The 54,604-nt window shown below is 68.2% G+C and carries 57 protein-coding genes and 1 tRNA gene; 23 read left to right on the top strand and 35 right to left on the bottom strand.

The annotated features are described in order from the left end of the window. Together ABZ412_RS10650 and ABZ412_RS10655 are read right to left on the bottom strand one after the other, a co-directional pair. On the bottom strand, window positions 1-1,217 hold a 1,217-nt coding region (locus tag ABZ412_RS10650; protein WP_357278869.1), incomplete at its 3' end, for an Ig-like domain-containing protein. 786 nt (window positions 1,218-2,003) lie between these two features. Next, a tRNA-Ala gene (locus ABZ412_RS10655) sits at window positions 2,004-2,076 on the bottom strand. A 129-nt stretch (window positions 2,077-2,205) separates the two neighbouring features. On the opposite strand from ABZ412_RS10655, the gene ABZ412_RS10660 reads away from it, so the two are divergent. Next, window positions 2,206-3,963 carry a DUF222 domain-containing protein gene (locus tag ABZ412_RS10660; protein ID WP_357278872.1) on the top strand — a complete coding sequence of 586 codons (1,758 nt, stop codon included), beginning with the start codon at window positions 2,206-2,208 and terminating at the stop codon, window positions 3,961-3,963. A 200-nt stretch (window positions 3,964-4,163) separates the two neighbouring features. Here ABZ412_RS10660 and ABZ412_RS10665 read toward each other — a convergent pair whose 3' ends face one another. The 6 genes from ABZ412_RS10665 to ABZ412_RS10690 form a co-directional block, all read right to left on the bottom strand. After that, on the bottom strand, window positions 4,164-4,904 hold the full coding sequence (locus ABZ412_RS10665) for a thioredoxin domain-containing protein (RefSeq protein ID WP_357278874.1): 741 nt from the start codon (window positions 4,902-4,904) through the stop codon (window positions 4,164-4,166). A gap of 44 nt (window positions 4,905-4,948) precedes the next feature. Further along, a complete protein-coding gene (locus tag ABZ412_RS10670; RefSeq protein WP_357278877.1) occupies window positions 4,949-6,163 on the bottom strand; it encodes an MFS transporter in 1,215 nt (404 codons plus the stop codon). Between the two features lie 104 nt (window positions 6,164-6,267). Beyond that, complete coding sequence (gene pgm / locus ABZ412_RS10675) at window positions 6,268-7,908, bottom strand: phosphoglucomutase (alpha-D-glucose-1,6-bisphosphate-dependent) (protein WP_357278879.1); 1,641 nt, start codon at window positions 7,906-7,908, stop codon at window positions 6,268-6,270. A gap of 47 nt (window positions 7,909-7,955) precedes the next feature. Further along, entirely contained in the window at window positions 7,956-8,318 is a 363-nt protein-coding gene (locus ABZ412_RS10680) for a CrcB family protein (RefSeq protein ID WP_357278881.1), read from the bottom strand. Further along, window positions 8,315-8,674, bottom strand: a complete 360-nt coding sequence (locus ABZ412_RS10685) for a DUF190 domain-containing protein (RefSeq protein WP_357278883.1) — start codon at window positions 8,672-8,674, stop codon at window positions 8,315-8,317. Before ABZ412_RS10685 ends, ABZ412_RS10680 begins: the two co-directional genes overlap by 4 nt. Further along, window positions 8,671-9,099, bottom strand: coding sequence for a CrcB family protein (locus ABZ412_RS10690; RefSeq protein WP_357278885.1), 429 nt, complete (start codon window positions 9,097-9,099; stop codon window positions 8,671-8,673). The genes ABZ412_RS10685 and ABZ412_RS10690 overlap by 4 nt, the downstream gene beginning before the upstream one ends. Before the next feature lie 136 nt (window positions 9,100-9,235). Between ABZ412_RS10690 and ABZ412_RS10695 the strand changes: the two genes are divergently transcribed. Beyond that, on the top strand, window positions 9,236-9,910 hold the full coding sequence (locus tag ABZ412_RS10695) for a hypothetical protein (protein WP_357279041.1): 675 nt from the start codon (window positions 9,236-9,238) through the stop codon (window positions 9,908-9,910). A gap of 91 nt (window positions 9,911-10,001) precedes the next feature. Here the strand turns inward: ABZ412_RS10695 and ABZ412_RS10700 are convergent, their stop codons facing one another. Next, entirely contained in the window at window positions 10,002-11,510 is a 1,509-nt protein-coding gene (locus ABZ412_RS10700) for an MFS transporter (protein WP_357278888.1), read from the bottom strand. 117 nt (window positions 11,511-11,627) lie between these two features. Between ABZ412_RS10700 and ABZ412_RS10705 the strand changes: the two genes are divergently transcribed. The 7 genes from ABZ412_RS10705 (at window position 11,628) to ABZ412_RS10735 (ending at window position 18,244) form a co-directional block, all read left to right on the top strand. Then, complete coding sequence (locus tag ABZ412_RS10705) at window positions 11,628-12,302, top strand: helix-turn-helix domain-containing protein (protein WP_357278890.1); 675 nt, start codon at window positions 11,628-11,630, stop codon at window positions 12,300-12,302. Window positions 12,303-12,335: 33 nt separating this feature from the next. Continuing rightward, window positions 12,336-13,634, top strand: coding sequence for a D-arabinono-1,4-lactone oxidase (locus ABZ412_RS10710; RefSeq protein ID WP_357278893.1), 1,299 nt, complete (start codon window positions 12,336-12,338; stop codon window positions 13,632-13,634). A gap of 88 nt (window positions 13,635-13,722) precedes the next feature. After that, on the top strand, window positions 13,723-13,959 hold the full coding sequence (locus ABZ412_RS10715; protein ID WP_357278895.1) for a hypothetical protein: 237 nt from the start codon (window positions 13,723-13,725) through the stop codon (window positions 13,957-13,959). A gap of 10 nt (window positions 13,960-13,969) precedes the next feature. After that, window positions 13,970-14,356, top strand: a complete 387-nt coding sequence (locus ABZ412_RS10720; RefSeq protein ID WP_357278898.1) for a hypothetical protein — start codon at window positions 13,970-13,972, stop codon at window positions 14,354-14,356. A gap of 154 nt (window positions 14,357-14,510) precedes the next feature. After that, a complete protein-coding gene (locus ABZ412_RS10725; protein WP_357278900.1) occupies window positions 14,511-16,040 on the top strand; it encodes a BCCT family transporter in 1,530 nt (509 codons plus the stop codon). Between the two features lie 160 nt (window positions 16,041-16,200). Then, window positions 16,201-16,593 (top strand): large conductance mechanosensitive channel protein MscL, encoded by a 393-nt coding sequence (gene mscL / locus ABZ412_RS10730; protein WP_357278901.1) that lies wholly within the window; start codon window positions 16,201-16,203, stop codon window positions 16,591-16,593. A 100-nt stretch (window positions 16,594-16,693) separates the two neighbouring features. Then, window positions 16,694-18,244 carry an MFS transporter gene (locus tag ABZ412_RS10735; protein ID WP_357278904.1) on the top strand — a complete coding sequence of 517 codons (1,551 nt, stop codon included), beginning with the start codon at window positions 16,694-16,696 and terminating at the stop codon, window positions 18,242-18,244. 26 nt (window positions 18,245-18,270) lie between these two features. Here ABZ412_RS10735 and ABZ412_RS10740 read toward each other — a convergent pair whose 3' ends face one another. The 4 genes from ABZ412_RS10740 to ABZ412_RS10755 all read right to left on the bottom strand — a co-directional run bounded on the left by ABZ412_RS10740 (window position 18,271) and on the right by ABZ412_RS10755 (window position 22,070). Then, window positions 18,271-18,915 carry a sigma-70 family RNA polymerase sigma factor gene (locus ABZ412_RS10740; RefSeq protein WP_357278906.1) on the bottom strand — a complete coding sequence of 215 codons (645 nt, stop codon included), beginning with the start codon at window positions 18,913-18,915 and terminating at the stop codon, window positions 18,271-18,273. Window positions 18,916-19,133: 218 nt separating this feature from the next. Further along, window positions 19,134-19,844: a GAF and ANTAR domain-containing protein gene (locus ABZ412_RS10745; protein ID WP_357278909.1), complete on the bottom strand. Its 711-nt coding sequence runs from the start codon at window positions 19,842-19,844 to the stop codon at window positions 19,134-19,136. 112 nt (window positions 19,845-19,956) lie between these two features. Further along, complete coding sequence (locus tag ABZ412_RS10750) at window positions 19,957-20,643, bottom strand: GAF and ANTAR domain-containing protein (protein ID WP_357278911.1); 687 nt, start codon at window positions 20,641-20,643, stop codon at window positions 19,957-19,959. A gap of 98 nt (window positions 20,644-20,741) precedes the next feature. Next, window positions 20,742-22,070 carry a DUF3533 domain-containing protein gene (locus tag ABZ412_RS10755; RefSeq protein WP_357278913.1) on the bottom strand — a complete coding sequence of 443 codons (1,329 nt, stop codon included), beginning with the start codon at window positions 22,068-22,070 and terminating at the stop codon, window positions 20,742-20,744. A 76-nt stretch (window positions 22,071-22,146) separates the two neighbouring features. Between ABZ412_RS10755 and ABZ412_RS10760 the strand changes: the two genes are divergently transcribed. The 3 genes from ABZ412_RS10760 (at window position 22,147) to ABZ412_RS10770 (ending at window position 24,786) form a co-directional block, all read left to right on the top strand. Further along, complete coding sequence (locus tag ABZ412_RS10760) at window positions 22,147-22,767, top strand: TetR/AcrR family transcriptional regulator (protein WP_357278915.1); 621 nt, start codon at window positions 22,147-22,149, stop codon at window positions 22,765-22,767. A gap of 131 nt (window positions 22,768-22,898) precedes the next feature. Next, window positions 22,899-23,498: a TetR/AcrR family transcriptional regulator gene (locus tag ABZ412_RS10765; RefSeq protein WP_357278918.1), complete on the top strand. Its 600-nt coding sequence runs from the start codon at window positions 22,899-22,901 to the stop codon at window positions 23,496-23,498. A 127-nt stretch (window positions 23,499-23,625) separates the two neighbouring features. After that, on the top strand, window positions 23,626-24,786 hold the full coding sequence (locus ABZ412_RS10770) for a DUF4132 domain-containing protein (protein ID WP_357278920.1): 1,161 nt from the start codon (window positions 23,626-23,628) through the stop codon (window positions 24,784-24,786). On the opposite strand, the gene ABZ412_RS10775 is transcribed toward ABZ412_RS10770, so the two are convergent. From ABZ412_RS10775 to ABZ412_RS10795, 5 genes are all read right to left on the bottom strand, one after another. Beyond that, complete coding sequence (locus tag ABZ412_RS10775; RefSeq protein WP_357278923.1) at window positions 24,762-26,219, bottom strand: FAD-binding protein; 1,458 nt, start codon at window positions 26,217-26,219, stop codon at window positions 24,762-24,764. The genes ABZ412_RS10770 and ABZ412_RS10775 overlap by 25 nt on opposite strands. Continuing rightward, window positions 26,216-26,716 carry a VOC family protein gene (locus ABZ412_RS10780; protein ID WP_357278925.1) on the bottom strand — a complete coding sequence of 167 codons (501 nt, stop codon included), beginning with the start codon at window positions 26,714-26,716 and terminating at the stop codon, window positions 26,216-26,218. Before ABZ412_RS10780 ends, ABZ412_RS10775 begins: the two co-directional genes overlap by 4 nt. A 37-nt stretch (window positions 26,717-26,753) precedes the next feature. After that, window positions 26,754-27,413, bottom strand: a complete 660-nt coding sequence (locus tag ABZ412_RS10785) for a TMEM175 family protein (protein ID WP_357278928.1) — start codon at window positions 27,411-27,413, stop codon at window positions 26,754-26,756. Then, window positions 27,406-28,095 carry a VC0807 family protein gene (locus ABZ412_RS10790; protein ID WP_357278930.1) on the bottom strand — a complete coding sequence of 230 codons (690 nt, stop codon included), beginning with the start codon at window positions 28,093-28,095 and terminating at the stop codon, window positions 27,406-27,408. Before ABZ412_RS10790 ends, ABZ412_RS10785 begins: the two co-directional genes overlap by 8 nt. 102 nt (window positions 28,096-28,197) lie before the next feature. After that, entirely contained in the window at window positions 28,198-28,593 is a 396-nt protein-coding gene (locus tag ABZ412_RS10795) for an MFS transporter (protein ID WP_357278932.1), read from the bottom strand. A 119-nt stretch (window positions 28,594-28,712) separates the two neighbouring features. On the opposite strand from ABZ412_RS10795, the gene ABZ412_RS10800 reads away from it, so the two are divergent. Continuing rightward, entirely contained in the window at window positions 28,713-29,504 is a 792-nt protein-coding gene (locus tag ABZ412_RS10800; RefSeq protein ID WP_357278935.1) for a VOC family protein, read from the top strand. A 127-nt stretch (window positions 29,505-29,631) separates the two neighbouring features. On the opposite strand, the gene ABZ412_RS10805 is transcribed toward ABZ412_RS10800, so the two are convergent. From ABZ412_RS10805 to ABZ412_RS10860, 12 genes are all read right to left on the bottom strand, one after another. After that, complete coding sequence (locus ABZ412_RS10805; protein ID WP_357278937.1) at window positions 29,632-30,489, bottom strand: fumarylacetoacetate hydrolase family protein; 858 nt, start codon at window positions 30,487-30,489, stop codon at window positions 29,632-29,634. After that, a complete protein-coding gene (locus ABZ412_RS10810) occupies window positions 30,486-31,658 on the bottom strand; it encodes a glycerate kinase (RefSeq protein ID WP_357278939.1) in 1,173 nt (390 codons plus the stop codon). The genes ABZ412_RS10805 and ABZ412_RS10810 overlap by 4 nt, the downstream gene beginning before the upstream one ends. Window positions 31,659-31,667: 9 nt before the next feature. Beyond that, window positions 31,668-33,446 carry a glyoxylate carboligase gene (gcl, locus tag ABZ412_RS10815; protein WP_357278941.1) on the bottom strand — a complete coding sequence of 593 codons (1,779 nt, stop codon included), beginning with the start codon at window positions 33,444-33,446 and terminating at the stop codon, window positions 31,668-31,670. 2 nt (window positions 33,447-33,448) lie between these two features. Continuing rightward, a complete protein-coding gene (locus tag ABZ412_RS10820) occupies window positions 33,449-34,339 on the bottom strand; it encodes a 2-hydroxy-3-oxopropionate reductase (RefSeq protein ID WP_357278943.1) in 891 nt (296 codons plus the stop codon). A gap of 40 nt (window positions 34,340-34,379) precedes the next feature. Further along, the gene (locus tag ABZ412_RS10825; protein ID WP_357278945.1) at window positions 34,380-35,201 is read right to left on the bottom strand and encodes a TIM barrel protein; all 822 of its coding nucleotides are present in this window, start codon (window positions 35,199-35,201) and stop codon (window positions 34,380-34,382) included. A 182-nt stretch (window positions 35,202-35,383) separates the two neighbouring features. Beyond that, a complete protein-coding gene (locus ABZ412_RS10830) occupies window positions 35,384-36,790 on the bottom strand; it encodes a nucleobase:cation symporter-2 family protein (RefSeq protein WP_357278948.1) in 1,407 nt (468 codons plus the stop codon). 46 nt (window positions 36,791-36,836) lie between these two features. Further along, complete coding sequence (pucL, locus tag ABZ412_RS10835; RefSeq protein WP_357278950.1) at window positions 36,837-37,742, bottom strand: factor-independent urate hydroxylase; 906 nt, start codon at window positions 37,740-37,742, stop codon at window positions 36,837-36,839. Window positions 37,743-37,748: 6 nt separating this feature from the next. After that, window positions 37,749-38,084: a hydroxyisourate hydrolase gene (uraH, locus tag ABZ412_RS10840; RefSeq protein ID WP_357278953.1), complete on the bottom strand. Its 336-nt coding sequence runs from the start codon at window positions 38,082-38,084 to the stop codon at window positions 37,749-37,751. Beyond that, window positions 38,081-38,578, bottom strand: a complete 498-nt coding sequence (gene uraD / locus ABZ412_RS10845) for a 2-oxo-4-hydroxy-4-carboxy-5-ureidoimidazoline decarboxylase (protein ID WP_357278955.1) — start codon at window positions 38,576-38,578, stop codon at window positions 38,081-38,083. The genes uraH and uraD overlap by 4 nt, the downstream gene beginning before the upstream one ends. A gap of 127 nt (window positions 38,579-38,705) precedes the next feature. Then, on the bottom strand, window positions 38,706-40,049 hold the full coding sequence (locus ABZ412_RS10850; protein ID WP_357278958.1) for a nucleobase:cation symporter-2 family protein: 1,344 nt from the start codon (window positions 40,047-40,049) through the stop codon (window positions 38,706-38,708). Window positions 40,050-40,189: 140 nt separating this feature from the next. After that, on the bottom strand, window positions 40,190-40,579 hold the full coding sequence (locus ABZ412_RS10855; protein ID WP_357278960.1) for a helix-turn-helix domain-containing protein: 390 nt from the start codon (window positions 40,577-40,579) through the stop codon (window positions 40,190-40,192). Beyond that, window positions 40,572-40,811 carry a thiamine-binding protein gene (locus tag ABZ412_RS10860; RefSeq protein WP_213559929.1) on the bottom strand — a complete coding sequence of 80 codons (240 nt, stop codon included), beginning with the start codon at window positions 40,809-40,811 and terminating at the stop codon, window positions 40,572-40,574. Before ABZ412_RS10860 ends, ABZ412_RS10855 begins: the two co-directional genes overlap by 8 nt. 49 nt (window positions 40,812-40,860) lie before the next feature. Between ABZ412_RS10860 and ABZ412_RS10865 the strand changes: the two genes are divergently transcribed. Further along, the gene (locus ABZ412_RS10865; RefSeq protein WP_357278962.1) at window positions 40,861-41,625 is read left to right on the top strand and encodes an IclR family transcriptional regulator; all 765 of its coding nucleotides are present in this window, start codon (window positions 40,861-40,863) and stop codon (window positions 41,623-41,625) included. A gap of 243 nt (window positions 41,626-41,868) precedes the next feature. On the opposite strand, the gene ABZ412_RS10870 is transcribed toward ABZ412_RS10865, so the two are convergent. Continuing rightward, on the bottom strand, window positions 41,869-42,288 hold the full coding sequence (locus ABZ412_RS10870) for a hypothetical protein (RefSeq protein ID WP_357278964.1): 420 nt from the start codon (window positions 42,286-42,288) through the stop codon (window positions 41,869-41,871). Between the two features lie 203 nt (window positions 42,289-42,491). Here ABZ412_RS10870 and ABZ412_RS10875 point away from each other — a divergent pair, with 203 nt between their 5' ends. The 6 genes from ABZ412_RS10875 (at window position 42,492) to ABZ412_RS10900 (ending at window position 49,216) form a co-directional block, all read left to right on the top strand. Further along, window positions 42,492-43,091, top strand: a complete 600-nt coding sequence (locus ABZ412_RS10875; protein WP_357278966.1) for a hypothetical protein — start codon at window positions 42,492-42,494, stop codon at window positions 43,089-43,091. 348 nt (window positions 43,092-43,439) lie between these two features. Beyond that, window positions 43,440-43,967, top strand: a complete 528-nt coding sequence (locus tag ABZ412_RS10880; RefSeq protein WP_357278968.1) for a phenolic acid decarboxylase — start codon at window positions 43,440-43,442, stop codon at window positions 43,965-43,967. Between the two features lie 84 nt (window positions 43,968-44,051). Beyond that, window positions 44,052-44,741 (top strand): DUF899 family protein, encoded by a 690-nt coding sequence (locus ABZ412_RS10885; RefSeq protein ID WP_357278970.1) that lies wholly within the window; start codon window positions 44,052-44,054, stop codon window positions 44,739-44,741. Between the two features lie 31 nt (window positions 44,742-44,772). Next, complete coding sequence (locus ABZ412_RS10890; protein ID WP_357278973.1) at window positions 44,773-45,684, top strand: LysR family transcriptional regulator; 912 nt, start codon at window positions 44,773-44,775, stop codon at window positions 45,682-45,684. Between the two features lie 176 nt (window positions 45,685-45,860). Beyond that, window positions 45,861-46,925: an FUSC family protein gene (locus ABZ412_RS10895; protein WP_357278975.1), complete on the top strand. Its 1,065-nt coding sequence runs from the start codon at window positions 45,861-45,863 to the stop codon at window positions 46,923-46,925. Then, on the top strand, window positions 46,925-49,216 hold the full coding sequence (locus ABZ412_RS10900; RefSeq protein WP_357278977.1) for an FdhF/YdeP family oxidoreductase: 2,292 nt from the start codon (window positions 46,925-46,927) through the stop codon (window positions 49,214-49,216). The genes ABZ412_RS10895 and ABZ412_RS10900 overlap by 1 nt, the downstream gene beginning before the upstream one ends. A gap of 52 nt (window positions 49,217-49,268) precedes the next feature. Here the strand turns inward: ABZ412_RS10900 and ABZ412_RS10905 are convergent, their stop codons facing one another. The 3 genes from ABZ412_RS10905 to ABZ412_RS10915 form a co-directional block, all read right to left on the bottom strand. Further along, on the bottom strand, window positions 49,269-49,793 hold the full coding sequence (locus ABZ412_RS10905) for an AAA family ATPase (protein ID WP_357278980.1): 525 nt from the start codon (window positions 49,791-49,793) through the stop codon (window positions 49,269-49,271). Window positions 49,794-49,993: 200 nt separating this feature from the next. Further along, on the bottom strand, window positions 49,994-50,569 hold the full coding sequence (locus tag ABZ412_RS10910; protein WP_357278982.1) for a flavin reductase: 576 nt from the start codon (window positions 50,567-50,569) through the stop codon (window positions 49,994-49,996). Beyond that, window positions 50,559-51,467 carry a hypothetical protein gene (locus tag ABZ412_RS10915; protein ID WP_357278983.1) on the bottom strand — a complete coding sequence of 303 codons (909 nt, stop codon included), beginning with the start codon at window positions 51,465-51,467 and terminating at the stop codon, window positions 50,559-50,561. Before ABZ412_RS10915 ends, ABZ412_RS10910 begins: the two co-directional genes overlap by 11 nt. A gap of 1,134 nt (window positions 51,468-52,601) precedes the next feature. On the opposite strand from ABZ412_RS10915, the gene ABZ412_RS10920 reads away from it, so the two are divergent. From ABZ412_RS10920 to ABZ412_RS10930, 3 genes are read left to right on the top strand one after another with little or no spacing between them, the layout of a single operon-like run. Further along, entirely contained in the window at window positions 52,602-52,916 is a 315-nt protein-coding gene (locus ABZ412_RS10920; RefSeq protein ID WP_357278986.1) for a hypothetical protein, read from the top strand. A 10-nt stretch (window positions 52,917-52,926) separates the two neighbouring features. Continuing rightward, window positions 52,927-53,370, top strand: a complete 444-nt coding sequence (locus tag ABZ412_RS10925) for a hypothetical protein (RefSeq protein ID WP_357278988.1) — start codon at window positions 52,927-52,929, stop codon at window positions 53,368-53,370. Between the two features lie 11 nt (window positions 53,371-53,381). Further along, window positions 53,382-53,603, top strand: coding sequence for a hypothetical protein (locus ABZ412_RS10930; protein WP_357278990.1), 222 nt, complete (start codon window positions 53,382-53,384; stop codon window positions 53,601-53,603). A 287-nt stretch (window positions 53,604-53,890) separates the two neighbouring features. Here ABZ412_RS10930 and ABZ412_RS10935 read toward each other — a convergent pair whose 3' ends face one another. Beyond that, on the bottom strand, window positions 53,891-54,286 hold the full coding sequence (locus ABZ412_RS10935; protein WP_357278993.1) for a hypothetical protein: 396 nt from the start codon (window positions 54,284-54,286) through the stop codon (window positions 53,891-53,893). Between the last annotated feature and the right edge of the window lie 318 nt (window positions 54,287-54,604).

Raw genomic sequence — 54,604 nt, forward strand, 5'->3', positions numbered from 1 at the left:
TCAGCGAATTCGATGGTGCCTCCGGCCGCGGCAGGGGTCACCGTCGCGGTCAAAGTGGTCGCGGTGCCCACCTTCGCGCCCATCACCGGGTTGAGAGTGGTGGTGGAAGCGACAGCGGCCGCGGCAACGTCCGCCTGTGCGGTGGTGTTGGACCCGGTGACACCGTCACGCCCCGAGAACGTCGCGGTCAGCGTGTGCGCACCAGCAGCCGAGGGCGTCCACTGGAAGGTGGCAGTGCCGGTCCCGTCGACCTGCCCGGTCCCCAGAACCGTAGTGCCGTCAGCGAACTGGACCGTGCCACCCGCCGCTGCCGGAGTCACCTTGGCCGTGAGGGTGGTCGCGGTACCGACCTTCGCACCCGTCACCGGATTGAGAGTGACGGTGGAAGCGACATCGGCCGCAGTAACGTTCACGGTCTGCGGTGCGGACTGCGATGCGTTGGCGTACGCGGTGCCTGGATACTGCGCGGTCAGGGTGCGGTTGCCGCTCACCGTCGGTGTCCACTGGTAGGTCGCGGTACCGGTGGCGTCCAGGGCGCCGGTTCCGATCTGGGTGCCGCCGTCGTAGAAACCGATCGTGTCACCGGCCGAGCCACCGGTCATCGTGGCCGTCAACGTGACCGGCTGGCCCGCGCGGGCGCCCGAGACCGGGGCCAGGGTGGTGGTCGTGGCGTTCTTGCCCACCGTGATCGACGGGCCCTGAGTACCATACAACCCCGAGCCGAGCGACCCGCCGTAATCCATGCCGGTGGTCAGAGCGGCCCCGCGGGCACAGCCGTGACCGACCTTGTACTGCACGCTGAAGGTCGGGGAGCTGTGGAAGCCCGGCCGGTTCTGGACCACCCAGGAGGTGCTGCCGAACGACGCTCGCACGTAGCCGCCGCCGTTGCCCTCGTCGGCGACTACTTCGGGATTCGACACCGCGCCACCACCCATGGTGGCCGAACCCGGTACATAGGTGATACAGGCCGGGTGCCGGTCCTTGATGTTGTAGATGTACTCGTCGGTCCAGCTGTTACGGCTGAACTGGGTGGAGACCGTGATGGTGTCACCCTCGGCCGGGGACACGTTGCTGATGGTCCGGGTGAACTGCGAGGAGCCGTCGGACCACGTGATGTTCCCGGGGTTCGCGTCCGCGGCGCCGGTGCCGAACAGCGCCAGAGCGCTCGCGGCCGTGGTGGTCGCGGCAAGTTTGCGGGCGACATGTCGATTTGTCATTGTTATTCCTGGAGAAGAGAATTCGGCGCTCGTTCGGAATTCGATCGCGGGCAGAGGGACGGAACGCACATCGCCCCACTCCCCCGCGACGCCGCTTATCCCGAGGCAGGCCCGCCGGTTACGAGCAACGCTGACGCCGCGAAACCGGCAGCGATCGAGGAATGACGCATTTTCTTTCCTTCTACTGATTTTCTTCTGAGCGCTGGTATCCGGACAGGGCAAATCCAGCGATCATCAACAACATTCGATCGCTGAATCACGCAACGCCGGCGATCACGCAGACTCAGGGGTTTCAGCGGAGGCTACGACCGAGAGTTTCGGAAGCTCTGCTCTCGGCATTTGTTCTGATCCGTACTGCTGTGATCTCCTGTGATCTCGTCTGGGGCAAGCGCGCTCACCATAGGTGGCCACATTCGGAAATGTCGGCGTTTCACAAAGTTACCGGCGAGTTCGACACCAATTTTGGACATCTGCCCAGTTCGGCCGAAGGTAACGATCCGGGCACGTCGGCAAATACTCCGCTCGATTGCCCAGCAAGACAGCGAATGCGCCGTTCCTCCGGCACCCGCTGGTCACTCCGCGCGCCAGATACGGACCGTAGCCAGGCGGTCGACACTCAGGTCTGACCAGATTGCGGCCGGGTGGCTCCGGGAGCCGGCGACTGGCCATACCACCCGACACGACGGAACGATGAAGATTGAATCGAAACCGTGGGCAAGCGCGGGGTAGGCGGAACAAAAACAGGTCAGGCCCGGTACGAAACCGGGCCTGACCTGTATCAACGGGTGGAGCTAAGGGGACTCGAACCCCTGACCCCCACACTGCCAGTGTGGTGCGCTACCAGCTGCGCCATAGCCCCGTATTCACTTCTCCGCCAGCCGGGCGTTGCCCCGCTTGCTTGAACGAAGTTACACGACCGATGCGGAACAAACCAAATCGCCTGGACAGAGGCTGGCGGTGACGATCACCGGGAGGTAGTCTCGAACGCATGTTCGATAGCCGAGAGGTGGAGGCGATGGGCGAGGACGAGCTGGTCGACGCGCTGCGGCGGGCACACGGGGCGGCGGCGTTCGCACAGGCGGCGGAAATCACAGCGGTGCGGGAGGTGTATCGCCGCCATCGGGCCGCGAACGCCGCACCGGGCGCCGGCGGGGTGCGGGCCGGGGAGTTCGCGGCGGCGGAGATCGCGGTCGCGGTGCAGGTGCCGGAGGGGGTGGCGGCGGCGCTCATCGACATCGGGCTCGCGCTGGACTCGCTACCCCAGACCAAACTGGCGTTCGCGGCGGGACGGATCGATCTGTCCCGGGTGCAGGTGATCACGGACTGCCTGCGGGGGAAGCCACGGGAAATACGGGAAGTCCTGGAGCCCAAGCTGATCGACGCCGCGTTGCGGTCCGATCCGGTCCGGCTGCGGCAGACCGCGCAGCGCTGGGTGACGCGGCTCGATCCCGACGGCGAGACGCGGCGGCGCGAGGCCCGGGAACAGGACCGCGATGTCCGGATTCGCGCGGTTCAAGACGGGATGGCCGTGTTCGACGGGCTGCTGCCCGCCGCGGGAGCGCAGGCGCTCGCCATGCGGCTGCGGGAGATGAGCCTGCAAGTGTGCGAGGACGATCCGCGCACCATGTCCCAGCGCCGGGCCGACGCGCTCATCGCCCTCGCCGACGGCTCGGGCCGCCTGCACTGCGAATGCGGCAAGGAACTCGACTGCCCCAAGGCCAGCACCCCCACCACGCCTCGCCGTCCACTCATCCAGGTCGGCGTGTCCGCCGAAACCCTCCTCGGCCTGCGCGACGATCCCGCCTTCCTGTCCGGCTACGGACCCATCGACGCCGCGCTGGCCCGCTCGCTCGCCGAACACGCCCGGTTCCAGGTCATCCCCGAGTACTTCCCGGAGGACGCCACTCCGGGCCCGAGCGAAGACGACGCCCCTTCGCCCCCTGAGGAAAGCGCTTCGCAGACAAAGGAATCCGTCCTCGCCGACGGCATTCCGAGCCCGCGCCGGACCCGGCGGACGCGAATCGCCGCCGAAGCTCCCTGGGAGCGCGCGGCCGCCGCCCACCTCCGCGAGCGTCGCGTGCGCGACGACACCCCGGCCACCCCCCGGGTGGATCGCGGCCGCCTCACCACCGATGGTCCCGCCACCGCCGACAGCCCTGCCACCCAGGAACGGCCCGCCCGGCCCACCGAACCGGCTCCCCCGTCCGCACCACTGCGCAAACACGCCAAAGTCACTGCGGTGCGCCCCTTCTCGAACGCCCCGGCCCGCGAGGTGCGCGCCCTCGACGGATTCTGCCGTTTCCCCGGCTGCACCATGCCCGCCGCCGAAACCTCACTCATCCAGTTCGGCCCGCTCCCCCGCCTCCCCGCACAACCGAACTCCGGCTACCGCGCCGTGCTCTGCACCCATCACAACCGCCTGAAGTCCCTGGCGGACAAGGGAAAACACCCGTGGCGCGTCTACCTGGCCGACACCGACCGCATGCGCTGGATCGACCCGAGCGGTGAGACCCACGAAACCATCCGCGAGGGCGCCCGCTACCTCTTCCCCCACACCGACATAGACGCCCCCGCCGAGCCGCCCCGCCTCCGCCCGGTCCCCACCGACCCCGCCACGGCCGGAAGCTACTTCACCACCGACCTGGCCTACCCCCTCGAATCCCACGTCCTGATCCACCCCCAGCTGTCCCGCACCACCGCCGACAACGACATCCCCGAATCCCCCACCCACCCGGTCCCCCACTGACCGTTCACCACCCCGAACCAAGGGACCGAGCCCCCGGCTCGGCCCCCTGCCCGGGGTGCGGCTCAAATTCACCGTTCCCCCGATGGGCCGCACCCCACCCAATCGCAGCGGATGCCACCGCATGAGACAGGCCGGGCAGCCGACTCGCAGGAGTCGCTGCCCGGCCTGAACCGGCTATCCGAAGACCGCTGTTCCGCAGCCTATTTCGCGGCGCTGAGGACCCAGTCCGCGTTGCCGCGGTCGACCTTCTTGCCGTCGAGGAAGACCGACGGGGTGGCGGCCGGGCCGTTCAGAGCGTCACCAAGGGCCTTGAGAGCGGCGGCGGCGTGGGCTCGGGCGGTGTCGGCGCGGTCTCCGGAGGTGATGCACTTGGCGACGGAGTCGCTCGCGCCCGCTTCCTTGGCGAATGCGGCGAGTTCCTTGTTGTCGTGGTCGGAGCCGCCTTCGGAAGGCTGCTTCGTGGTGAAGAGCAGCTCATGGAACTTGGCGTACACCGGGCCGTTCCCGTCCTGCGCCACGCATTCGTTGGCGGCGACGGCGCGGGTGGAGTAGTCCTTGCTGCCCGAGCGGGAGTCGAGGAAGTTCACCAGCCGGTACCGCACCGCGAGCTTGCCCTCGTCGACCTGCTGGGCGATCTCCTGGCCGTTGACCTTCTCCATCTGGCCGCACGCCGGGCACAGCGGATCCTCGTAGATGTCAAGGGTTTTCGCCACCTTGGGCTTCCCCAGCACGATGGCCCCGTCGGAGTCCAGCGCCACCTCCACGGCCGGATCGTGCGCCGACCCGTACCCGTCGTTGCGCACCGCGTCCCCGCCACCGCGGTTCCACTGGAACACCGCGAACACGATCAGCACGATCACCACCACCGCCACCCCGGCCAGCGCATAGGTGGTCTTGCTCGACACCGGCCGCGGCGTGTGCTTCGAAGTCGGATTGCTCACCCGCACCACTCTGCCCGACACCCCCACCCCACCGACACCCGCCCCTAACGGTCGACGGCGAGCGCGGCTTCCTTGCGGCGCAGGGTCTCGGGCACGACCAGCCAGACCGCGGAGGCGGAGGCGAGCAGGATGCCGGTGACGCCGAGCGCGACACCGTAGGAGACGCGGTCGGCGAGCAGGCCGATGGCGTAGGGGCCGAGGAAGGTGCCGAGGTCTGCGGACATCTGGTAGCCGGCGAGGACCGGGCCGCCGCGGCGGCCGGGGCCGATGATGTCGGCGACCGCCGCCTGCAAGGCGGGGGTGAACATGCCGGATCCGATGCCGGCGAGGGCGGAGGCGGCAAGGAGCCAGGGCAGGGTCGAGGCGAAGCCGATGCCTGCGGTGCCTACGGCGCAGACCAGGGTGCCCGCGGTGAGGAAGGGTTTGCGGCCCAGGGTGTCCGACCAGCGGCCGGAGAGGAACAGGACCGAGGCGTTGCCGAGGGCGAAGGCGGTGAGGGCTACGCCCGCCAGGGCGGCGTCTTGTTTGAGGACCTCTACGACGATCAGGGGCACGAGCGCCATACGGACGCCGAATACCGCTGCGCCGTTGCCGAAGTTGGCCCAGAGGGCGGCTCGGTAGGCGGGGCGGGCGGCGGCTTCGCGGAAGGACATGGTGGGGGCGCCGTCGGATTTCTCCGGAAGAGCCAAGGGGGAATCTCGGAGGGCCACATAGACGATGAGGCTGGCGATCAGCAGAGCTACGCAGTAGATCAGGAAGGGGGCGCGCAGGCCCAGGAATGACAGGGCGCCGCCGACCAGCGGGCCGCTGATGGAGCCGATGAGGAAGCTGGTGGAGTAGACGCCGGAAACGCGGCCGCGTTCGGCGGGCGGGGACATGCGGATGACCAGGCCCAGGGAGGACACCGTGAACATGGTGGATCCGATGCCGCCCAGCGAACGCAGCACCAGGAGCTGCCAATAGCTTTGCGCGAGGGCGCACGCGCCGGTGGAGACCGCGACGATGAGCAGACCGGTCAGGTAGACCGGGCGCTCGCCCAGTTTCTGCAACAGCCGCCCGGCCATGGGGGCGAAGATCAAGCGCATCAACGCGAACGCGCTCACGATGAACGAGGCCGCCGCCACGCCGACATCGAAGCTCCGCGCGAACTGCGGCAGAGCCGGTGCGACCAAACCGAACCCGATGGCGATGGTGAAGGCCGAGCCCACCAGCACCCAGATCTCCACGGGCAGCCGCCGCGTCTCCAGCACTTCACTCACCGGCCGACACCTCGCGCTCACCTGGTCGCGCGACCCCGGCACACCGCGACAACTCCACCGCACACACCGATCCACTCATTTCCAACATCCGGCCGAACGCCGCACTAGCCACCGGACAACGCGTGTCCGACAATCTCCTCCGCGGCCGCCTGCACCTGTACGAGGTGCTCGGGGCCCTCGAAGGATTCGGCGTAGATCTTGTACTTGTCCTCGGTCCCGGAGGGCCGGGCCGCGAACCACGCGTTCTCGGTGGTGATCTTGAGCCCGCCCAGCGCCGCGCCATTGCCGCGGGCGCGGGTCTGGATACCGGTGATGGGTTCGCCGGCGATTTCGGTCGCGGTGATCATGTCCGGCGTCAACGCCGCGAGGCGGGTCTTCTGTTCCGCGGTGGCGGTGGCGTCGACGCGGGCGTAGGCGGGTGAGCCGTAGCGCTTCTCGAGTTCGGTGTAGCGGGTGGACGGGCTCTGCCCGGTGACGGCGGTGATCTCCGCGGCCAGCAGAGCCAGCAGGATGCCGTCCTTGTCGGTGGTCCAGACGGTGCCGTCCATGCGCAGGAACGAGGCGCCCGCGGACTCCTCGCCGCCGAAAGCGAGGCTGCCGCTGAACAATCCGGGCACGAACCATTTGAACCCGACCGGCACCTCGTACACGTCGCGGCCCAGCACGCCGACCACGCGGTCGATCATGGAGGACGTCACCACCGTCTTGCCGATCTTGGTCAGCGCGTCCCACCCCATCCGGTTGGCGATCATGTATTCGATCGCCACCGCCAGGAAGTGGTTCGGATTCATCAGTCCCGCATCGGGAGTCACGATCCCGTGCCGGTCCGCGTCCGCGTCATTGCCGGTCGAAATGTCGTAATCGTCGCGAATCGCCACGAGTGAGGCCATGGCGTAGCGCGAGGACGGATCCATCCGGATCCGCCCGTCGGAATCCAGCGTCATGAACCGCCACGTCGGGTCGACGAACGGGTTCACCACCTCGAGCTCGAGGTCGTAGCGCTGCCCGATCTCCTCCCAGTAATCCACGGAGGCCCCGCCCATGGGATCCGCGCCCAGCCGAATCCCAGCGCCGCGAATGGCGTCCAGATTCAGCACGTTGGGTAGGTCCGAGATGTAGCGGTCCAGGTAGTCGTAGCGCTCCACGTTGGTGGCCAGCGCGTGCGCCAGCGAGGTGCGCTTGACCTCGGAGAGCCCGGTACGCAGCAGCTCGTTGGCGCGGGCGGCGATGGCGTCGGTGGCGATGGTGTCGGCCGGGCCGCCGTGCGGCGGGTTGTACTTGAAGCCGCCGTCGCGGGGCGGATTGTGCGAGGGCGTCACCACGATGCCGTCGGCCTGATGCCGGGTGCCGCCCCGATTGTGGCGCAGCACGGCGTGACTCAAAGCCGGTGTGGGCGTGTACCTGTCGCGGGCGTCGATGATCGCGGTGACATCGTTGGCGGCGAGCACCTCCAGGGCGGTGGTCCAGGCGGGCTCGGACAGCGCGTGCGTGTCCCGCGCCAGGTACACCGGCCCGGTGATGCCGCGCGAGGCCCGGTATTCCACGATGGCCTGCGTGATGGCCAGGATGTGCGCCTCGTTGAACGCGCAGTCCAGGCTGGATCCACGATGCCCGGAGGTGCCGAAGGAGACCAGCTGCGCGGGATCGGCCGGATCCGGGATGCGGCTGTAGTACGCGGTCACCAGGTGCGCGATGTCCTCGAGGTCCGTGGCCCGCGCCGGTCGTCCGGCTCGATCGTGGGCCATGCCCGCACCTCCCTTCCGTATCGCCTGCGCCCGGCTGGTCATCAGGATCACGGCCGTACCCACTGCCCGAGTTGGACACCGAGGTAGGCCGCGGCAAGGCTCGCGCCGACGCCGATCACGACGTTCGCCACCGCATAGCTGTAAGCGCCCTCCTCGGCCAAACGAACCGTTTCGTATCCGAACGTACTGAACGTGGTCAGCGCGCCGCAGAAGCCCGTTCCCGCGGCCGCGAAGAGCCAATGGTTTGCTCCCGCACCGATCAACGCGCCCAGCAAGGCCGAACCGCCCATGTTCACCGTCAGTGTGCCCAGGGGGAGAACACTATCGAATCGAAGGGCCAACGCGCGATCCACCAGAAATCGGGCGGGCGCACCGAGCAGCGCGCCGAGGATCACCGCCAGCGCGGTCACCGCCGCACCCCGTCGAAGACGTCGACGGGCGAGAGCGCGACGGTCAGTGAATCCAGCAGGTCCGCATTGGTTTCCACGAAAGCACGCAACCGGTCGGTGTCGTCGATGATCATCACCATCACCGGCAGCCGTTCGGCCAGATCGAGCAGTCGGGTGGTGTGGATCTGGGAGGACACCCCGTACCCCTCGACGCCGCGCCACACACTCGCCCCGACCAATCCGGCATCCCGGGCACGCCGCACGATCTCGTGGTAGCGGGGCCGATGCCGATAGGTGTCGTCCTCGCCGAGCAGCACCGTCAGCCGCGACGCCGGTATCCACCGCCGGACCGCATCGGTGTCGGACTCCGTGTTCATCGTCCTGCCCCCAATCGTCGCGCCGTTCCCGATATCCATCGTGTCGCACCCACGCCCAGCACGACCGCGATCAGCCCGGTCACCACCGTCCCCCCGAGGTAGCCGAGCCCGTAGCCGATTCGGCCCGATTCGAGCAGTGTACGAACTTCCCCGGCGTATGTGGACATGGTGGTGAATCCGCCCAGTACACCGACCCCGAGGAACGGCCGCAGCAGTCGGTGCGCCGCCCAGATCTCGGTGATACAGACCATGAGTACCCCGATGAGCAAGCAACCGATCACGTTGACCGCCAAGGTGTGCCAGGGGATCACACCGCGCTGCGGCAGCAGCACACTCACCCCGTAGCGCGCCTCCGCCCCGATCGCGCCTCCCAGGGCGATGACGCCGAGCAGAGCGACGTCGACGCCCGCGGTGTTCGCCGCCATCACCCTCCCTTCGATTTGCCTGGCCCAATCGCCGCTGTCTGGCGTGTTGCTGAGCCCGAACAGCAGCCCGGAACTGCGAGGATAGTGCGGCTTGCCCGGCGTTGTCCCACCGGCCTCGAGGAGAGCCAAGTTGGCGGTGCGCCAGTCGATCAGAAAGATGCTGGTCCAGAGCTTCGGAATCGCCGCGGTCCTGGCGGCCGTCATGGCGGCCGCGCCCGCGGCGCACGCCGGGGCGATCTTCCCCCTCCCTGATCCGGACGGGTTCTACTACGCCGCAGGCAATCTCGACGCCGCTCGGAACGGCGACGTGCTGAACTCCCGCCAGGTGCCCGCCCACCCGTTCCCCGGGGCGACGGTGTGGCGGATCCTGTTCCGCTCCACCAATTCCAACGGCGCGCCCATCGCCGCGGTGACCACGTTGATCTCCCCGGGCCCCGGGCCGCGACCGCTGCTGTCGTATCAGCCGTTCGTGAATTCCCTGGGCCTGCAATGCGCGCCGTCGCACAGCCTGCTCGACGGGAGTCTGAAGGAGTCGTCGGCGTTCCCGCTGCCGCCGGCCAAGGGCTGGGCGATCGCGGTGCCCGAGCTGATCCACCAGCCGCTCTGCGAATGGCACGGCGGCAACGACCAGGTGCCGCTGGATCTGGCCCAGTACACCGCGGGCCGCTACTGCGCCGCCGGGACGCCGGTCCAGTTCGACGTCATCCCGGGCGCGGACCACGGCACCGCCATCTTCTCCGGCACGCTCAACGCCATGAACTATCTGTCCGACCGGTTCGCGGGCCTGGCCCCGCCCTCCAACTGCCGCTGATCGCGGTAAGAAGGAAAACGAAGCGGCCCCGCTCGGATCGGCGAGCGGGGCCGCTTTCATGGTTGGACCACGGTGTCCAGGGGTTCGAATCTCAGTGCGCGAGAACGGGTTCACCCTCGGCCGGGACCGGTACCTTGTTCGGCATGATCAGCCCGGTGACCACCGCGCCGACCACGAAGATCGCGGCGGCCCACCAGAAGGTGGTGGTGTAGCTCTGCACCGCGGCCTCGGCCAGCACCCGCGGCGACGGCGGAACGTGCCCGGCCACATAGTCGTTGAACGAGGTCGCGGCCAGCGTGCTCAGCAGCGCGGTGCCGATCGAGCCGCCCACCTGCTGGCTGGTGTTCACCATGGCCGAGGCGACGCCGGCGTCGGCGTGCTCCACGCCCGCGGTCGCACCGCTGAACGCGGTGGACATCGCCATACCCAGACCCAGGCCCATCAGCAGCAGGCTCGGCAGGATGTGGCTCGCGTAGCCGGTGTCCACACCGATGCGGGTCAGCAGCGCCATTCCCAGTGTGGCGAGCAGGAATCCGGTCACCACGGTCACCTTCGGGCCCACCCGCGGGATGAGCAGTGCGGGCACGGTGGTGGAGGCGGCGACCATGCCCGCGACCATCGGCAGGAACGCGACGCCGGTGCGGATCGGCGAGTACCCCAGCTGCTGCTGCATGTAGTAGGTGAGGAACAGGAACATGGCGAACATGCCGATGCCGATGGTGAACACCGCGACGTAGGACGCGCCGCGGGTGCGGTCCAGCACCACGCGCAGCGGCAGCAGCGGGTGCGCGACGCGCTGTTCCAGCCACACGAACAGGCCCAGCAGCGCGACGCCGCCGATCAGGAAGGCCAGGGTGACGCCGTTGGTCCATCCGTCGGACTCGGCATGCGAGAAGCCGTAGACGATGCCGAACAGCGCGGCGGTCACGGTGACGGTGCCGGGCAGATCCAGCTTGGGGCGGGTGGTGGCGGTGTGCTTGGCCAGCAGCAGGATCGCGCCGACCAGCGCGACGGCCGCGAAGACCAGGTTCACGTACATCACCCAGCGCCACGAGGCCCACTCGGTGAGCGCGCCGCCCAGCAGCAGGCCGAGCGCGCCGCCCGCGCCGGCGATGGCGCCGAAGATGCCGAATGCCTTTGCGCGCTCGGCGGGTTCGGTGAAGGTGACGGTCAGCAGCGAGAGCGCGGCGGGCGCGAGCAGCGCGGCGAACACGCCCTGCGCGACGCGGGAGCCGACCAGCACCTCGAAGTTGCCGGCCGCGCCGCCGACCGCGGAGGCGACCGCGAAGCCGATCAGGCCGGTGATGAAGGTGGTGCGGCGGCCGAACAGGTCGGAGAGCCGTCCGCCGAGCAGCAGCAGCGAGCCGAAGGCCAGCGCGTAGCCGGTGATGACCCACTGCCGGTCGCCGTTGGAGAAGCCGAGATCGGCCTGCGCGTGCGGGAGCGCGATGTTCACGACGGTCGCGTCGAGCACGACCATCAGCTGGGCGACGCCGAGCACGGCGAGCACCCACCAGCGCAGGGCGTGCGATCCGCGCCGCCCTGCCGTGTCCTCGGTCGCAGCCGGGGCTGTGACGTCTTTCTCGAGCGCTGTAGTCATGGTTGGTGTCCTCGTCCCCTAGACTTAGTGGAGAAACCATCTCCGCTTACCGATCAAGCTATCAGCTAAACGGAGATAGCTCCTCCGGATAATCCCGATTGCTGATAGGATTAGCCTGTGAATCACGTCACCACCGCGCCCCCACCTCGGCGTCTGCGCGCGGACGCCGCCCGCAATCAGCAGCGCATCATCGCGGCCGCCCGCGAGCTGTTCGCCGATCGGGGGCTGGACGTCACCCTCGACGATGTGGCCGAGCGGGCGGGCGTCGGCGTCGGCACGGTCTACCGCCGCTTCGCCAACAAGCAGGAGCTCATCTCCGAGGTCTTCGACCAGATGGTCACCGAACTGGCCGAGGCCGTGAACGTGGCGCTGCACCACCCGGATCCCTGGGAGGGCCTGACCGACCTGTTCGAGTACTCGTGCCGCCACGTCGCCGCCAACCGGGGCTTCAGCGAGGTGATCCTCGAACTGCACGACAGCATGGAGCGCTTCGTGTGCATGAAGGATCAGATCCGGCCCGGGATGCAGGCGGTCATCGCGCGCGCCAAGGACGCGGGCGTGCTGCAGCCCGATATCGAACCGGCCGACTTCTTCGCCATGGTGAACATGGTCGACGGCATCGCAGGCTTCGCCCGGCCGGTCAATCCCGAAGTATGGGAGCGCTACATGGCGGTGATTCTCAATGGCGTGCGCGGCGACAGCGTGCCTCGCCTGCCGCTCACGCAGCGTCCACTGTCCGAAGACGAGGTCGAGCGAGCGAAGGCGGCCGCCTTCAACCCGCGCAAACGGTAGCGCGCATCACACTCGCGGTTTAAAGTTGGTCGCATGACCAACTCTTGGGTGAACTGGGCCGGGGATCAGAGCTGTACCCCGGCGTCCATCGCCGAACCGAGCTCGCCCGAGGACGTCGCGGCAGTACTCGCTCAGGCCGAAGCGAACGGCCACACCGTCCGGGTCGCCGGATCCGGGCACTCCTTCACCGAGACCGTGCTCACCGACGGCACGCTCATGCGGCTGAACCAGCTCGACAAGATCCTGCACGTGGACCGCGCGACCGGCCTGGTCCGCGCCGAGGCCGGCATCACCCTCAATGCCGCCAGCAACGCGTTGCACCCGCTGGGCCTGGCCTTCCCCAACCTCGGCGACATCGACGTGCAGTCGATCGCCGGCGCCACCGCGACCGGTACCCACGGGACCGGATCCAAGCTGCAGAACCTCTCCGCCGCACTGCATTCGGTGGAGCTCATGCTGGCCGACGGCAGCCGGATCGAACTCAACGAGCAGACCGATCCCGACGGCTGGCGCGCCGCGCGCGTGAATGTCGGCGCGCTGGGCGTCGTCACGGCCGTGACGCTGCAGATGGTGCCGTCGTTCGTGCTCGAGGGCATCGAGCGGCCGATCCCGGTCGAGGACGTGCTGGCCGATCTGGACAGCTACGTCGAGGACAACGAGCACTTCGAGTTCTACATGTTCGCCCACAGCCCGCTGGCCATGACCAAGCGCAACAACCGGGTCGAGCTCCCCGAACAGCCGCGCGGCAAAGCCATGGACTGGTTCTCCGACATCCTCATGACCAACTACACCTTCGACGCGCTGTGCAAGCTCACCCGGTGGCGCCCGAACCTGATCCCGATGGTCCAGCGCAGCGCCGCCTACGCCGGCAGCTACCGCCGCCAGGTCGAACGCTCCTACCGGGTCTTCGCCAGCCCCCGGCTGTTCCGCTTCACCGAGATGGAATACGCCATCCCGCGCGAGCATTCGGTCGACGCCATCCGCGAGATCAAGGAGGTGGCCAAGCATTTCGACACCCCGATGCCGATCGAGGTGCGCTGGGTCGCCCCCGATGACGCCTTCCTGTCACCCGCCGGCGGGCGCGAGACCTGCTACATCGCGGTCCACCAGTACGAGGGCATGAACTACGAGCCGTATTTCCGCGCCTGCGAACGCGTTTTCGACCGCTACAACGGCCGCCCACACTGGGGCAAGCGGCACTTCCAGACCGCCGAGACACTGCGTGAGCGCTACCCGGAGTGGGACCGCTTCGCCGAGGTGCGCCGTCGCTTCGACCCCAAGGGCCGGTTCACCAACGCCTACATCGAGCGCGTCCTGGGCCCGGTGAACTGAGTACGCCCGAGCGTAGGACAAACCGACTAGTATCGGTTGCTGAAAGATCGCTGCTCTTCCGGGCGTGACCACCCACGTAGGAGGTTCGATGACTTCTTTCAGCGACGGCAACGAGGCGGGCGAGATGGCTCCCGGCGCGGCCCAGAATCTGGGCGACACAGCGCAGGAGGCCTTCAAGGGCGGAGCCGAGGACGCCAGGGAATGGGTCGAGAAGGCGGGCGACGAGGTCAAGGAGTGGGCCGAGAAGGCCGGTGACGAAGTCAAGGAATGGGCGGGGGGCTTGACCGACAAGGTCAAGGGGATGTTCGACCGCGGATCGAAGTAGGAGTCCAACCATGCCGACCAACGACGACGATCTCGGCGACGGCGCTTCGAAGTTCGAGGACGCGACCGAACGCCTGGCAGACGACCTGCGCACCACCGCCGACGACCTGACCACCGATCTCGGGGTCACCGCCGCCGACCTGCGCGAGCGGGCCGGGGCGGCGACCGGACAGCTGGCCGAACGGGCCAGCGGCGCCGCCGCCGAACTGGCCGAACGGGCTCAGACCGCGGCCGCCGACCTCGCCGATATGGCGAAGTCCTTCGCCGACAAGATCACTCCCGAGGATTTCCAGGTCACCCTCGAACAGGTGCGGGCCAACCTCGACCACGCCGCACAGGACGTGCTGGCAGCGGTCAACGAGATCGTCACCGCGCTGAAGAACAGGGCCGGAAAGTAGTTCAGCCAACCCCGGTTCCGGGCCACACGGCCCGGAGCCGGGGTTGTTCGCATGTGTTCGGCAGGTAGATCGCAGCAGACGACGACCGCAGGGGGCACGCCACGTGGGCACGACCCGCCATACCTCGACCGAGACGGTTCCGGCCCATCATCGAGTGGCGGTGGCTCCCCGGGTGTTCTGGCCCTCGGCCATCGTGGTGACCGCCTTCACCGTGTACGCCATCGTCTTCCGCGATACCGCGGCCCGGCAGGCGAAAGCGCTGCAGGACAATGTGATCGGCGGCTTCGGCTGGTACTACATCCTGATCGTGAGCCTGTTCGTGGTGTTCGCGATCTGGCTGGGACTGGGCCGGTTCGGCGACATCACCCTGGGCGAGGACGGCGAGCAGGCCGAATACTCCATCGGCGCTTGGCTTTCCATGCTGTTCGCGGCGGGCATGGGGATCGGCCTGGTGTTCTGGGGTGTGGCCGAGCCGCTGTTCCACTACGAGGACCCGCGCCCCGGGGTCGGGTCCACCCCGGCGCAGCGCGCGGATTCGGCCATGGTGCAGACGTTCCTGCACTGGGGCATCCACCCGTGGGCCATCTACGTGGTGGTGGGGCTGGCGATCGCGTACTCGATCCACCGCAAGGGCAGGCCGGTGTCGATCCGCTGGTCGCTGGAATCGATCGCGGGCGACAAGGTCCGGGGCTGGCGCGGGGATCTCATCGACGTGGTGGCGGTGATCGGCACCGTGTTCGGCGTCGCGACCTCCCTCGGGCTGGGGGTGCTGCAGATCTCGGCAGGGCTGAATCATCAGGGCTGGCTGCACGAACCGGGCAAGGGCTTGCAGGTGACGCTGGTCGTGGCGGTCACCGCGCTGGCCACGGTGTCGGTGGTGACGGGCGTGGACAAGGGCATCAAACTGCTGTCCCAGCTCAATATGGGTGTGGCGGGCGCGCTGATGCTGTTCGTGCTGATCGTCGGGCCGACGCTGTTCATCGTCGACGATCTGGTGCAGAGCCTGGGCCAGTACCTGCAGTCGCTGCCCCGGATCAGCATGTACACCGGCGCGACCGAAGGCCCCACCGGGACGGCCTGGACCCAGCAGTGGACCGTCTTCTATTGGGGCTGGTGGATCTCCTGGGCCCCGTTCGTGGGCGTCTTCATCGCGCGCATCTCGCGCGGGCGCACGGTGCGGGAGTTCGTGGCCGGGGTGCTGCTGGTGCCGACGCTGCTGACCTTCGTGTGGTTCGCGGTGTTCGGCGGGGCGGGCCTGCACCGCGAGATGTTCGGTGGCGGCGGGCTGGTCGGTCCGGACGGACCCGATCGCGACAGCGCGCTGTTCGAGCTGCTGCGGACGCTGCCGGGCGGATCGATCACGGCGGGGCTGGCGATCCTGGTGATCGTGCTGTTCTTCGTCACCTCCGCGGATTCGGGGGCGCTGGTGGTGAACATGCTGTCCTCGGGCGGCAATCCGGAGCCGCCTACCTGGAGTCGCGCGTTCTGGACCACCGCGCAGGGTGCGGTGGCGGCGGCGCTGCTGGTGGCCAGCGGCACCGGCACGGCCGCGCTGACCACCCTGCAGACGGTGGCGATCTTGATCGCGTTGCCGTTCAGTGTGGTGTTGCTGGCCATGTGCATGGCGCTGGTGAAGACCTTCCGGGCCGATCACGCGCGCTCGGAGGCGGGCCGCGAGAGCTGATTCGGACCCTCCGGTTTGCCAAATGTGTGCCAGCACCCTTCCGGCGATCGGGGTGACACGCGTCAAGGGGGGTGTGCCGGGTGCGCACAAGGCCCCTACCAGCATTTAAACTCCCATCCGGAACATAACGAAAACGTCTCGGATTGGAACTGCGCGCATCATGCTCAAGGGCTTCAAAGACTTCCTGATGAGGGGCAATGTCATCGATCTCGCGGTGGCGGTGGTCATGGGCACCGCGTTCACCGCCATCGTCACCTCGGTGACGAAGGGCGTGATCGAGCCGCTGCTCGCCACCCTCGGCGGCAACAAGGAATTCGGCCTGGGCTTCCAGCTGCTGGCCGACAAGCCGTCCACCTTCGTCGCCCTCGGGCCGATCATCAGCGCGGGCATCAACTTCCTCTGCGTCGCGGCGGTGCTCTACTTCGTGCTCATCCTGCCGATGAACACCATCAAGAACCGTTTCGCGAAGGTCGAGGAGGAGAAGGTCGCGACCGAGCTGGAACTGCTCACCGAGATCCGCGACCTGCTCGCCAAGCAGAACGCGAGCCGGTAGTTCCCCACCGTCGGGCCACGGTTCCGCCGAGCGCCTCGACTAGGCTTAGCCAGGTTGTTGCCAACAGCCGGACAGAGATCTAGTCGAGGAGGCGGGAACCGTGGGCCGCATTCCACCCCGGGAACAGGCGAGAGATCTGGCGGACCCGGTGCGGCCCGCACCGGCGAGCCGGTGGGCCATGCTCGCCGTGCTCTGCGCGAGCCTGCTGCTGGTGGCGATGGACGCGACCATCCTCAATGTCGCACTGCCCTCGCTCATCGATCACATGGCGCCCACCCCCATGGAGCAGCTGTGGATCGTCGACCTCTACGGCCTGGTGCTGGGCGGTCTGCTGATCACCTGCGGCGCGATCGGCGACCGGTACGGCCGGAAACTGCTGTTCCTGCTCGGCTTCCTGCTCTTCGGCGTCGCCTCGGTGATCGCGGCGACCGCGCACTCCCCCGCCCAGCTCATCGCGGGCCGGGCGCTGCTCGGGGTCGGCGGAGCCATGGTGATGCCGTCCACGCTCTCGCTGATCCGCAATATCTTCACCGATGACCACGAACGAACCCTCGCCATCGGCATCTGGGCCTCGGTGGCCGGCGGTGGCGCGGCCATCGGCCCGCTGGTCGGCGGTCATCTGGTCGAGGCGTTCGGCTGGTCGGCGGCCTTCTGGCTCAATGTGCCCGTAGTGATCCTCACCGTGGCCGCGGGGCTGTGGCTGCTGCCGGAGTACCGGGCCCCGCAGCAGGGCCGCTTGGACTGGGCCGGCGCGGCGCTGTCGGTGCTGGGCATCGTGGCGCTGGCGTGGGGCATCAAGCATGTGGCGAAGGGCAATCCGGCCCCGGTCGATCTGATCATCTTGGTGTCGTCGGTACTCCTGCTGGGGTGGTTCGCCTACCGGCAGTCGAAGTCGCCCGACCCGCTGCTGGATGTGCGGCTGTTCCGCAATCGCGCCTTCACCGCCGCCGCGCTCGCCACCCTGCTCGCCATGCTGGCCATCGGAGCCGCGCTGTTCCTGATCTCCTTGTGGCTGCAATACATTCACGGCTACTCGCCGTCGGAGGCCGGTATGCGCACCCTGCCCGCGGCGCTGGCCACCCTGTTCGGTTCGCTGGCCACCCCCTGGCTCATGCGGCGCGTGGGCGTGCGCGCGCTGATGGGTTTCGGATTGGGCGCGCTGGCGACGGGTTTCGCGGTGCTGGCCGCGATTCCCGACACCACCTACCCGATCGTCGCCCTGGTGCTGCTGTGCCTGGGCATCGGTGACGGCATCGCGATCACCACGGCCGCCGCCGTCCTGGTCGCCTCGGTGCCCGCCGAGCGCGCCGGGCAGGCGGGGGCGGTCGAGGAGACCAACTACGAACTGGGCATCGGTCTGGGCGTGGCACTGCTGGGCAGCATCCACGGCCGTTTGTTCACCGGCCACATGACCGGATTGCCGCTGCACGGCGACGATCTGACCGAGGCGCAGGGCTCGGTGGGCGGCGCGGCCCACGTCGCCGAGCGGATCGGCGGACCCGCCGGCGACGAGGTGCTGCGCATCGCCCAGCACGCCTACGACGCGGCGCTCACCACCACCTCCTGGATCTCCACGGGACTGGTGGGCGCGGTCGCGGTGCTCACCGTGATCCTGGTTCCGCGCGGCTTCAAGGCGACCGCCGCGCACTGAGACCCCCTTCCCGGGGATGCATCCGGTTATGCCAGTGCGACTTTCAGCTGCGCCAGGCCGGAGCGGATGCGCGCCTTCACGGCGGGCAGGCCGATTCCCAGCCGGTCCGCGACCTGCGGGTAGGTGAGCCCGCCGTAGAAGGCCAGCACCAGCGACTCGCGTTGATTGGGGGTGAGGGTGGACAGGCCGTGGCGGATGGCGCGCTCCTCCTGGCGGCGCAGGATCTCCTCGGCCACCACATCGGTGGCGGGGCGGTAATCGCCGACGCCCCAGCGGTGTTCGTGTCCAGCCGCGCTGCACTCGCGCCGGACCCGGTCCACCGCCTGATGGTGGGCCAGGGTGGTGAGCCAGGTCAGCGCGTTGCCGCGGGCCGGGTCGAAGTTCGGGGCGCTGCGCCAGACCTGGAGGTAGACCTCGTGACAGGTTTCCTCGGCATATCCGGTGTCGCACACGATGTTCAGGACGCGGGAGTAGATGAGGCCGCGGGTGCGGCGGTAGAGCTCCTCGTAGGCGGCGCGGTCGCGCTCGGCGATGCGGCGGACGAGGCTGTCGAACTCGCTGCCGCGCCGGGTGCGGCGGGCAGGGACGGTCGAAGGTCGGACGGGGTGGGCCGATTGCGGACGGACTGCCGGGTGGGCAGCGGAACGGTGTGGTGCACGTGAGGAATTCACGATTGCCCCCAGGTCGACGAAGCGAGCGGATCGACGGTGTCCGGATACGGATATGTCGAAACGAGCCGTCGAGGACTGGGACGGCCACTGCGGAAACCGGCCGGGGACAGGGGCTTTCGGTTCCGCCAAGAATCCAGGCTACGCCCCGGGGCCCGATGCCTGCACCGATCCGATTAACCGGACATCATCCCGGCAAACCCGGCCGAACCGGGCGTGGATCAGATCCGTAGCCCCAGTGCGACGATGCCGTGCGCGACCGCGTGCACCGTCACCCGGTTGCGGCGGGCGTGCGCCCGGATCAACTCGAACGCCGCGTCGGGGGTGGTGTGGTGGGCGTGGGCGAGCACGCCCTTGGCCTGTTCCACCACGATGCGGGTGGTCAGCGCGTGCTGGAGCTGTTCGGTCACCCGCTGGTGGCGGCGCATCAGATCGGCGGTGACGATGTGCCCGGCGGCCATGCCCGCCAGCAGCGTCGCCACCGACAGGTCCTGGCCGGTCCAGTGCCGGGCCTCGCGCGAATACAGGCTCAGCACACCGGCTTCGGTGGCGTCCAGGCGCATGGGGACGGCGGCGACCGAGGCGATCCGGTGCTGCCCGGCCACGGTCGTGTACTCCGGCCACAGGTCGCCGTGGCTGCCGATATCGGTGACGGTCACCGGCGCTCCGCAAGCGTGCGCGACCACGCCGGGTCCGCGGTCGTGGTCGCGCTGGCAGACCTCGAGATCCAGGAGGTCCTCGGGGATACCGGTGAAGAGTTCGGACCGGTCGCCTCGTAGTCGGGCGGACAGCGCCACCGTCACCCCGCCCGGTTCCAGCACATCGATGGCGCTGCGCATCAACTCGTCCAGAATCTGAGGCAGTTCACTCGCCGCCGGTAGCAGCCGCGCGAATCTGGCCAGCACCGTCACCAGCAACTCACTGTCGGACACCGCATTCACCCCGCATCGGCGAACGCCGGGCGCCCGCCACGAAAGTATTCCTGTGCCGCTCTTGCCGTCAGCCCATGGTATTTGCCGGGCGGGTGTCACGGAACAGTTGCGCTCATTCGGCCTCGATCCGAATGCTGCGCTCCACCACCCGCCGTGCCACCTCCACCAGCGAGAGTCCATGGGTGAAGGCGTATCCGCGCAGGCGCGCGTAGGCGTCGGGGATCTCGATGCCGAGTTGGGCGCTGGTCATGCCGGCCGCCTGGTGAATCCATCTGCTGGACAACGGCTGTGCCCACTGGCGGGCGTCGTGGCCGGTGGCCAGCACCAGGCTGGCGGTCACCAGATCGGCGATGTGCAGCGACGCCGACAGCAGCCGCGGCCCGGGCCGCCCGATGGATTCGCGATACAGGTCCAACCCGCCGAGCCGAATCGCGCCCAGCCGCAAGGGCACCGCGAACAGCGAGCCCGACACCGGGGTACCGGAGAGGGCTTCGGCGAAACCTGGCCAGTGCTCGCAGTCGGCGCTCAGATCGGTGACCACCACCGGCACCCCGTCGGCCACCGCGGTGACCGCGGGGCCCTCCCCCGCCGTCGCCTGCGCCCGCTCCACCCGTTCGGCGAATTCGTCACTGGCGCACCAGGGTTGCATGCCCGCGTCGCGTTCCTCGAGCACGATGGCGGCGCGGCGCACCGGTAATACCCGCACGCACGCGATGCACACCGCGTTCAATCCGCCGCCCGCGTCGCGCACGGCGCGCAGGAACTGTCCTGTCAGCTGATCGAACTGCGACGAAGCCATCACCATCGAACCGCCCCACAATCATCGCCCGGCGATGAGTTATTCGGTGCCCGAGGCCAGTATCTCCGTCACAGCTCGACAACGAACAGGGCCGAAAGTCACTGTGGGTCAGCGCCAACGGCGACCGCGACCGGACGGTGCGGCACGCCGAGCCGGTACAGGCCGCGCAGATCGTACAGATGCGTCGCGACCGCGCCGAGCACCGCTCCGAAGGCCAGCCCGAACAGCGTCATCCAGATGCCCGTACCGAGTCCGGCCTCGAGGTGGCCGTCGAAGAACAGGATGGCGCGCACCGACAGATAGATCTGGTGCATCGGTTCGAAGCTCGACAGCGAGGCGATCCAGCGCGGAATCGCTTCCACCGGAATCGAGCCCGAGGACGAGGGCAGGCCCAGCACCACGAACACGATCATATTGATCAGCAGGCCCGCGGTGCCGAAGGCCGCCAGCACCGACAGCCCGGTGACCGACACCGCGATGATGGCCAGCGTGCCGTAGAGGAACAGCGGCAGCGGTTCGTCGATGGGCATACCGAAAATCCGCGCGATGCCCATGAACATGCCGGAGAGGAAAGGCGCGGTGATCGCGGCGATGGCCCACTTCACCAGCAGCGTGCGCCAGCGGCTGATCGAGGCGGGCTCGGGGGCGCGGAACCACGGGCCGTATTCGGCCGGGACGTAACCGAGCACGTTGTCGATCATGGAGTGGATGATCATCGCACCGCTGAAGCCCGCGAACAGCAGGACCAGGGTGTAGAAGAACGCGGACAGGCCCTGCCCGGTGCCTGCCGGGAGCGGACGGTACGGGCTGGTGACCACGTCGATGGGCTGGGCCAGCTGCAACCGTGCCGCGCCGGACAATTCGGTGGCGGGCGCACCCGCCTGCGGCGCGAGCTTGGCCTTCACCTGGTCGGTGAGCTGCGCGCCGACCGTCGAATTCACCTGCGCCATGGCCCGATCGGCGATGCGCTGGGTGATCGAGGAGGCGTAGGTGCCGGCACGCGGATTGGTCTGCACGGTGATGACCGGCCGTTCCACGTCGCCGGGCACCACCGAGGCCGCGGCGAGGATCGAGAGTCGCTTGGTGAAGTCGCCGGGAATGATGATGGCGCCGTAGACCTGGCCGTCGCTCAACTGCCGGCGGGCCTCGCCGATGCCGACCACGCGCAGGTCGATCTTGTCGGCGGGGATGCGCTCGGTGAGCGCGTCGGCGATCTGGTCGCCGATATTGACGGTGCGGCCGTCCATCACGTCACCCACGTCCTGATTGACCAGGGCGACCGGGAAGTCGTGCAGGTTCTTCTCCGGGTCGGAGGTGTAGCCGAGGTACATGGTGCCGATCAGGGCCGCGAGCAGGCCGAGCACCACCATCGGGCCGATCCAGCCGCGCAGCGGCACGGCGCGCTGGACCGAGTTCTCATTCGCCATGGGCACGAATGTAGGCAGCGACAACAAAGTAGTCAACGTCAACATCCCCGAGTGTGTCCGATATCCTGCTCTCACCATGAGCATCACCAAGCGCAAGGCCCGGGAGGTGGTCGAGCGCGCCCGTTCCTACCACCACGGGGACCTGCGCGCCGAACTCCTCCGCCGCGCCGAGGAGACCCTGCGCGGCGGCGGAATCGAACGCCTGTCGCTGCGGCAGCTGGCCCGCGACACCGGGGTCAGCCACGCCGCGCCCGCCCGGCACTTCCGCGACAAGCAGGCGCTGCTGGACGCGCTGACCGTAGCCGGATTCGACCGGCTCGGCGCGGGATTCGAGAAGGCGGCGGCCGCGGGCACCTTCCTGGAACGCCTGCGCGCCATGGCCCACACCTATCTGCGGTTCGCCATCGACAATCCGGAACTGCTGGCGCTCATGTTCGCCCGCAAGAACAGTCCCACCCCGGCCATCGAGGAGGCGGCCGCCCGCGCGTTCACCGTGCCGATCGAGATGGTCACCGACGCGCAGGCGAGCGGGGAGGTGGTGCCGGGCGAGCCACGGCGGATCTGCCTGTCCGCGGTGGCGGCGCTGCAGGGGCTGGCCGCGATCCTCGGGTCGGGGCTGGTCGACGCGGCGGAGGCGGACGGACTCTTCGACGAGATGGTCACCCACATGCTGAATGGTTTGCGTCCCCGACGCTGACGCTCGGTTCACAAAACTCGGCACCGCGCCGCCGCCCCCGAAATCGGTGGCCTCCGCACCCGTAACCTTTCAGGCGTGACGATCGAGAAACGACAGTGACGATCGAAGGCAGGCAGTACGGCGGACGCGCCGTGACCGAACGAAAAGCCGAGCGCCGGCAGCGTTTCCTCGACGCGGCCATCCGAATCTTCGGCGAGCGCGGCTACGCCAACTGTTCGCTGGCCGATGTGTGCGCCGCGGCCGGACTGTCCAAACGCCAGTTCTACGAGGAATTCCAGACCCGCGAGGACGTGCTGGTCGCGGCCTACGACCAGATCCAGGACCAGTCGGCCGCCGCCCTCGCCACCGCGCTGAGTTCCATGGGTCCCGACCCGGACCCGACCGAGACCGTGACGCAGGCACTCTCGGCCTTCCTCGACTCCATCGGCACCGACCCGTTCCGCGCCAAGGTGGCCTTCGTCGAGGTCGTCGGCGTCAGCGAACGCATGGAACAGCATCGCCGCGCCCGCCGCCACCTGTGGGGCGACACCCTGCGCCTGGCCGTGCAGCCCCTGGCCGGTGACTCCGCCTCCCTCCGCGGCGCCCCCGAACTCGCCACCAGCGCCCTCATCGGCGCGATCAACGGCCTCGCCCACGAGTGGCTGCTGTCGGACCCGCGACCGCCCGTGCGCTCCCTGGTGGAAGTCCTGGTCCCGATGACGGTCGCCCTGATCGCCCGCGACGCGGACTAGCCGCCGCGCGACCCCACGGGAGGTCGCCGACGCCCGGGGGCGCGGGCAACGCCTGTCGGTGCCGAGCGCGGGATCTTTCGGTGCCGGGCGCGGAGATCTGTCGGTACCGGGCGGCAAGATCGCGGGTATGACCGACGAGCAGCGGTGGGCCGATCCGCACGCGACCGAGGCTGTGCGCAAGCTGTTGCGGCGGCATCGGCGGGCAGTGGAGATGGTGCTGACGGCCGCGCGGGTGGATGGGCTGGATCAACTCGCCGATGCCGCAGCCGGATACGTGGCGGCGCCGGAGCGGGCGGGGACCGCGGTGGGGGCGGCGGTGGCGTTCGCCATCGCGCAGTACGCGGCGGTGGCCTATCGCACGGGGGTGCGGCGGGAGCAGGAATTCATCGATCGGTTCATCGACAGCTGGATGGTCGAATTCGGGCATGCGTTCGCGACCGAGGTCGCGGAGGCCCGGGTGGGGGTGCGGGTGGAGGAACCCGATCCGCGTGCGGGGCGAATGACGGCGTGGCTGTGGGTGATCGAGCCCGGGGAGGATGTCGAGCCCGCTGCCGAGGCGCTGCGAGCCCGGGTGCGGGAACGTCTGGGGAGCGCGTCCGAGGAGTCGGGACGGGTCGCGCTGGAGCCGAAGTCGGTGACGACCGACCAGATTCGGCGGCTCGAGGCGGCCATGGTGGACGGCAGGCGGTGGCGGGCCGCCGCGCATCGGCGATTGGTGCTCGAGGATCCCGCGCTCGGGCAGGCCGCACGGCTGCTGGTGTGGGCGGTCTTCGATGCCCGCGGCGAGGTGACGGGGGCGTTCCGGGTGGACGAGGAACGCGTGCTGCGCAATCTCGAGGGCGCGCCGGTCGAACTGGCGGGCCAAGCGTTGGTGGGTGTGGCTCACCCGATCCAGCTCGGTGAGACGCTCGCGGCCTGGCGGGACCTGTTCGACGACAATCGGTTACGGCAGCCGTTCGAGCAGCTGGAACGACCGGTCAACCTGCTCACGAGCGAAGACGCGGAGTCGAATCGCCTGTCCCGCTTCAGCGATCAGCCGATTCGCACGGATCGGGTGTTCGGTCTGCAACAGCTGGGCTGGCAGGTGTCGCGGGAGGTCCTCAGTCGCCGGTTCGGACCGGTCCGGGAGGTGATCGTCACGCTGGATCCCGGGCTCGAAGGCGGTTTCCGCGACGAGCCCGAGCTGCAGCGGGTGCTCTCGGTGGAGCTCCGGGGCGGCACGTTCGACTCACTCGACGCCGTGACCGCCTCGGAGCTGATCCGTCAGCTGGAGCGGCTGGCGGCGTGACGTCCGGCGCGGCGGCCGAAGAACGAGCCCGCGCCGAGCTGGGTACCGCTGGAATAGCCCTTGCCGTCCTGAGCCAGAGTGGAGGCCGTCGCGCCCGCCGCGTACAGACCGGGGATGGGTGATCCGTTGTCCCGCAGCACCTCCGAGTCGACCGAGGTGCGCAGCCCGCCGAGGGTGAAGCCCGCGTAGAGCGCCTTGCCGAGGGTCAGGTCGAAGGCCGCCCACGGGCCCTGGTCCTGCGGTTGCAGCCATTCGGCGGCCTTGTGGAAGTCCGGGTCCTCACCGCGGGCCGCGTTCTGGTTGTACCGGTCGAGTGTGGATCGCAGTGTCTCGGAGGGGATTCCGAGCGCGGCGGCCATCTCGTCCACGGTCTCCCAGCCGTCGATGAACGGCGCGAGCGGGAACATGGGCCGTTCCATGTGCTCGGAGTCCACGATCAGATAGGCGACCGCACCGGGCTGATCGAGCACGTACGCGGAGGTGCGCGCGTGGTAGGAGTCCTCGGCAACGAACCGTTCGCCCTTGTGGTTCACCACGATTCCGGTCAGCAGCTTCGACGGCGGATACACCGGCGCGGTGACGAACGCCTGATCCATCATGCGGGTCACGCCGCCCGCCGACACCCCGAGCCGGATACCCAGCCCGTCGTCGAACGGCGTCCCTAGCACGAACGGCTTCTCGGTCAGCCACGGCACGTGCTCGGCCACCATATCGGTGTTCATGACGAAGCCGCCGGCGGCCAGCACCACCGACTTGGCCTTCACCGCACCGGTTTTCCCGAGGTTCTTCCACTCCACTCCGACCACCGCGCCGTCCGCGTCGGTGATCAGGTTGGTCACGCCGGTCTCGTAGCGCACCTCGACACCGAGCGTGGCGGCCCGCTTCACCAGCAGGTCGATGATCATGGCCGCGCCCTGGGTGTCGCCGGGCACCGGAACCTTGTGCCCGCGGGGCGCGGGCACGGCCTGTTCCCGATAGGGCCACACCTTTTCGTTGCCCGTGTACATCAGCCCCTGTGTACCGGGCTGGATGACCGCCTTCTCCGGGTAGTAGCTGCGCTCGAACTCGAACCCGAGGCTCTCCAGCCAGTCGAAGTGCTCGACACTGCCCTCGCAGTAGGCGCGGATCTTCTCCGGTTCCGGATCACGCGCCACCGACAGCAGGTACTTGTACATCTCCTCGACGGAGTCGTCGTGCCCGGTCGCCTGTTGCACGGCGGTGCCGCCGCCCAGGTAGAAGTGCCCGCCCGCCAGGGCCGTGGTCCCGCCCGCGACCCCGGCGCGTTCCAGCACCAGCACGCGGGCCCCGCGCGCGGCCGCCTCGACCGCCGCGCACCCACCCGCGATGCCGAATCCGGCGACCACCACGTCGACTTCGTCGGACCAGTCGGTAACGGACTCCGCCGCAACGGTTTCCGGAATCTGCGTGCTCACTGCGCACCCTTCTTGATCTGCTCGAAGAACGCCCGCATGTTCGGCCCGATCTCCGCGAGTTCGATGAACGGCACGCCCGAGTCCGCGCCGTCGAGGTAGGCGAACCGCATCTGCCCGCCCACATCGCCCTGTTGTACCACCGGAATCCCCCGGGCCTCGGCGTCTTTCAGCGCGGCGTCGAAGTCCTGGGGCTCCAGGCAGATGTGGTGCAGCCCCGCTCCCCCGCGTTCGAGGAATTCGGTGTAGATGGAGCGCCCGGTCACCGGCTGGATGAGTTCGAGCTGCATATCCCCGCTGTACCCCAGCGAGATGTGCGCGGTGAAGTCCGCGGCCTCGCCGCGATACACGCACGTCTCGGGTCCGAAGTGCACGTCGGGCATCCGCATCCAGCCCTTCACGCCCATGGTCGTCGTCAGGAACCGTTCTCCGGCCTCGATGTCCTCGACCACCCACGCGATCTGGGTGACGGGCCCATCGGCCACGCTCGTGCTGTCCACCTCGGCAGTTAATCACAATCGCTTAATTTGGCAAGGGCTACTCGTCGTCCGGATCGGCCTCCGAGGGAGCGGTCCACCCCTTGTTGCTCAGCCCGTAGAAGGTCGCCACCAGCAGATACAGCACCAGCGCCGCGATCGGCGACAGGAATCCGACCCCGATGCACGCCGCGTAGACCAGAATCCCCGGCCAGGCCCGCCAGCTCTCCCGCCGCGCGTAATCCGCCCCCAACCCGGACTTCAGCATCTCCGGCCGCTTCGCCAGCCGCCACCACATGGGAGCCCACGGCACGGTCATCAGCACCCCCACGATGCCGTACAGGGCCACCGCCACCACCGCGTCCCGGTGCGTCCCGTGCACGACGTTCTCGGCCACCACCATGGTCGGAAACGGCACCAGCGAAATCCCCAGCAGTAATAGGAGATTCCACCACCGCAGCACATGGTCGATCCGCCGCAACCGCCCGAAGAAGGTGTGGTGGTTCATCCACACCACCCCGATCGTCATGAACGACGCCAGATACGCCACATACGACGGCCAGATGTGCCCGAGCGCCTGCAGCAAGCGCCCGGGCTCGTGCTCGGGCACCCGGATCTCCAAAATCAACAGGGTGATGGCAATCGCCATCACCCCGTCGCTGAACGCTTCCACCCGAGCGGTTCCCGCGAGCGTGCGTTCCGGAACCGATCCCTCACTCATGCATCGCAGCGTAACCCGGTTCGGTGATCGATTCGGATGCCTTGAGCCGCTTGATGGTTCGCACCGTGATCAACATCAGGATCGCGGTGGTGCCGATCATGAGGGCGCTCGACAGCCAGGCCATGGTGTGAACGGGCAGCCGGTAGGCGAGCACCACGCGCAGGACGGACTCGCCGAGCAAGCCCGCGCCCCACAGCACGGCGATCCGGTTGTGCAGCCGCCGCACCACCGGGTTGGTGCGGAACTTGTGCTCCATGTCGGCCAGTTTCGCCGGGGATCCCGCGAACGCCTTGCGGGCAGCGACGTAGGTCAGCGGCTTCCCCACCACGGCGCTGATGCCGAAGGCCACGCCGATCACCGCGGTGGTGATCGAGTCCCGCACGATGATCATCCGGACATCCCCGCTGATCAGCGAGCTCGCGATGCCGAAGACGAACCCCGCCAGGATCAGGGCGGCCAGGGCATCGACCCGCCGCGCCCTGATCGCCTCCACCAGAACCACCGCCCCCGAGCACAACGCCCCCGCCAGCAGGGCCACGAAATCGGAGTACCCGGCGGCGTGCAGGGCGAAGTAGACGGCCAGCGGCACCAGGATGTCGCGCACGGTCGGTGCGAGCATGCGCAGCACATTCGGCCGTTCCGGAGCCTGCGACGCGGGTGCGGCGAGCGTGTTGTCAGCCATGATGCGAACTCCTGTAATCGGTTTCTGCGCTACAGGAATGACGCTACGGAGACCGCCGCCGCGCCGAATCTGCCAACCATCACCTCCCGGCCGTGACAGTTGTCATGCCGCGACCGTGGCCGCCGATTCCAGGTTGCGCCCCTTGGTCTCGGGTGCGCCCCACAGGCAGATGAGGAAACCGACCGCGGTGACCACCGCGGCGAACAGGAACATCGGCCCCATCCCGAGATGGTCCAGCGACCACGGCAGCAGGTAGGTGCCCAGGGCCGCGCCGATCCGGCTGATGGAGGTGGCGAATCCGACGGCGGTGGCGCGAATGTGGGTGGGGAACAACTCGTTCGGATACGTCCAGTCCAGCACGTTGGGCCCGCCGCAGAAGAACGCGCACAGCACCGCCCCGCTGGCGAGCTGCCAGCGCCCGCTGCCGTTGCCGCCGAAGGTCAGCATCAGATAGCCGTAGGCGAGCACCGAGCCCAGATACCAGGTCCCGGCTGACACGCCGTTTCCCCGTCATCCCGGCCGCGCGCGGGAGCGGCGGCGATGATTTCCGGTGCCGAACGTCGTCTCCATTCGCAGCGGCCGAAATACCGAGCGAACACCGATTCGAGGAGTTGACCATGTCGTACCCCACGCAGCCCGGCGATCCGATCTGGACCGATATCTTCACCACCGACCCCGAGGGCGCGATCGCCTTCTACGGCGAATTGCTCGGCTGGACGGCCGAGATCGCGCCGGAGCACGGCGACTACATCACCTTCCGCAAGGACGGCAAGGCCGTGGCGGGCGGGATGGCCGGCGACGGCTCGGGCGGCCCCAGCCAGTGGATGGTGTACCTGGCCAGCACCGACGCCGAGAAGACGGCCGAGAAGGTGACCGCGGCGGGCGGCATGACGGTGGTGCCGGTGATGCCGGTGTCCGAGCTCGGCAAGTTCGGGGTGTTCGGCGACAACGGCGGCGTCGGCATCGGCGTGTGGGAGCCGGGCACCATGACCGGTTTCGAGCAGCGCGGCACCGTCGGCGACGGGCACTGGGAGGGGCACGTGGGTGCGCCGTCGTGGTTCGAACTGCACACCCGCAGCTATGACGACGCGCTGAAGTTCTACCGCGAGGCGTTTGGGTGGCAGGACCCGTTCACGATCGCCGACACCCCCGAATTCCGGTACACCACCATCCATTCCGTGAGCCCGATGCTGGGTGGCGTGATGGATTCCTCGGGCTTCCTGCCGCCGAGCGTGCCCGGCTACTGGACGGTCTACTTCGGTGTCGAGGATGTGGACGCGTCGGTGCGGAAGGTTCAGGAGCTGGGCGGCAGCGTGGTGCGCCCGCCGGAGGACACCCCGTACGGCCGGCTGGCGGCGGTGGCCGATCCGGCCGGTGTGCGATTCAGCCTGGGCGGCAACAAGTCCTGACCCGGAAAGGGGACGAACGGCCCGGTCTCCACAGCGACCGGGCCGTTCGAATCATCCCGTGGCGACGTGCTCCGCGCCCCAGCAGCGCGTCCGGCGTCGTCGCGGGAAGTCTGTTACCGCGTCGGGTTCAGCCGCGCACCCCGGTGGCGAGGGTCTGCTGCCTGCCCAATCCCGCCACCTCCACGACGACGACATCGCCGTCGCGCAGATAGGGTTTCGGCTCCGGGCGGCCGACCGCGACGCCCGCTGGCGTGCCGGTGAGCACCAGATCGCCGGGTTCCAGGGTCATCAGCGTGCTCAGGTAGCGCAGCACCTCGCCGACCCCGGCCACCATGTCGCCGGTCGAACCCGCCTGCCGCTGTTCCCCGTTCACCCACAGCTGGAGGCTCAGCGCCTGCGGTTCGGCGATCTCGTCGGGCGTGACCAGCCAGGGTCCGATGGGTGTGAAGGTGTCGAAGGACTTGCCCTTCACCCAGGTCGGTTCGCCCGCGATGCCGGCGCGTTCGGTGACGTCGTTGGCGGTGACGTAGCCGCCCACCGCCCCCAGCGCGGTGGCGGCGTCGGGGCAGTCGCGCAGGCGGCGGCCGATCACCACGCCCAGCTCCACCTCGTGGTCGGTGGTGGCGCTGTCGCGGGGCAGTTCGATGGCGTCGTAGGGACCGCTCACCGTGGTTCCGGGTTTGAGGAAGACGACGGGCCGTTCCGGAATGGCCGCGCCGATGGCGGCGGCATGGTCGGTGTAGTTGAGTCCGACGCCGATCACCTTGCCGGGCCGGGCGATCGGCGCCCCGATCCGGGCGGCGGGGTCCACCTCGGGCAGGGCGCCGGAAGCCAGCGCCCCGAGGATCGCGCCGAGCGCGACCGGATCGCCCAGCAGCGCGCCGTCGACGTCGGCGGTCACCGCGGACACGTCGCGCAGCACGCCGTGATCGTCGATGGCCGCGGGCCGTTCGGACCCCTTGGCCCCTACTCGCAAGAGTTTCACGCGTCGCCTCCGGACTGCTCGGATACCGTGGCGGCCACGCGGCGACCGCCCGGCAGGTACTCGTCCGCGATGCGAACGCCCGACTGCTGCAACAACATCAACCCGGCGCTCAGGCAGCGCTGCTCATCGGGCTCGATCTCCAGCAGCGAATACACCGCCGCGAAACCGGCCGCGTGAAAACGCTCCGGCGGCAAGGTGTTCCGGCCGCACACCGCGACCACGGGCACGCCCGCCGCCCGCGCGGCCGCGGCGACACCGGCCGGCGCCTTGCCGTGCAGGGTCTGCTCGTCGAGCTTGCCCTCACCGGTGACGACCAGGTCCGCCCCGGCCAGCCGTTCGCCGAAACCGACCAGTTCCAGCATCAATTCGATGCCGGGCCGCAGGGTCGCGCCCAGCACCGCGAGCGCGGCGAATCCGACGCCCCCCGCGGCGCCGGCCCCCGCCACGTCGCGCCGATCCGACCCGAGTTCGCCGGCCAGCCGCCGCGCCCACTGCCCGAGCGCGGCGTCCAACTCGGCGACCTGGGCCGGATCGGCGCCCTTCTGCGGTCCGTAGACCGCGGCGGCCCCGGAGGGCCCGGTGAGCGGATTGTCGACGTCGCAGGCCACGATGACCTCGACGTCGTCCATCCGCTCGCGCAGGGCGGTCAGGTCGATGGAGTGCACCCGGGTGAGCGCCGCCCCGCCGTCGCCGATGGGTCGCCCCTCGTCGTCCAGCAGCAGGGCGCCGAGCGCCTCCAACAGTCCTGCGCCGCCGTCGGTTCCGGCGCTGCCGCCGATCCCGAGCACGATGCGGCGGCAGCCGGCCGCCACCGCCGCCGCCATCACCTCACCGGTGCCCCGGCTGGTGGCGGTCATGGGGTGCGGACGCCCTTCGGGCAGCCGCACCAGTCCGGACACATCGGCCATTTCCACGACGGCGAGGTCGCCGCGGCGGGCGTAGGCCGTCAGCACCGGTTCTCCGGTCGGGCCCGACGCGGTCAGCGGGACCGCGTCGAACCCGGCCGCGAGGGCGGCGGCGACGGTGCCGTCACCGCCGTCGGCGACGGGCACCACCGATACCGCGGCGTCGGGTCGCCCGCGCCGGATTCCGGCTCGCACGGCGGCCCCGACCTGCGCCGCGGTCAGCGAGCCCTTGAACTTGTCGGAAGCGATCAGCACACGAGCCATGGGAATCCTCTAGTCCAGCGGAACGGTGGCGGTCGGGGCGTCCGCGAAGGCGGAGGCCAGTTCCTCGAACTCCGTGATCGCGTCGATCCCGGCCGCGCCCATGGACACATTGGTGACCCGCTCGAGAATGCACTCGACCACGACGGGCACCTTGTACTCGGCCATCAGCGATTTGGCCTTCTCGAACGCGGGCCCGATGTCCTGCGGCTCGAAGACGCGAATCGCCTTGCAGCCCAGCCCTTCCGCGACCTTGACGTGGTCCACGCCGTAGCCGTTGACTTCGGGCGAGTTGATGTTCTCGAAGTCCAGCTGGACGTAGTAGTCCATGTCGAACGCCCGCTGCGCCTGACGGATCAGGCCCAGGTACGAGTTGTTCACCAGCACATGGATGTACGGGATGTTGAACTGCGCGCCGACGGCCAATTCCTCGATCAGGAACTGGAAGTCGTAGTCACCCGAGAGCGCCACGACCGGCTCGTCCTTCACCGCGGTGGCCACACCCAGCGCGGCGGGCAGCGTCCAGCCCAGCGGCCCGGCCTGACCGGCGTTGATCCAGTGCCGCGGCTGGTACACGTGCAGCATCTGCGAGGCCTGGATCTGCGACAGACCGATCGTGGTCACGTAGCGGGTTTCCCGGCCGAAAGCCTTGTTCATCTCTTCGTACACGCGCGCCGGCTTCAGCGGCACGTTCTCGAAGTGCGTCTTGCGCTGACCGGTCGCGCGCTTGGCGCGCACCTGCTCGACCCACTCGCGGTGGTCGGCCAGACCGCCCACTTTGTCGAGGGATTCGGCGACCGCGATGAACTGCTCCAGCGCGGCGCCGGCATCGGAGACGACGCCGTAGTCGGGCGCGAAGACCCGGCCGATCTGGGTCGGCTCGATGTCGACGTGCACGAAGGTGCGGTCCTTGGTGTAGACGTCGAGCGCCCCGGTGTGGCGGTTGGCCCACCGGTTGCCGATGCCCAGCACGAAGTCGGCGGCCAGCAGCGACTCATTGCCGTAGATGTGGGAGGTCTGCAGACCCACCATGCCGGCGTTCAGCTCGTGGTCGTCGGCGATGGCGCCCCAGCCCATCAGGGTCGGGACGACCGGAACACCGGTCAGCTCCGCGAACTTCACCAGCAGCTCGGAGGCGTCGGCGTTGATGACGCCGCCGCCCGCGATGATCAGCGGACGCTGCGCGGCGTTGAGCATCGCCAGCACCTTGGCGGCCTGCGCCGGGGTGGCGGCGGGCCGCACGACCGGCAGCGGCTCGTAGGTCTCGATGTCGAACTCGATCTCGGCCAGCTGCACGTCGATCGGCAGGTCCAGCAGCACCGGGCCCGGACGGCCTTCGCGCATGAGCCAGAACGCCTTCTGGAACGCGCCCGGCACCTGCGCGGGCTCGAGCACCGTGTGCGCCCACTTGGCCAGCGGCTTGGCGATGGAGGCGATGTCGACGGCCTGGAAGTCCTCCTTGTGCAGCTTGGCCACCGGCGCCTGGCCCGTGATGCACAGGATCGGAATGGAATCCGCGGAGGCGGCGTACAGGCCGGTCACCATGTCGGTGCCCGCGGGGCCCGAGGTGCCGATGCAGACACCGATATTGCCGGGCCGGGCCCGGGTGTAGCCCTCGGCCATGTGCGAGGCGGCCTCGACGTGGCGGGCCAGCACGTGCTTGATGCCGCCGTGCGCCTTCATGGCGCTGTAGAAGGGGTTGATCGCGGCGCCGGGCAGGCCGAAAGCCTGTGTGGCCCCTTCCTTCTCCAGGATCAGGACCGCCGCGTCGACGGTGCGCATGCGCGCCATGCTCAGTTCTCCTTGTCCAGCGTGCCGCTCAGGCGCTCGACGCCGCGCAGCAGGGCAGAGTGGTCCAGGTGGCCGTCGCCGTTGGCGCGGGTCGAGGCGACCAACTGCGCGATCAGCGAGCCGGCCGGGGTCACCAGACCGGCCTCGCGGGCGGCGGTGGTGAAGATGCCCATGTCCTTGTGGTGCAGGTCGATGCGGAAGCCGGGCGCGAATTCGCGGTTGATCATCTTGTCGCGCTTCTGGTTCAGCACGGCCGAACCGGCCAGGCCGCCGCCGAGCACGTCGAGTGCCGGGCCCAGCTCGACGCCGTAGGCCTCGAGGAAGACCACGGCCTCGGCCACGGCCTGGATATTGGTGGCCACGATGAGCTGGTTGGCGGCCTTCACGGTCTGGCCCGCGCCATTGGCGCCCACGTGCACGACGGTCTTGCCGACCTTGTCGAACAGCGGCTGGGCGGAAGCGAAGTCCTCGGCCGAACCGCCGACCATGATGGACAGGGTGGCGTTGACCGCGCCCGGCTCACCGCCGGAGACGGGGGCGTCGAGCAGCCGGAAGCCGCGGTCGGCGGCCTGCTTGGCCAGCTCCTGGGTGACGTCCGGGCGGATGGACGAGAAGTCGATGATCAGCGCGCCGGGCTCGGCGGTCTCGAAAACGCCCTTCTCCCCGGACAATACCTCCTGCACGTGCGGGGAGTCCGGCACCATCACGGCGATGACGTCCGCGCCGCGCACGGCGTCGGCGATGGAGGTGACGGCCCGGCCGCCCGCGTCGACCAGCGGCTGCGCCTGGGCCGGGTTGCGGTCGAAGCCCTTGACCGAGTGGCCCGCGTTCTGCAGGTGGACGGCCATCGGGCTGCCCATGATGCCGAGGCCGATGAAAGCGATGTTGGTCATGATCTGTTCCCTGAGTGGTTGTCTGTCAAAAGTTTTCGGTCTACTTGGCGGCGCGGCGCTCGCGCGGCAGCCATTCGAAGGCGTCCTCGGAGCGGCCGGAGGGCTTGTACTCGAGGCCGACCCACCCGCGGTAGCCGCGCGAGGCGAGGTCGGTGAGCTGGAGTTCGAGCTGGAGTTCGCCGGTGCCGGGCTCGTTGCGGCCGGGGTTGTCGGCGATCTGCACGTGGGCGATGCGGCCGGTGTGCTCGGCGATCACCTTGTCCACGTCGTCGCCGTTGACGGCGAGGTGGTAGAGGTCGGCGAGCAGGCCGATGTTCGAGACCCCGGAGTGTGCCTGCACCTTGTCGATGACGGCGAGACCGTCGGTGGCGGTCAGCAGCGGGTAACGCGGTGCGCCGGAGGCGGGCTCGACGAGGACGGTGGCCCCGATGCGGGCGGCGGCCAGGGCCGCGGCGGAGAGGTTCTCGACCGCCAGCTCGTCCTGCTGCTCGGCGGTGGCGTCGTCGACGCGGTTGCCGTACAGGGCGTTGAAAGCCTTGGTGCCCAAACGCTCTCCGATGCCCACGGTGACGTCGATGTTGTCCTTGAACTCCGCGGCGCGAGCCGGCCAGGACACCAGGCCGCGGTCGCCGCCGGGCATGTCACCGGCGAAGAAGTTCAGGCCGATCAGCTGCACGCCGGCGTTCTGCACGGCGGCGACGAAGGCGTCCACATCCTGGTCCGACGGGACGGCCTCGGCGAAGGGCCACCAGAACTCGATGGCGTCGAATCCGGCCTGGCGCACGGCTTCCGGGCGCTCCAGGATCGGCAGTTCGGTGAACAGCAGCGAGCAGTTCACGGCGTAGTTCAGCGTGTGGGTCATCAGGAATCCCTCCAGTCGTTCCCGCAGGTTCTCCGCCGTTTTCCATAATGCGGAAATGTTTTTTCGGGATATGAAAATGCTAGAGCTCCCGGAACAAGCCCGTCAAGAGAGTTCCGGGAGCTACCGGCCGGTAGAGCGGGAAATATACGAAGTTGCGGAATCAGGTGCGGATCTCGCGCGACTCAGTCGCGGATATCGTCGTCCAGGCGTTCGCCCAGATCGTCCTTCCGATCCTCGACCGCGGCGAATACCGAAGCGCCCGCCTTGTTTCCGCGCGTGATCTCGTTGAACACCAGGTTCAACACGATCGCCACCACGGCGGTGGCACTGATCCCGGAGTGCATGATCACCCCGAGCCAGGTCGGGAACTTGTCCCAGAACGTCGGCGCCGCAATGGGAATCAGGCCGACCCCGAGCGCCACCGCGACGATCACCATGTTCAGGTTGTCGGTGAAATCCACCCGCGCCAGCGTGCGGATGCCGCTCGCCGCCACCGATCCGAACAGCACGATGCCCGCACCGCCCAGCACCGGATACGGAATCCCGGCCACCACCGCGCCCACCACCGGGAACAGGCCCAGCAGCACCAGCACCAAACCGCCCGCGGCGACCACGAATCGGCTCTTGATGCCGGTCAGCGCCACCAGCCCCACGTTCTGCGCGAAGGCGCTGCACGGGAAGCTGCCGAACACCGGCGCGACCGTGGTGGAGAGCATGTCGGCTCGCAGCCCGGCCGCCACCCGCGCCGAATCCACCTCGGTGCCGACGATCTCGCCGATGGCGAGGATGTCGGCGGTGGTCTCGGTCATGATCACCAGTACCACGATGGTCATGGACACGATCGCCCCGACCTCGAAGGTCGGACCGCCGAAGTGCAGGATCGGCGGCAGCGCGACGATTTTCGCCTTGCTCACCGCGCCGAAGTCGGCGTGATGGGTGAGCAGGGCGATGACCGTGCCGGCCGCCAGGCCCAGCAGGATCGACAGCCGCGAGATCGCGCCCTGGAACACCCGGCTGATCACCAGAATGATGAGCAGCGTGAGCCCGGCGAAACCGATATTGCCCACCGATCCGTAGTCGGCGGCCTTCGGATTGTTGCCCATCGCCCACCGGAACGCGGTGGGCAGCAACGAGAGTCCGATCACCGTGATGATCGTCCCGGTCACCACGGCCGGGAACAGGCGCACCAGCTTGGCGAAGAAGCTGGACAACACCAGGCCGATCAATCCGGCGACGATGATCGCCCCGAACACCGGCCGGAGTCCGCCGTCGCTCGCGATGGTCACCATCGTCGAGACGCTCGCGAACGAAATGCCCTGCACGATGGGCAATCTGGAGCCGATCGGCCCGACGCCCAGGGTCTGGAGCAGAGTCGCCAGGCCGGAGACGAACAGGCCCGCTGTCACCAGCAGTGCCATGTCCGACACCGAGAGCCCGGCCGCACCGCCGACGATCAGCGGCGGCGCGATCACTCCGCCGTACATCGTCAGGATGTGCTGAGTTCCGTAGATCGCCAACTGGCCCACCGAATGTCGCGCATCCTCGGGTCGGGTGACGGTCACTGACACGCGGCTCTGGTCATCACCCATCGCCGCACCTCCTAGATCAGGAAGAGGGGAATCAGGCTCTGCCTGGTCAGCAAAAGCCGGGGGTGGCGAGCCAGGCGTTGCCCGGCTCACGAGCGTCGTCGCGCTCGACGGTGGCCTCGATGAGGCCGTAGGGGCGATCCGCGGCGATGAAGACCTCACCCGGGTTCTCGACATTGAACGGGCTCAGGTCCACCAGGAAGTGGTGCTTGTTCGGTGCGGAGAAACGAATCTCGGCGACCTCGGTGAACTGCTCGAGCACGGCGCGGCCCATGGAGTACAGGGTCTGCTGCAGCGCGAGGGAGTGCACCACGGCGAACTGCCGCAGGATGGTCTTGAGGATGGCGTCGTAGGTCTTGTCCCAGTCGACGTCGGTGTGGTTGTAGCGCCACTTGGCCACCAGCGAGGTCGCCATGATGCGGTCGTCGGTCGGCTGCAGGGTGGTGTACTTGTCCTTGAAGAAGCCGTGGAACTCCGAGCCCGTGGTCTTGAGCAGGGTGAGGTCGCGGACGCCGGATACCACGTGCGCCACCCGATCCGGGCCGACGCCGTCGACGTTCACCACGGTGGTGCGGATGCCCTGACCGGACTTCACGAACGAGTGGTCGTGGCCGGAGCCGTCGACCTCGATGCGGTCCCAGGCGTATTCCTCGATCTCGACGCGCGCACCGGTGGCGGTGGGGGCTCGGGAGATGAAGTGGTCGGCGAGGGTCAGACCGAATTCCTCGATCGAGTGCACACCCTTCTCCTTGGCGAAGGAGAAGGCGGTGTTCTTCTGGGTGTCGGTGGGCAGCACGTCGCCCTGGTCGCCGGTGATGTGGGCGTCGGCGAAGTCGCCGCGCAGCGCCGAGGAGACGTTCAGGTCGCGGATCTGGTGGCGCGGGGTGTCGCGGTAGACCCGCACGACCCGGTTCTCGGCCTTGCCGTACTGGTTCTGTCCCAGCTTGATTGCCATGTGAGTTCAGCTTCCTCGGTAGGTGGAATAGGCGAAGGGGCTCATCAGCAGGGGCACGTGGTAGTGCTCGCCCGGCTCGCCCGCCACGGTGAACGTGATCGACACCGTGGGATAGAAGTAGGTCTGTCGCGTTGCGGCGGAATAGGACTCGATGTCGAAGGTGAGCCGGTAGTGCCCCGCCTCCAGCCCCTCGGGGCCGAGGTCGCGGATGCGGCCGTCGTCATCGGTCTTGCCCTCGGCCAGCACCCGGGTCTCGGGGCCGAGGTGTTCCAGCCGGACCGGGACGCCCGCGGCGGGCTTGCCGAGCGCGGAATCCAGGATGTGCGTCGTAATGGTGCTCATTGTTCGAAGACCTTTCGCAGGCGCAGGACGGCGATCTTGCGCAATTCTCCGGCCACCACGGCCGCCTCGGCGGCATCGTCGTTGGCGAGGCGCTCGTGCAGGTTCGCGAGGATCTGCTCGGCCGACAGGCCGGTGGCGCAGATCAGGAAGACCCGGCCGAATCGCTTCTCGTAGGCGCGGTTTCCGTCCAGCAGCTGGGCGGCGATGGCCACGTCCTGCCCGACCCCGGCCTGTTCCTGGCGCGACCACGCCGATCCGGTGCCGGTACCGCTGACCCGCTCGCCGATCCGGGGGTGCGCGGCCAGGGCGCGGTCCACGTCGGCGCCGGACAGTCCGGTGGCCAGTTCGTCGGCTCGGGCGAGCACGCCGTCGATATCGGCGTAGGGCCGGTCCGCCAGCAGGGCGTCGGCCCATTCGGGCACGTCGCAGCAGGTCAGCAGATCCGGCCGGAGTCGTTCACCGGCTGTCGAATTGAATTCGCTCAACGTCACCATCGGCGCTACCTCTCTCGGATGACGGAAGGGTGATTCCGCCACTCGAGAAGAGTGTCACGGGCCACAACAAATCGTCAACAGTTTGTTGAATATATACACCGGCCGCAGGTCAGAGCACTGGTTCGACTCAGGCCGAGGGGGCCAGGGCGGGGGTCGTGCGCGAGCGGAACAGCTGATGCAGCACCAGGGCCGTCAGGCAGCCCGCGCTGATTCCGGACGCCATGATGATCGACACCGGGCCCGGCAGACCGGCATAGAACGAGGGAGCCACCGTCGGAGTCATACCGACGAACAACGAGACGCCCACGATCAGCGAATTGATCGGGTCGCCGAGATCGGCCTTGGCGAGGGTGCGGATGCCACTGGCGGCCACGGTCCCGAACAACACCAGACCCGTCCCGCCCAGCGCCGGTTCGGGCACCAGCTCGACCACCGCGCTCGCCACCGGGAACAACCCGAGCAGCACCAGCAGCGCACCGCCGGCGGCTACCACGTAACGACTGTACATCCTGGTCAGGGCGACCAGTCCGACGTTCTGCGCGAAGGCGCCACAAGCGAATCCGCCCATGACCGAGGCCAGCATGGTGCCCAGACCGGCGGCCCGCAGACCGCCCGCTATGTGATGCTCCTCCGCGGGCCGATCCACGATCTCGCCGAGCGCGAGCATCGTGGCCGTACTTTCCGTCATCACCACCAGCATGACGATGCACAGCGAGACGATCGCGCCGATCTGGAATTGGGGCACGCCGAAGTGCAGCGGCGGAATGAAGCCGACCAGCGCGCTGGAGCGCACCGGGCCCGTATCCAGCAGTCCCAGTGGCCATCCCGCCAGAGACCCGGCGACCAGGCCGATCAACAGGGCGAGCTGCCGCCCGAATCCCTTCAGGAAGCGATGACACAACAGCACGACGACCAGGGCGATCGCGGCGTCGAGGAGGTTCTTCAACGGCACGTGCGCCTCCCCCATCGCGCCCTCCCCCGCACCGCTGATCCAGCCGAGCGCGACCGGCAGCAGCGACAAACCGATCAGCGAGATGACGGTGCCGCCCACGATCGGCGGGAAGAACCGGTGCAGCCGTGAGAAATACGGTGCGGCGAACACCGCCAGCATGCCCGCCACCAGGGTCGCGCCGAAGATCACCGGCAGCGCCTCCCCCGGCGCGGCATCCTTGGCGATGGCCAGGATCGGGCCGACCGCGGCGAAGGAGCCGCCATTGATCAGCGGCAGCCGCGCGCCGAACTTCCACCAGCCCAGTGATTGCAGCAGGGTGGCCAGGCCCGCGGTGAACAGGCTCGCGGTGATGAGCAGGACCGTGTCACTCGTGCCCAACCCGACGGCCGCGCCGACGATCAGCGGGGGCGCCACGACTCCGGCGACCATGGCCGCGATGTGCTGCAGGCCGCCGGCGACCAGCTGCCAGGGCGGTGGGATGACGTCGACCGGATGTCGTTCTGGCGCTTCTGTTTCCATGGGAACGCAGCCTCTCTCGGATCACGGAAGGGTCATTCCGCTAGCCGAGAAGAGTGGCATGGGCCACACTGGTCGTCAACAGTTCGTTGAAGATATACAGAGTTCCCCGGTCAGCGCCATGGCCCGAGCCGCGGGACCGATCAGGCGCGCTCGCGGTTGAGGTAGTTGTAGACGGTGAAGCGGGTGACGCCCAGCGCCGCCGCCACGGTCTCCGCGGACTTGCGGAAGGTGAACGCACCGCGCTCCTCCAGCAATCGCACGGCACGCTGCTTCTCGGCGCGCGGCAGTTCGGCGAGCGGGCCGCCCAATTCGCCGGCCACCTCGTCGAGCAGCCGTTCCAGGCCACCCAGGGTGTCGGCCTCCGGCTGACCGAAACGCACGCAGGCCAGCGTCTCACCCTCCCAGACCAGCGGGACGTCGTCGGCGGCGGCCTCACCGGCGGACACCAGGCGGCCGCCGGTCTTCTCCAGCAGGGGCGCGAGGGTCACCAGAACCGGGTGCGACGCGTCCACGGGCGAATGTTCAGTCATCCTGCTCGACCTGCATGGTCACCCGGGTGGCGCCGTGCGCGAAGGCGGTCACCATGATCTCGCCCAGCACCGGCAGCAGCCGCTCGTCCGACCCGGCCACCGAGGTGCCGAGCGGTCCGAAATCGCATTCCAGCCCGGCCGATTCGGCGAGCTCGAGCGCCGCCAGGGCATGCGGCGGCGCCTCCCCTTCCCCATGGAACGGTTCGGTCGTGAACTCCGCGCGTAGCCGCATGCGCCCCAGGCTACTATTCCGGCATTCGGAAAAACTAAGGAGGACCGGGGTGCCCGCAGCGAAGGAGCCGAAGGGCAGTTCCGGGGGTGTGCAATCCATCGAGCGCGCGTTCGGGCTGCTGGAACTCATGGCCGACGAGGGCGGCATGATGGGCCTGTCCCAGCTGGCCACCGAGTCCGGGCTGCCACTGCCCACCATCCACCGCCTGGTCCGCACCCTGGTCGACCTCGGCTATCTGCACCAGGAGCCGTCCCGCAAGTACGTGCTCGGCCCCAAGCTGATCAAACTCGGCGAGAGCTCCTCCCAGATGCTGTCCGTCCTCGCGCGCCCGCACCTGGCGCGACTGGTCGACGAACTCGGGGAATCCGCGAACATGGCCATGCTCGACGGCGACCAGATCGTCTATGTGGCGCAGGTACAGTCGCGCCACTCCATGCGCATGTTCACCGAGGTGGGACGCCGCGTCCTCCCCCACTGCACCGCGGTCGGCAAGGCGATCCTCGCCGGATCCCCGCCGGACCTGACCCGGGAGCTGTTGCGGCGCACCGGCATGCCCCGCTACACCGACACCACCATCACCGACCCGGAGGAGTTCGCCCGCCAGCTCGACCAGGCCGCCCGAACCGGCTACGCCATGGACGAAGGCGAGCAGGAACTGGGAGTGCGGTGCGTGGCGGTCGCCGTCCCGAAAGCCCCCGCCCGACTCGCCATTTCGGTATCGGGCCCGGTCGGCCGAATGACCGAAGAACTCGTCGAGCGCGCCGCGCCGCTGCTGGCGGAGGTCGCCGCCGCCCTGTCGGACGATCTCCAGTAGGCGCGACGCCGCCGACCAACCACCCCTGGCAGTGCGAGCTGCGCGCAACCATCCAGCGGCCCATCCGCATTCGCCGAATCCGCGTGGGCCGGACCGGCGGCCGCACAGACCGCGACCAGTGCCGATCCGTCCCGCAGCAGGCGCCGGGCAATCTTCCCCCTCAACGGATCCTCATTCGCTCGTCACGCAGGTGATTCAGACCAACGAATTCAGGACCGTACTAGCCGGTTCGGTGCGGGCGCGTTATTGCACGGTGAATGTCGCGAATCCGGGGGTGTAGGTGCTGCCGGGCGCGAGCATCAGGGCCACCCGGCCGGGGCCGGTGTCGATCGTCGCGGCCGAGGGGATTCCGTTCAGGCCGTCGGACAGCATCGCCACCCCGGTCGCCCCCGTCGACAGGTTGATCCAGTTGACCGGCGTGGACACGAAGCAGCCCCAGCCACCGGACTTGGCGCCGGTGACCACCACGGACCCGGGCTGCCCGCCGAGCACCGCCGCGCAGCGGGCGGGGAAGGCGTCGAAACTGCCGTTCGGGTTTCCGTAAGGCGCGGCGTCGATCTGGAAGGGAATGGTGACGGTGTCGGCCGCGGCCGTCCCGGTGGCCGCCAATCCACAGGCGGCGAGCACCGTTCCAGCAACAGCCAACCGACGAGCGAATTTCATATCCGAATCTCCTACGCAGTAATCGACGACGTTCTGACCAGGCAAATTCGAATTCGATTCTGCCATGCCCATTCCCGGATTGCCGGGTTCACCCCGAAGCCCGCTGGCATATCTTCAGCAAATTGGGACAGAGACATATCCGAACCGGCTCCGGCTTCGAATCCTGATGCGACAGACATCGATGCATCGGAATGAGGTTTCTTATGGGCCTTCATCAGGCCAAAAGTCCGGTTCGTCCGGCATTTCGGCGCGCGGCCGCCTATGCCGTCGCCGGAGCACTTCCCCTGTCCCTGTCCCTGCTGAGTACCGCACCCGCTCTCGCCGAAGAGCCGGCCCCGGCCGTCCAACCCGCTGCCCCCATCCCGGATTCGTCGATCCGGATCGGCACCATGAAGCTCGACCAGCCCTTCTTCCTCACGCCCGAGCAGACCCAGCAGATCAACGACACCTCGGCGAGCGCGGAATCGGTGCTGGCGCAAGCCCTGGAAGCGGTCGGGGTCGACCATGCCCGGGCCACGTACACGGCGAAGACCGTGATCACCGACTCCCTCATCGGCGCGAGCGTCGGCGCCACCGCCGTGAGCCCGATCGCCGCGACCGGCGCGCTCATCGGGGTGGTCGCGGGTCTGGTCGCCGGCTTGCCGTTCGCACCGATCGGTCTGGTGATCGTTCCGGTGTTCGGCGCGGCGGTCGGCTACGCCATGGTCGCCGCACCGTTCGCGGCGCTGGGCGCCGGGGTCGGCGCCGCGGTCGGAGCGGCGGAGGGCCTGCTCACCGCACCTCCGGCGGCACCGGCGAGCTGAATGCGGCCGCGGTGCCGCCGATTCCGGCGGCACCGCCCGGCTGAAGCTCGGAACAGCCGGATCCTCTTGAGACGCTACAAGTTCCAGAAGCGCGTACAGCTCACGCCGCTGCCGGTCGTCCAGCACGGCGAGCGCGGGGACCGAGCCGAAGACCTCCTCGTCGAGCTGTGCGCGCCGCGTTTCCCCCGCGGGGGTCGGCGTGTGCTGCCGCCGGTCCGGGTGCCCGTGGGCGGCCAACTGAGCGCGCGACCGGGAACACCACTCGGTTTCCTCGAAACGGTGTGATCAGCGGATAGGCTGGCGGGGATCACCCGGGGCTCGACGCAGGTCGGCCGAGAGGAGTTCACGATGAGCGCCGAGGAAGCCGCCACCGTACCGGCCTGGGCCGGTGACCTGACGGGCATCGTCGGGCAGCACCTGATCTACACGTACGAGAACGGCTGGAAGTACGAGCTGTACGTCCGTAATCCCCAGACCGTCGCGTTCCGGTGCCTGATGGGTCCCATGTTCGGCCGCTGGTCCACCGCGCAACCGGCGAAGATCGTCCAACTCGGCGACGGCCTGTTCAAACTCGCCTGGGTCGAACCGACCGGCACGGTCACCGTGGTCATCGCCTGGCTCGCCGAACGCCGCGTCCACACCACCATCTGCTACCCGCAGTGGATGCTCGACTACCCCGAATTCACCCTGGGCCGCTACGAGGACAACATCCCCGAGATCACCGCCGCCCGTAATCGCGGCCCCGCCTACCCCCAGACCCTGGTCGCCGCCACCGGCCACATCACCTTCCTGGAAGCCCGCACCCCCGACGACGACACCGTCATCGACCGTCCCCCGGGCAAACTCCCCCGCGATTACGCCGACCGCGCCAACTGACTTCGGCCGCCACCGATGAATTCCGCGCGCTGATCCCGTCCTCACTGTCAGCACGCGAACCGTGAGCCGGTCAGGAGGACCTCCGTGAGCACCCAGCCCTTGCCACCGATCGTCGACGCCGCCACCTGGCGGAAAGAACTCGAAGCCCTGCGCATCCGCGAGAAGGCCGCCACCCGTGAGCTGGACGCCATCGCCGCCCAGCGCCGCCACCTCCCCATGGTCGAACTCCCGCCCTACACCCTCGAAGGCGCGGACGGCCCGATCACCCTCGCCGAGATCTTCGAGGGCAGGTCCCAGCTGATCGTCTACAACCACATGTGGTTCGAGGGCAAGGAATGGCAGTGCCCCGGCTGCACCGGATTCACCGCCCAGTTCACCCGCTTCAACTTCCTCGACAACTACGACGCCCGCTTCGTCATCATCACCCAGGGCCCGATCGACGAGGCGCTCGCCTACAAGCGCCGGGTCGGCAACCAGATGCCTTGGTACTCAACGGCGAACAGCACCTTCGGCAGCGACGTCGACGCCCCGCCCGGCGGCGGCTTCGGCGTGAATGTCTTTCTGCGCGACGGCGATACCGTCTACCGGACCTGGCACACCAACGGCCGAGGCGTGGAACAGATCGCTCACACGTTCCCGCTCATCGACCTGCTCCCCTACGGCCGCCAGGAAGAGTGGCAGGACTCCCCGGCCGGTTGGCCCCAGTCCCCGGCCTACTCCCGCTGGACCTCCTCCGAGGACATCGCCGCCGCCTACGGCGACCCGAATCCCTAGGACTCCACCGCGGCCGTGATCGAATGTGGTCATGTTGTTCCGGCAGCTCGAGTACTTCGTCGCCCTCGCCCGGGAGCGTCACTTCGCGCGAGCCGCCGCCGCCTGCTACGTGTCACAACCGGCGTTGTCGGAGGCGATCCGCAAGCTCGAGCACGAGCTGAAGGTGCCGCTGGTCAAGCGGGGCCGCACCTTCGAGGGGCTCACTCCCGAAGGGGAGCGGCTGGTGTTGTGGGCGCGCCGGATCCTGGCCGATCGCGACGCGCTCCAGCAGGAGGTCGTGGCGCTGCAGACCGGTCTGACGGGTGAGCTGCGGCTCGGGGTGATTCCCGCGGCCGCGGCCACGGTCGCGCTGCTCACCGATCCGTTCTGCGCGGAGAACCCGCTGGTGAAGGTGCGCGTCGACACCGGCTTGGAGTCGGCAGGCATCATCGACCGGCTGCGCCGGTTCGAACTCGACGCCGGTCTGGTGTACCCGGACGAACAGGACGCCCCGGATGTGACGGTGACGCCGTTGTACTCCGAGGAGCATCTCGTGCTGGCCGCGGAGGGACTGGTGACCGGTGCGGCCGGATCGGTCGACTGGGCCGAGGTGGTGGAACTGCCGCTGTGCCTGCTGCGTCCGGGGATGCGCGGGCGCAAGCTGATCGACGACGCGCTGTCCGGTCGCGGCCTGACGGCCGGGCCGCAGCTCGAGACCGACTCGGTGGCGACCCTCTTCGGGCAGGTGGCCACCGGCCGCTGGGCCACGATCGTGCCCGCGTCCTGGCTGCGCACCATACGACCGCCCGCCGGTGCGCGGGTACTGCGTCCCAACGATCCGGTGACCGCGACGATCGCGCTGGTCACCTTGGCGACCGAGCCGGTGCCGTTGATCGTCCGGGCTTTCACAAAGACCGCGCGGTCGGTCCGCGTCGAGGGCGACTCCGTCGGCGCGCAGGGGTAGCCCCGGAGTGAGCACGGCGATAGGCCTGGGCTGAGCACAGTGGTGGACCGGGTCTGATCGGCCGCGCCTATCAGGTGGTAGGAGCCACGTCTTGGACACCGGAGGCCGCTACACCGAACACTTGATCTCACCATCGGCCGGACTCGATCGCCGCGGGTATCGAGGCAGAGGCGGGTGTGAACGTGCGTGCGGTGCAGACGGCTCGCGAGGCGGCCGCGGGCCTGTTCACCGTCGGTCCCGCCGCCGGTCACACCCGGCACGCGCTGCGTGTGGCGGCGGGCCTGGCCATCCCCGGGTCGGCGCTGCTGGCGCTGGGCCGGACCGACCTGTTGATCTTCGCCATGTTCGGCTCCTTCGTCGGCATGTACGGGCGCGACGGTTCGCGCCGCGAGCGCGGGCGGCATCAGCGGTCGGCCGCGCTGCTCATCGGCGGCGGGGTCGGCGTGGGCGTGTGGCTGGCGGCTGCCGGGGTCGAACCCCTCGTGCTGATCGTGGTCGAGAGCGGATTCGCGGCGGCGGCCTCATTGCTGGCCGACCACCGCGGGATCCGGCCCGCGGGCCCGTTCTATGCGATCTTCGCGCTCGGGGCGATCGCATGGACACCGGCCGACGCGGCGAAACCGCTTCCGGCACTGGCGGTGTTCACAGTGACCGCCGCGCTGTGCATGGCGCTCGCGGCCCTCGATATCGAGAGTGCCGACGCGGCTGCCGCGCCCGCGTCACCCGGCCTGCACGTCGGCGCCCGGCACGCGACGCGCTACGCCGTCGCGGTGTCCGGCGCGGGCCTCGCCGGCCTCGGATTGGGTGTGGGTCACGCGAATTGGGCCATGGTCTCCGCGGCGGTCCCGCTGGCCGCGCTCGATGCCGGAGCGCACTTCTCGCGGGGACTGCACCGGGTGGCGGGGACCTTCCTGGGGCTGGGCCTGACGGCGATCCTGCTGGTCCCCGGACCACGCCCGGTCCTGACCGGCGCCTTGGTGCTGGCACTGCTGTTCCCGACCGAGTTGTACATGGCCCGCAACTACACGTTGGCGCTCGGATTCTTCACGCCGTTGATCATGCTGATGACCAGCTTGTCCGTCCCGGCCAGTCCTGAGCGGCTGTTGTTCGACCGTGGCATCGACACGGTGCTGGGCGTGGCCATCGGTGTGCTGGTGGCGACCGCCCATCGGCATCTACGCTGGCAAACACCGGGCATCGCACCACACCGACCGCAGACACGTTGTCGAAGGGATCCGTGATGGCCATCGATTTCACCAAACGGACCGAGTCCGACGGTGGGCCGAGTTTCCACCCGTACGACCATCCCGCTGCCGGGTGGGGTGCGGCCAAGTCCGTCACCGAATTCATGATCGCCCAGGAACGCGAGCCGATCATCGGCACGCGCGCGATCCTGAAGATGAATCACGAGAACGACGGATTCGACTGTCCCGGTTGCGCCTGGCCCGATTCTCTCAAGGGCATCCACCTCGACATCTGCGAGAACGGGATCAAGCACGTCACCTGGGAGATGACCCACAAGCGGGTCGACCGGGAGTTCTTCGCCGCCCACACGGTGACCGAGCTGTCCGGCTGGAGTGACCACGATCTGGAGAACCAGGGCCGGCTGACCGAGCCCATGAGCTACGACCCGGAAACCGACCGCTACCTCCCGATCTCGTGGGACGAGGCGTTCGAGCTGGTCGGCCGGACCCTGCGCGAGCTCGACGACCCCAACCGGGCCGCGTTCTACACCTCCGGCCGGCTCGGCAACGAAGCCACCTTCCTGTATCAGCTGATGGCCCGCGAACTGGGCACCAATAATCTGCCGGACTGCTCGAACATGTGTCACGAGGCCAGCGGCCGCGCCCTGCAGGCCTCCCTCGGCACCGGCAAGGGCACCTGCGATCTGGCGGACTGGGAGGCCACCGACGCGCTGTTCATCATGGGCGTCAACGCGGCCTCCAACGCGCCGCGCATGCTCACCGCGCTGGCCGAGGCCGATCGCCGGGGCGCGCAGATCGTGCACATCAACCCGTTGATCGAGGCCGGTTCGCGGCGCACCATCATCCCGCACGAGTTCCTGCAGATGGCGACGTTCCACGCCACCCCGACCGGCACCCTGAACCTACAGACCCGCATCGGCGGCGACTTCGCGGTGATCCGCGGTATCGCCAAAGCTGTTCTGGAGCAGTCGAAGACCGATCCCAAAGCCCTCGACCACCGGTTCATCGAGCTTCACACCACCGGTTTCGAGGCTTACCGCGCCAAGGTGGAGGCCACCTCGTGGGCCGAGATCGAGGAGCAGTCGGCGCTCACCGAGGCCGAATTGCGCCGCGCCGCAAAGATATACCGGGAGGCGGACCGCTCGATCATCAGCTGGTGCCTGGGCGTGACGCAGCACGAGCACGGCGTCGACACCATCCGCGAGATCGTGAATCTGCTGCTGCTGCGCGGCAATCTGGGCCGCGAGGGCGCGGGCCCGTCCCCGGTCCGCGGGCACAGCAATGTCCAGGGCAACCGCACCTGCGGCATCGACCATCGTCCGCGACCCCAGTTCCTGGATCGGCTGGCGGAGGTCTGCGGCATCGATCCGCCCCGCGCGCACGGCCTCGACACCGTCGCCACCATCGAGGCGATGCACGCGGGCAAGGTCACCGTATTCGTCGGCATGGGCGGCAATTTCGCCCTGGCCGCCCCCGACACCGTCTACACCTGCGAGGCGCTCCGCCGCTGCGCCCTGACCGTCCAGGTCAGCACCAAACTCAACCGCAGCCACCTGGTCCACGGCGCCCGCGCCGTCATCCTCCCCTGCCTGGGCCGCACCGAACGCGACGAACAACGCGCCGGCCTGCAGCAGACCTCCGTCGAGGACGCCATGGCCATGGTCCACCTGTCCAAGGGCATGAAGAAGCCCGCCTCCCCGCACCTGCTCTCCGAGCCGGCCATCATCGCCGGAGTAGCGAAAGCCGCTCTCCCCCAGACGAATACCCCCTGGGACAACTACGTCGACGACTACGACCGCATCCGCGACACCATGGCCGAGGTGATCGACGGCTTCGAGGACTTCAACCGCCGAGTCCGCCTCCCCCTGGGCTTCCGCATCAAACAGCCCGCCCGAGAACTGGTCTTCCTCACCCCCTCCGGCCGCGCCGAATTCTCCACCGCCGATCTCCCCGACCTCACCCCCGCCCCCGGCACCCTCACCCTGGCCACCATGCGCTCCCACGACCAGTGGAACACCACCATCTACTCCCACGACGACCGCTACCGAGGCATCAAGAACCTCCGCGCCTTGGTCCTCATGAACCCCGACGACATGCGCGACCGCAGCCTGAAGCTGTTCGACGAAGTCGACATCACCAGCATCGCCCGCAACGGCACCACCCGAACAGTCCACCGCTACAAGGCAATCCCCTACGACATCCCCCGAGGCTGCGCCGCCGGCTACATGCCCGAACTCAACGTCCTCTGCGCCATCGGCGACTACAGCACCCAAAGCGACCAGCCGATCATGAAGAACGTGAAGGTCACCATCGAACGCTCCGTCTGACAACGCGCCGACGGGTGCGGGTGGTCGTGCGCCAGACAGGAAGTCGCCTGACTCAGGCCGTCACCGCCGCTTTCACCCGCCCGGCAAGGTCAGCGAAATCGACTGCGCGCGCGGTATCAACCGCGATGACGGGCGACAGCCCGAGCGGCACCGCACCTGCCGCCCAATCGGCCCAATCCTCGACCAATCGTTGCTGATCCCGATGAACGGGGGCACGCTGCCGCGACGCGTACCGTGCCCGGGCAACCTCCACGGATACGTCGCACCAGACCTCCACAACTCGATGAATACCCGCCCGCCGGATCCCTGCCCGCGCAAATCCCAAATCCCGCGGCCTGAACCACCACGAATCGATCACCACATCGCCGCGCGACTCCCCCGCCAACGCCCACACCGCATCCATAGCCATCCCACCCAGCTCCGCCCCACCCACCCCATCCCCGACGCTTTCCGCCAACGCCTCCTTGACGGCGTCCTTGGACAAGAACAACCCCCTCAGTTCCTTGGCCAACCCACGCCCCAAGCTCGTCTTCCCCGCACCCGGAAGCCCATTGACCAGCACCAGAAGTCGGTCCACCCCCCTATAGTCACCCGTCACGATCACTCCAGATCGTCGTCCCATTCGATGATGAAACTCCAGGTCACGCTGTCCGCGTCACCTGGGTAGCCATACATTGTTCCGGCATTGAAGCAAGGCCACAGGCCGCCACTGGATCACAGCGTCCGTCCGGCCTTCGGCATGTGGTTCCCGATGATCGGTTCTGAGGAAGTCAACCGTCAGAAGTAGGGGATCGATGTGAATTCGTCTGCTGTCGAGGTGAATCGGTTGCCGGTTTGCTGCATCACCGGGTGCGGAGTTCCGCGCGGTGTGCCATCACATTCCAGATGATCCGGGTTGAACCAGACCTGTTCTACCTGGCCGATGACTATGCCGTGGTCACCGCCGAGGTCCAGGCGCGTGATGATGCGGCAGCACATCCATCCGATTCCAGACGAAAGGACCGGTCCATACTCCGACGTCTGGTAGTCAAGCGGTAAGCCGCTCTCGGTCAGCTTCTCCGCGGGCCCCACCGTGGGGAAGTGGGAATAGCGTGCGCCTAGCTTCCACACCGCTTCCAGCTGATCGAACACTGGCACCGACACAGTGAATCCCGCTGCAGTTTGCAAGGTTTCAAAAGTCGCCCACTGCTTGTACACAGCCAGCGCGATCTGCTGCGGCTGGGTGGACACCGAGGTCAGATTCGAGACCGGTATCAGATTCGGCGTCTTGTCAGCGTTCAAGGTTCCGATCAGGTACGCGATGCGCGGTGCGAGCAAGCGGTGTGCGCGTTCGATCGCATTGTCACTGCCCATCGAGATCCCTCCTCGGTGCGAACGTGCGTACTGCCTCGCCGAGCGTGCGTGTAGCTGGTGTGACAGCCGACGCTGCCAGGTCGGACCCGATCCCGTTCAACGCGGCCTTGACCTGCGGGATACGTTGTCCGACAGGTATCGCCAGCACTGGCTCCAAGTGCGCCAGCGCCGCATCGGGTCCGGTGAGGTGAAGGTCTGCACGGGCGAGGGTCACCCGCGCGAGGGTGAGTGTGGCCGACCAGGTTTGCGTCGAAGTCGGCGTGTACAGGCTGATCACGGTCTCGGCCTCGGACTTTGCCCGTTTCCACTCCCCGAGCCGGGCATAGGTGGTCGCGTCGTAGTAGTGCTGGCGGGCAGAAGAGAACCCGAATACCGGACCGAGGTCGGTCAGGCTCTCGTGCTCGGGCAGCCGGTCGCGTTCACGGCGCGCGGCATCCATGGCTGCCACCGCCTCGCGGCGGTTCCCGACCTGTGAATGGGCGCGAGCGACGAGACCAGACAGCCTCACTTGTGAAATTCCCCGTGGGGTAACGGCTTTGCCGGCTTCCTCGAGTACACGTGCGGGAGGTTCCCACCAGGACGCGATCATTGCGCGTGTGCAATACACCCAGTTCTCGAGGGAACGGTGACCTGCCAGCTTTGCGAACGTGGCCGCCGAATCTGTTTGGATCATTGCCGCGTGCGGCTCGGCCAAATCGTGCGACACCGATGCCAGCAGGGCGCAGGAGGCAGCGAGCAAGACGTAGAGTTCCTGAAGATCGGTGATCCTGCGGGCGCGCTGGATCACCGCGGCGAGTCGGTCGCGCAGAACGGTCAGCTCGACGAATATCCGATCAAGGTCAGGGCAGAGCACGTAATCCGTCGCGAGTCGGTGCAGCGTGTCAGTGCACTCGCTCATTGTCGTCGGTTCGACAGCGCGCCGATCGACGACGTTACTCAGCGACGCCGACTCCCGGGCTGCCCCTAGAACGGCATCACGCAGACCGGCGACGGCAATCCCCCCGATGCCCAAGGTACGCAGAGCGTCTCGGCGGTTCGTTGAGACACCTCCTAATCCTGTGGCGGATATGCCCTTGAACAGGCCCTGCGCCAGCGACCGGCCGAATCCTGGTGATTCTGGATGAGGAACAGTGGCCGTCCCCCACAATACGTCCGCTGTGCGGTCGGTGCCTGGGCTGGCGGGAGGTTGCGGCGCACGCGCGCTTGTTGTACAAGCCCAGTAGAGCCGGATCAGATGCGAAGATGGTTTGCAGCGCAACGCGGTAGTGCCGGGGCGGCCAGGTGACGTGGCCGGTCAGCAGCCGCCGGATCGACTCTTCGGTATAGAGCCCTGGGCGACCGGTAGCGGTGCCCACAGCGGCGTTGACAGCCTCGGCGATCTGAGGCTGAGACCATCCACGGGCGTCGATCAACGACTTCAGATGCGTGTTCCGGCGCGGTGAACCCATCGGTAGCCCCCATTTGCCTGCCCGAGACCTCTTGTCGTTGAGAGTAATCCGCACCCCACACAAATCAGCTTTGTTTCGATCGAAACTGAGGGGTTGACATCGAAATTGCGGGGGCATCTGCGGGGTGTTTCTGCACTTCACGATGCTCGGCGGACACGGCACGATCAACTAAGCCCCGGTGTCGGGATGGACCAGCCGCCCCTCCTCCATATCGATCGCACTGCAGCCGTGGGGATCTGGACCACAGTCGCGGCACGGGGTGCGCCTCATCGAAAACGAATGGAGGGCACCGGCAATGTCGTCGTTGACCGAACTCGAGGCACGGGTGCTGGGCGCGCTGTCTGGCCTGCAGCCAACTCGAGCGCTCACGGTGCAGGAGCTGTGCGGGGTGGTCGGGCTCACTCCAACGTCAGCGCGTCGAGGACTTCGGGCACTGTCCCACAGCGGTTTTGCCGCCACTACCTACCAGAACCCGCCGAGCTGGCGTGCCACAGATCGCGGCCGTGACGTCATGCGAGCGCCAGCGCTCCAGGAATACGTTCGGAAGGACGTCCCCAAGGGGCAAATACGAGCTGGGCACGGCTATGTCCGTCGATGACGTCCTTCCGCTGCTGGACGAGGACCGGCCCGTCGGATGGGTGCAGTACCGGGACGGGTCCTGGGCGCCGGTCGCGTCGGATGGCTGGGTCGGGCCGCCGATCACAGCGGTCGAACTGCTCCAAGCGACGCACCGCGACCTCGCCGCACTCGAGGCTGCCGGACTCATCACCACGGTTGTCGACACCGAACCGCTCTCAGTCGTCGATACCGACTACAGCCCGAGAGGAGGTCGTGACACTCGGCCCGCGCTCAAATGGGGGCCTGCGGACTGCCCTCAGCGACCGAACCAGCTTGAATAGGGGAAAACACATGTTGCGCAACAAATTCGGAATCTTGACCCTGGCTGCCGCCTCGATGGTCGGCAGCGTCGTGGCGGTCGCATCCCCAGCCGCCGAGGCATTGCCCGGGGTCAATTGGTGTTCGTGGGACTGGATGCCGTTCAGCTCACCTACGGTTCTGCCTCCGCAGATCATCGGCGAAGGTACCGTGAAGTGCACCGAACCGCCGGCCACGCACGTGGTGACCTTGTCGCTCGAATACAAGGACGGCGACAACTGGGTGGTCGGATCGATGACCGACCCGATTGCCACCATCCCGAATCCCGATGTCCATTACAGGGTGAGTGCCGCCTGCTACAACGGAACCTGGCGGATGACCGCTCGCATCTCGGGCACGGGCAAGCAGGGGGACTTCAACTACACCGAGCATTCGGACCCGCCGAAGACGGTCGCTACCTGTGAGAACCGGAAGTGAAGGAGCATCGCATGCCCGCCGAATCGACCACGCCCTCTGCGCTGGACCGGGCGAAGGCGCGCGAACTGAGTGACCGAATCCAGGCCATCATGGAGGAGGCGTGGCCGTACCTGCGTGGCACGGGCGAATACGACGATGAACCGTTCAACCATCCGGTGATGCGCGCTTTGCGCGCAGCAGCGCATGGGATCCACGCGGCGGTTACGGTGCCGGAACCGCGGACCTACGGCTGAGAGCTCAGCAGTGAACGGCCCCCGCCCATCTCGGGTTGGGGGCCGTTTTAATGGCCAGACCCGCACCCAGTGCTCACGACTATGAGGCCCGTCCCGGAGTTCCCCCGGTGTGAGGGGCAACCCGATCAGTGCACGACGTCGTAGATCAGTTTGGTGACACCATGGTTGGTAGACCAATTCGCGTGTCATGGTTCTCCTGATCTTCAACCAATCCTGGTCCGTGTGAGCGAGAAAATATCTGTCCTGCAACCACTTCCGACCGTATCCGGCCGGAAGTGGTCATCGGGTCACGCGGCGTCGAGGGCTGCGGTGATCTTGCGGGCCATGGCGGTCACCGCCGGGCTGGGATCGCCCTTGGCCTGGGCGGTGGCGTCGACCGCGACCAGTACGGTGTCGCGGAAGTTGGCGGCCTCGGCCGGATCCTGCGCATCGAGCAGAGTGATCGCCGCGGTCAGGGCAGGCAGTACCTGATCGGCCAGCTCGGCGACGTTCTTGCCGTCCAAGTGGATGTCACGTGCCCGGGTGGAGAGCACGTGCCCGACCACGCCGGTCGCGGAGGTGAGGGCGATTGAGCCCTGGCTGCTGCCCTTGTGGGGCGCCCCGGCGGCGGACAGCAGGGCGACCGCGCCGTAGGCGGCGGTGCGGATGGTGGCCTTGTCCTGGTCGGTCAGGGTGATGGTCATGGTTGTGTCTCCTTCGAATATCTGCTGATCCCAACCGGGTTCGGTCCCGGTCGTCTTTGTTCGATGGACACACAATGGCCGCGCGGACTGACAGCGCCCTGACACCAACCTGACACATCCGCTGACATGGATGACAGCGGCTCGCAACGACCGGCGCCGCTGGATATTCGGCGACAACGGAGACATGAAGAAGGCCCCTCACCTGGTGGTGAGGGGCCTTCGAGGTGGAGCTGCCGGGAATCGAACCCGGATAGCGGGCCTGGTCATGGACACAAGCCGCCGCCCACCTGCGGAAATACATGCCGGGCGATCACTCGA

The organism is Nocardia sp. NPDC005746, from assembly GCF_040630785.1.
Taxonomy (GTDB): domain Bacteria; phylum Actinomycetota; class Actinomycetes; order Mycobacteriales; family Mycobacteriaceae; genus Nocardia.

Coding starts and splice junctions, on each gene's coding strand:
- ABZ412_RS10900 (WP_357278977.1), top strand. CDS start 46,925: ATGGCCATCGATTTCACCAAACGGACCGAGTCCGACGGTGGGCCGAGT.
- ABZ412_RS10810 (WP_357278939.1), bottom strand. CDS start 31,658: ATGGCTCGTGTGCTGATCGCTTCCGACAAGTTCAAGGGCTCGCTGACC.
- ABZ412_RS10920 (WP_357278986.1), top strand. CDS start 52,602: ATGTCCGTCGATGACGTCCTTCCGCTGCTGGACGAGGACCGGCCCGTC.
- ABZ412_RS10880 (WP_357278968.1), top strand. CDS start 43,440: ATGAGCGCCGAGGAAGCCGCCACCGTACCGGCCTGGGCCGGTGACCTG.
- ABZ412_RS10770 (WP_357278920.1), top strand. CDS start 23,626: ATGACCGACGAGCAGCGGTGGGCCGATCCGCACGCGACCGAGGCTGTG.
- ABZ412_RS10755 (WP_357278913.1), bottom strand. CDS start 22,070: ATGGCGAATGAGAACTCGGTCCAGCGCGCCGTGCCGCTGCGCGGCTGG.
- ABZ412_RS10915 (WP_357278983.1), bottom strand. CDS start 51,467: ATGAGCGAGTGCACTGACACGCTGCACCGACTCGCGACGGATTACGTG.
- ABZ412_RS10690 (WP_357278885.1), bottom strand. CDS start 9,099: ATGGCGGCGAACACCGCGGGCGTCGACGTCGCTCTGCTCGGCGTCATC.
- ABZ412_RS10800 (WP_357278935.1), top strand. CDS start 28,713: ATGTCGTACCCCACGCAGCCCGGCGATCCGATCTGGACCGATATCTTC.
- ABZ412_RS10930 (WP_357278990.1), top strand. CDS start 53,382: ATGCCCGCCGAATCGACCACGCCCTCTGCGCTGGACCGGGCGAAGGCG.
- ABZ412_RS10750 (WP_357278911.1), bottom strand. CDS start 20,643: ATGGCTTCGTCGCAGTTCGATCAGCTGACAGGACAGTTCCTGCGCGCC.
- ABZ412_RS10825 (WP_357278945.1), bottom strand. CDS start 35,201: ATGACCCACACGCTGAACTACGCCGTGAACTGCTCGCTGCTGTTCACC.
- ABZ412_RS10860 (WP_213559929.1), bottom strand. CDS start 40,811: ATGCGGCTACGCGCGGAGTTCACGACCGAACCGTTCCATGGGGAAGGG.
- ABZ412_RS10925 (WP_357278988.1), top strand. CDS start 52,927: ATGTTGCGCAACAAATTCGGAATCTTGACCCTGGCTGCCGCCTCGATG.
- ABZ412_RS10935 (WP_357278993.1), bottom strand. CDS start 54,286: ATGACCATCACCCTGACCGACCAGGACAAGGCCACCATCCGCACCGCC.
- uraD (WP_357278955.1), bottom strand. CDS start 38,578: ATGGTGACGTTGAGCGAATTCAATTCGACAGCCGGTGAACGACTCCGG.
- ABZ412_RS10855 (WP_357278960.1), bottom strand. CDS start 40,579: ATGACTGAACATTCGCCCGTGGACGCGTCGCACCCGGTTCTGGTGACC.
- ABZ412_RS10700 (WP_357278888.1), bottom strand. CDS start 11,510: ATGACTACAGCGCTCGAGAAAGACGTCACAGCCCCGGCTGCGACCGAG.
- ABZ412_RS10870 (WP_357278964.1), bottom strand. CDS start 42,288: ATGAAATTCGCTCGTCGGTTGGCTGTTGCTGGAACGGTGCTCGCCGCC.
- gcl (WP_357278941.1), bottom strand. CDS start 33,446: ATGGCGCGCATGCGCACCGTCGACGCGGCGGTCCTGATCCTGGAGAAG.
- ABZ412_RS10875 (WP_357278966.1), top strand. CDS start 42,492: ATGGGCCTTCATCAGGCCAAAAGTCCGGTTCGTCCGGCATTTCGGCGC.
- ABZ412_RS10720 (WP_357278898.1), top strand. CDS start 13,970: ATGCCGACCAACGACGACGATCTCGGCGACGGCGCTTCGAAGTTCGAG.
- ABZ412_RS10890 (WP_357278973.1), top strand. CDS start 44,773: ATGTTGTTCCGGCAGCTCGAGTACTTCGTCGCCCTCGCCCGGGAGCGT.
- uraH (WP_357278953.1), bottom strand. CDS start 38,084: ATGAGCACCATTACGACGCACATCCTGGATTCCGCGCTCGGCAAGCCC.
- pucL (WP_357278950.1), bottom strand. CDS start 37,742: ATGGCAATCAAGCTGGGACAGAACCAGTACGGCAAGGCCGAGAACCGG.
- ABZ412_RS10850 (WP_357278958.1), bottom strand. CDS start 40,049: ATGGAAACAGAAGCGCCAGAACGACATCCGGTCGACGTCATCCCACCG.
- ABZ412_RS10685 (WP_357278883.1), bottom strand. CDS start 8,674: ATGAACACGGAGTCCGACACCGATGCGGTCCGGCGGTGGATACCGGCG.
- mscL (WP_357278901.1), top strand. CDS start 16,201: ATGCTCAAGGGCTTCAAAGACTTCCTGATGAGGGGCAATGTCATCGAT.
- ABZ412_RS10830 (WP_357278948.1), bottom strand. CDS start 36,790: ATGGGTGATGACCAGAGCCGCGTGTCAGTGACCGTCACCCGACCCGAG.
- ABZ412_RS10660 (WP_357278872.1), top strand. CDS start 2,206: ATGTTCGATAGCCGAGAGGTGGAGGCGATGGGCGAGGACGAGCTGGTC.
- ABZ412_RS10710 (WP_357278893.1), top strand. CDS start 12,336: ATGACCAACTCTTGGGTGAACTGGGCCGGGGATCAGAGCTGTACCCCG.
- ABZ412_RS10715 (WP_357278895.1), top strand. CDS start 13,723: ATGACTTCTTTCAGCGACGGCAACGAGGCGGGCGAGATGGCTCCCGGC.
- ABZ412_RS10760 (WP_357278915.1), top strand. CDS start 22,147: ATGAGCATCACCAAGCGCAAGGCCCGGGAGGTGGTCGAGCGCGCCCGT.
- ABZ412_RS10785 (WP_357278928.1), bottom strand. CDS start 27,413: ATGAGTGAGGGATCGGTTCCGGAACGCACGCTCGCGGGAACCGCTCGG.
- pgm (WP_357278879.1), bottom strand. CDS start 7,908: ATGGCCCACGATCGAGCCGGACGACCGGCGCGGGCCACGGACCTCGAG.
- ABZ412_RS10910 (WP_357278982.1), bottom strand. CDS start 50,569: ATGGGCAGTGACAATGCGATCGAACGCGCACACCGCTTGCTCGCACCG.
- ABZ412_RS10820 (WP_357278943.1), bottom strand. CDS start 34,339: ATGACCAACATCGCTTTCATCGGCCTCGGCATCATGGGCAGCCCGATG.
- ABZ412_RS10790 (WP_357278930.1), bottom strand. CDS start 28,095: ATGGCTGACAACACGCTCGCCGCACCCGCGTCGCAGGCTCCGGAACGG.